This window comes from Limnohabitans planktonicus II-D5 (genome assembly GCF_001270065.2).
GTDB lineage: Bacteria > Pseudomonadota > Gammaproteobacteria > Burkholderiales > Burkholderiaceae_C > Limnohabitans_A > Limnohabitans_A planktonicus.
Map to the genome: position 1 here is coordinate 170,988 of NZ_LFYT02000005.1, position 57,671 is coordinate 228,658.

Annotated in this window: 51 protein-coding genes and 1 pseudogene (2 of these 52 cut by a window edge); 14 read left to right on the top strand and 38 right to left on the bottom strand. The window is 60.9% G+C overall.

Annotation, left to right across the window (positions count from 1 at the left end; translation table 11 throughout):
- Positions 1-592 carry the 5' portion of an excinuclease Cho gene (gene cho, locus H663_RS26515; RefSeq protein ID WP_053170132.1) on the bottom strand. Its footprint begins 278 nt before the window's first position, so 592 of the gene's 870 nt are visible here — the first part of the coding sequence; it begins with the start codon at positions 590-592; the stop codon falls past the left edge of the window.
- A gap of 306 nt (positions 593-898) precedes the next feature.
- Entirely contained in the window at positions 899-1,792 is an 894-nt protein-coding gene (locus H663_RS26520; RefSeq protein ID WP_053170134.1) for an MBL fold metallo-hydrolase, read from the bottom strand.
- A gap of 96 nt (positions 1,793-1,888) precedes the next feature.
- On the opposite strand from H663_RS26520, the gene H663_RS26525 reads away from it, so the two are divergent.
- A complete protein-coding gene (locus H663_RS26525; RefSeq protein WP_053170136.1) occupies positions 1,889-2,566 on the top strand; it encodes a transglutaminase domain-containing protein in 678 nt (225 codons plus the stop codon).
- The gene (locus tag H663_RS26530) at positions 2,566-2,937 is read left to right on the top strand and encodes a hypothetical protein (RefSeq protein ID WP_053170138.1); all 372 of its coding nucleotides are present in this window, start codon (positions 2,566-2,568) and stop codon (positions 2,935-2,937) included. The genes H663_RS26525 and H663_RS26530 overlap by 1 nt, the downstream gene beginning before the upstream one ends.
- An 877-nt stretch (positions 2,938-3,814) precedes the next feature.
- On the opposite strand, the gene H663_RS26535 is transcribed toward H663_RS26530, so the two are convergent.
- From H663_RS26535 to H663_RS26540, 3 genes are read right to left on the bottom strand one after another with little or no spacing between them, the layout of a single operon-like run.
- On the bottom strand, positions 3,815-5,017 hold the full coding sequence (locus H663_RS26535) for a C45 family autoproteolytic acyltransferase/hydrolase (protein WP_053170140.1): 1,203 nt from the start codon (positions 5,015-5,017) through the stop codon (positions 3,815-3,817).
- Positions 5,018-5,067: 50 nt separating this feature from the next.
- Positions 5,068-5,193, bottom strand: a complete 126-nt coding sequence (locus H663_RS42380) for a hypothetical protein (protein WP_276309815.1) — start codon at positions 5,191-5,193, stop codon at positions 5,068-5,070.
- Positions 5,183-5,617, bottom strand: coding sequence for an antitoxin PaaA2 family protein (locus tag H663_RS26540; RefSeq protein WP_053170141.1), 435 nt, complete (start codon positions 5,615-5,617; stop codon positions 5,183-5,185). Before H663_RS26540 ends, H663_RS42380 begins: the two co-directional genes overlap by 11 nt.
- 230 nt (positions 5,618-5,847) lie before the next feature.
- On the opposite strand from H663_RS26540, the gene H663_RS26545 reads away from it, so the two are divergent.
- Together H663_RS26545 and H663_RS26550 are read left to right on the top strand one after the other, a co-directional pair.
- On the top strand, positions 5,848-7,350 hold the full coding sequence (locus H663_RS26545; protein WP_053170143.1) for a M81 family metallopeptidase: 1,503 nt from the start codon (positions 5,848-5,850) through the stop codon (positions 7,348-7,350).
- 1,049 nt (positions 7,351-8,399) lie between these two features.
- On the top strand, positions 8,400-8,813 hold the full coding sequence (locus tag H663_RS26550; RefSeq protein WP_053170145.1) for a 5-fold beta-flower protein: 414 nt from the start codon (positions 8,400-8,402) through the stop codon (positions 8,811-8,813).
- A 279-nt stretch (positions 8,814-9,092) separates the two neighbouring features.
- Here the strand turns inward: H663_RS26550 and H663_RS26560 are convergent, their stop codons facing one another.
- Entirely contained in the window at positions 9,093-9,989 is an 897-nt protein-coding gene (locus tag H663_RS26560; protein WP_053170149.1) for a hypothetical protein, read from the bottom strand.
- Between the two features lie 106 nt (positions 9,990-10,095).
- Positions 10,096-10,851, bottom strand: coding sequence for a MipA/OmpV family protein (locus H663_RS26565; protein ID WP_053170151.1), 756 nt, complete (start codon positions 10,849-10,851; stop codon positions 10,096-10,098).
- Between the two features lie 82 nt (positions 10,852-10,933).
- Here H663_RS26565 and H663_RS26570 point away from each other — a divergent pair, with 82 nt between their 5' ends.
- The 3 genes from H663_RS26570 to manD all read left to right on the top strand — a co-directional run bounded on the left by H663_RS26570 (position 10,934) and on the right by manD (position 14,214).
- Entirely contained in the window at positions 10,934-11,668 is a 735-nt protein-coding gene (locus H663_RS26570; RefSeq protein ID WP_053170153.1) for a CoA pyrophosphatase, read from the top strand.
- Between the two features lie 7 nt (positions 11,669-11,675).
- Positions 11,676-12,641: a CobD/CbiB family protein gene (locus H663_RS26575; RefSeq protein ID WP_053171499.1), complete on the top strand. Its 966-nt coding sequence runs from the start codon at positions 11,676-11,678 to the stop codon at positions 12,639-12,641.
- 361 nt (positions 12,642-13,002) lie between these two features.
- On the top strand, positions 13,003-14,214 hold the full coding sequence (manD, locus tag H663_RS26580; RefSeq protein ID WP_053168703.1) for a D-mannonate dehydratase ManD: 1,212 nt from the start codon (positions 13,003-13,005) through the stop codon (positions 14,212-14,214).
- An 83-nt stretch (positions 14,215-14,297) separates the two neighbouring features.
- Here the strand turns inward: manD and H663_RS26585 are convergent, their stop codons facing one another.
- From H663_RS26585 to rfbB, 9 genes are all read right to left on the bottom strand, one after another.
- Entirely contained in the window at positions 14,298-14,936 is a 639-nt protein-coding gene (locus H663_RS26585; protein ID WP_053168705.1) for a LysE family translocator, read from the bottom strand.
- 349 nt (positions 14,937-15,285) lie between these two features.
- Positions 15,286-15,708 carry a hypothetical protein gene (locus H663_RS26590; RefSeq protein ID WP_053168707.1) on the bottom strand — a complete coding sequence of 141 codons (423 nt, stop codon included), beginning with the start codon at positions 15,706-15,708 and terminating at the stop codon, positions 15,286-15,288.
- 18 nt (positions 15,709-15,726) lie between these two features.
- On the bottom strand, positions 15,727-16,122 hold the full coding sequence (locus H663_RS26595; protein WP_053168710.1) for a PIN domain-containing protein: 396 nt from the start codon (positions 16,120-16,122) through the stop codon (positions 15,727-15,729).
- Entirely contained in the window at positions 16,119-16,361 is a 243-nt protein-coding gene (locus H663_RS26600) for an AbrB/MazE/SpoVT family DNA-binding domain-containing protein (RefSeq protein WP_053168711.1), read from the bottom strand. Before H663_RS26600 ends, H663_RS26595 begins: the two co-directional genes overlap by 4 nt.
- Before the next feature lie 131 nt (positions 16,362-16,492).
- Positions 16,493-16,765, bottom strand: a complete 273-nt coding sequence (locus H663_RS26605; RefSeq protein ID WP_053169361.1) for a helix-turn-helix domain-containing protein — start codon at positions 16,763-16,765, stop codon at positions 16,493-16,495.
- Between the two features lie 808 nt (positions 16,766-17,573).
- Positions 17,574-18,188: a nucleoid occlusion factor SlmA gene (gene slmA, locus H663_RS26610; RefSeq protein ID WP_053168713.1), complete on the bottom strand. Its 615-nt coding sequence runs from the start codon at positions 18,186-18,188 to the stop codon at positions 17,574-17,576.
- A 31-nt stretch (positions 18,189-18,219) separates the two neighbouring features.
- The gene (gene argB, locus H663_RS26615; protein ID WP_053168715.1) at positions 18,220-19,119 is read right to left on the bottom strand and encodes an acetylglutamate kinase; all 900 of its coding nucleotides are present in this window, start codon (positions 19,117-19,119) and stop codon (positions 18,220-18,222) included.
- 69 nt (positions 19,120-19,188) lie between these two features.
- Positions 19,189-20,085, bottom strand: coding sequence for a dTDP-4-dehydrorhamnose reductase (gene rfbD, locus H663_RS26620; protein WP_053168717.1), 897 nt, complete (start codon positions 20,083-20,085; stop codon positions 19,189-19,191).
- An 80-nt stretch (positions 20,086-20,165) separates the two neighbouring features.
- A complete protein-coding gene (gene rfbB / locus H663_RS26625; protein WP_053168718.1) occupies positions 20,166-21,224 on the bottom strand; it encodes a dTDP-glucose 4,6-dehydratase in 1,059 nt (352 codons plus the stop codon).
- Between the two features lie 111 nt (positions 21,225-21,335).
- Here rfbB and H663_RS26630 point away from each other — a divergent pair, with 111 nt between their 5' ends.
- A complete protein-coding gene (locus H663_RS26630) occupies positions 21,336-21,923 on the top strand; it encodes a phasin family protein (RefSeq protein WP_083450991.1) in 588 nt (195 codons plus the stop codon).
- A 27-nt stretch (positions 21,924-21,950) separates the two neighbouring features.
- Positions 21,951-22,616 carry a TetR/AcrR family transcriptional regulator gene (locus H663_RS26635; protein ID WP_053168720.1) on the top strand — a complete coding sequence of 222 codons (666 nt, stop codon included), beginning with the start codon at positions 21,951-21,953 and terminating at the stop codon, positions 22,614-22,616.
- Positions 22,617-22,642: 26 nt separating this feature from the next.
- Here H663_RS26635 and H663_RS26640 read toward each other — a convergent pair whose 3' ends face one another.
- The 9 genes from H663_RS26640 to H663_RS26680 form a co-directional block, all read right to left on the bottom strand.
- Positions 22,643-23,407, bottom strand: a complete 765-nt coding sequence (locus H663_RS26640; RefSeq protein ID WP_053168721.1) for a type III pantothenate kinase — start codon at positions 23,405-23,407, stop codon at positions 22,643-22,645.
- Between the two features lie 34 nt (positions 23,408-23,441).
- Positions 23,442-23,900, bottom strand: coding sequence for a bactofilin family protein (locus tag H663_RS26645; RefSeq protein ID WP_053168723.1), 459 nt, complete (start codon positions 23,898-23,900; stop codon positions 23,442-23,444).
- A 31-nt stretch (positions 23,901-23,931) separates the two neighbouring features.
- Positions 23,932-24,876 (bottom strand): M23 family metallopeptidase, encoded by a 945-nt coding sequence (locus H663_RS26650; protein WP_133239974.1) that lies wholly within the window; start codon positions 24,874-24,876, stop codon positions 23,932-23,934.
- 395 nt (positions 24,877-25,271) lie between these two features.
- Positions 25,272-26,690, bottom strand: coding sequence for an amidase (locus H663_RS26655; RefSeq protein ID WP_053168726.1), 1,419 nt, complete (start codon positions 26,688-26,690; stop codon positions 25,272-25,274).
- Between the two features lie 81 nt (positions 26,691-26,771).
- Complete coding sequence (locus tag H663_RS26660; protein WP_053168728.1) at positions 26,772-28,271, bottom strand: M81 family metallopeptidase; 1,500 nt, start codon at positions 28,269-28,271, stop codon at positions 26,772-26,774.
- 16 nt (positions 28,272-28,287) lie between these two features.
- The gene (locus H663_RS26665) at positions 28,288-29,907 is read right to left on the bottom strand and encodes a dipeptide ABC transporter ATP-binding protein (RefSeq protein WP_053168730.1); all 1,620 of its coding nucleotides are present in this window, start codon (positions 29,905-29,907) and stop codon (positions 28,288-28,290) included.
- A complete protein-coding gene (locus H663_RS26670; protein WP_053168732.1) occupies positions 29,904-30,785 on the bottom strand; it encodes an ABC transporter permease in 882 nt (293 codons plus the stop codon). Before H663_RS26670 ends, H663_RS26665 begins: the two co-directional genes overlap by 4 nt.
- A 5-nt stretch (positions 30,786-30,790) precedes the next feature.
- The gene (locus H663_RS26675) at positions 30,791-31,744 is read right to left on the bottom strand and encodes an ABC transporter permease (protein WP_053168734.1); all 954 of its coding nucleotides are present in this window, start codon (positions 31,742-31,744) and stop codon (positions 30,791-30,793) included.
- Between the two features lie 123 nt (positions 31,745-31,867).
- The gene (locus tag H663_RS26680) at positions 31,868-33,442 is read right to left on the bottom strand and encodes an ABC transporter substrate-binding protein (protein WP_053168736.1); all 1,575 of its coding nucleotides are present in this window, start codon (positions 33,440-33,442) and stop codon (positions 31,868-31,870) included.
- 60 nt (positions 33,443-33,502) lie between these two features.
- On the opposite strand from H663_RS26680, the gene H663_RS26685 reads away from it, so the two are divergent.
- Complete coding sequence (locus tag H663_RS26685) at positions 33,503-34,951, top strand: amidase (RefSeq protein WP_053168738.1); 1,449 nt, start codon at positions 33,503-33,505, stop codon at positions 34,949-34,951.
- Between the two features lie 1,300 nt (positions 34,952-36,251).
- On the opposite strand, the gene H663_RS26690 is transcribed toward H663_RS26685, so the two are convergent.
- The 4 genes and pseudogenes from H663_RS26690 to H663_RS26700 form a co-directional block, all read right to left on the bottom strand.
- Entirely contained in the window at positions 36,252-37,574 is a 1,323-nt protein-coding gene (locus H663_RS26690) for an acetylornithine deacetylase/succinyl-diaminopimelate desuccinylase family protein (protein WP_053168740.1), read from the bottom strand.
- A gap of 194 nt (positions 37,575-37,768) precedes the next feature.
- Positions 37,769-38,242 carry a rhodanese-like domain-containing protein gene (locus H663_RS42175; protein WP_420844038.1) on the bottom strand — a complete coding sequence of 158 codons (474 nt, stop codon included), beginning with the start codon at positions 38,240-38,242 and terminating at the stop codon, positions 37,769-37,771.
- 138 nt (positions 38,243-38,380) lie between these two features.
- A pseudogene (locus tag H663_RS42180) lies at positions 38,381-38,893 on the bottom strand (MBL fold metallo-hydrolase); the annotation flags it as partial.
- Positions 38,894-38,905: 12 nt separating this feature from the next.
- Positions 38,906-39,151 carry a metal-sensing transcriptional repressor gene (locus H663_RS26700; protein ID WP_053168744.1) on the bottom strand — a complete coding sequence of 82 codons (246 nt, stop codon included), beginning with the start codon at positions 39,149-39,151 and terminating at the stop codon, positions 38,906-38,908.
- Positions 39,152-39,457: 306 nt separating this feature from the next.
- Between H663_RS26700 and icmF the strand changes: the two genes are divergently transcribed.
- On the top strand, positions 39,458-42,748 hold the full coding sequence (gene icmF / locus H663_RS26705) for a fused isobutyryl-CoA mutase/GTPase IcmF (RefSeq protein WP_053168746.1): 3,291 nt from the start codon (positions 39,458-39,460) through the stop codon (positions 42,746-42,748).
- A 17-nt stretch (positions 42,749-42,765) separates the two neighbouring features.
- Positions 42,766-44,004 (top strand): serine hydrolase domain-containing protein, encoded by a 1,239-nt coding sequence (locus tag H663_RS26710; RefSeq protein ID WP_165803872.1) that lies wholly within the window; start codon positions 42,766-42,768, stop codon positions 44,002-44,004.
- A gap of 167 nt (positions 44,005-44,171) precedes the next feature.
- Here the strand turns inward: H663_RS26710 and H663_RS26715 are convergent, their stop codons facing one another.
- The 3 genes from H663_RS26715 to H663_RS26725 form a co-directional block, all read right to left on the bottom strand.
- Positions 44,172-46,265: a PhoX family protein gene (locus tag H663_RS26715; RefSeq protein ID WP_083451016.1), complete on the bottom strand. Its 2,094-nt coding sequence runs from the start codon at positions 46,263-46,265 to the stop codon at positions 44,172-44,174.
- A gap of 364 nt (positions 46,266-46,629) precedes the next feature.
- The gene (locus tag H663_RS26720) at positions 46,630-47,634 is read right to left on the bottom strand and encodes a M48 family metallopeptidase (RefSeq protein ID WP_053168752.1); all 1,005 of its coding nucleotides are present in this window, start codon (positions 47,632-47,634) and stop codon (positions 46,630-46,632) included.
- Positions 47,631-48,623 (bottom strand): YjgN family protein, encoded by a 993-nt coding sequence (locus H663_RS26725; RefSeq protein ID WP_205872681.1) that lies wholly within the window; start codon positions 48,621-48,623, stop codon positions 47,631-47,633. Before H663_RS26725 ends, H663_RS26720 begins: the two co-directional genes overlap by 4 nt.
- Positions 48,624-48,812: 189 nt before the next feature.
- On the opposite strand from H663_RS26725, the gene H663_RS26730 reads away from it, so the two are divergent.
- Together H663_RS26730 and gshB are read left to right on the top strand one after the other, a co-directional pair.
- Positions 48,813-50,309 carry an AMP nucleosidase gene (locus H663_RS26730; RefSeq protein ID WP_053169366.1) on the top strand — a complete coding sequence of 499 codons (1,497 nt, stop codon included), beginning with the start codon at positions 48,813-48,815 and terminating at the stop codon, positions 50,307-50,309.
- Positions 50,310-50,982: 673 nt separating this feature from the next.
- Positions 50,983-51,942 carry a glutathione synthase gene (gshB, locus tag H663_RS26735; RefSeq protein ID WP_053168754.1) on the top strand — a complete coding sequence of 320 codons (960 nt, stop codon included), beginning with the start codon at positions 50,983-50,985 and terminating at the stop codon, positions 51,940-51,942.
- Position 51,943: 1 nt separating this feature from the next.
- On the opposite strand, the gene H663_RS26740 is transcribed toward gshB, so the two are convergent.
- The 6 genes from H663_RS26740 to H663_RS26765 form a co-directional block, all read right to left on the bottom strand.
- On the bottom strand, positions 51,944-52,651 hold the full coding sequence (locus tag H663_RS26740; protein WP_053168756.1) for a hypothetical protein: 708 nt from the start codon (positions 52,649-52,651) through the stop codon (positions 51,944-51,946).
- A 40-nt stretch (positions 52,652-52,691) separates the two neighbouring features.
- The gene (locus H663_RS26745; protein WP_053168758.1) at positions 52,692-53,453 is read right to left on the bottom strand and encodes a class II glutamine amidotransferase; all 762 of its coding nucleotides are present in this window, start codon (positions 53,451-53,453) and stop codon (positions 52,692-52,694) included.
- 4 nt (positions 53,454-53,457) lie between these two features.
- Positions 53,458-54,945, bottom strand: a complete 1,488-nt coding sequence (locus H663_RS26750) for an MFS transporter (protein WP_053168760.1) — start codon at positions 54,943-54,945, stop codon at positions 53,458-53,460.
- A complete protein-coding gene (locus H663_RS26755) occupies positions 54,945-55,157 on the bottom strand; it encodes a cysteine-rich CWC family protein (RefSeq protein WP_053168762.1) in 213 nt (70 codons plus the stop codon). Before H663_RS26755 ends, H663_RS26750 begins: the two co-directional genes overlap by 1 nt.
- Before the next feature lie 141 nt (positions 55,158-55,298).
- A complete protein-coding gene (locus H663_RS26760; RefSeq protein ID WP_053169368.1) occupies positions 55,299-56,096 on the bottom strand; it encodes a crotonase/enoyl-CoA hydratase family protein in 798 nt (265 codons plus the stop codon).
- A gap of 9 nt (positions 56,097-56,105) precedes the next feature.
- On the bottom strand, positions 56,106-57,671 hold the 3' portion of the coding sequence (locus tag H663_RS26765) for an acyl-CoA dehydrogenase family protein (RefSeq protein WP_053168764.1). 78 nt of this gene lie beyond the right edge of the window; 1,566 of the gene's 1,644 nt are visible here — the last part of the coding sequence; the start codon falls outside the window, past its right edge; the stop codon is at positions 56,106-56,108.

The following is a 57,671-nucleotide window of genomic DNA, read 5'->3' on the forward strand; positions in this document are numbered from 1 at the left end:
GGCTTTCGTCGCCCCGACACACGCCCGCGCATTGGCGGATCGCGGCCCTGAAACAGGCTTTGCCGGGGTGCAGTTTTTCCAGGCCCAGAGGGCCATAGCACAGCTTGTTTTGGTCAGCGATGGCCCGCAGCGCATCCAGTGCGGCGTGGCGGCTGGCATACAGGCCATACAGCTCAGGCTGGCTGGCAAAGTCGATGTCGCGGGCGTAGACGACTTGCGGCACATCGCCCGTCAGTTGCAGGCTGCACAGCTGTTGGTTGCGGCGCAGTTTCTGGTTGAACAGCGGGTGCTGGGCCTTGATCATTTGCGCCTCCAGCAGCAACGCCCCGATCTCGCCCGCCGTGCGGATGTGGCTGATGCGCTGGGTCTGGCGCAGCATGCGCGCTTCATCGGGCGTGCGCAGGTGCGACAGCAATCGGGCGCGGATGTTGATGCTTTTGCCGATGTACAGCGGCAAGTCACCTTCCTGACCGTGGAAGATGTAGACGCCTGCCCCGGTGGGCGCGTCTTCAATGGCGCCCCGCAGGTGCTGCGGGTATTCGTAGAGCCGGCTGTCTTCAAAGTCGTCGCGGCGGCGGCGTGGCAAGGGCATGGCGTCAGTGTTCGGTGAGGGGGTGTTGCAGGGCGGCAAGGAGGGTGCAAGGAGACGGCAAAGAAGCTCTGACGAGGCGGTTTTTTATGGGCTTGGGATGACTTGAGGGCAGTGCGGTCGCGGGTGATGTGTGGGCTGCGCGATGGCCACAAATTTTCGTGGCTAAGGTTCAACACGCCTTTGGACTGTTTTTATTTACAGTATACTGAGCAGGTCTCGCTTCTAGCAGTTGCCTGACATTTTTGCTGATTTTCGCCCCTTGCCTTGCGGCTTGGGGCGTTTTTTTGGCCTGTCTCCGCCCATGGGCTATGCCACCACATAGCGTCCATCGCCTTGCAAGGCAATTTGCCCCTGCGCCAGCAGTTCATCCAGGTGCATGGCGATGGTGTTGCGCTCGGCGCAGGCCACAAAAGGCACGTCGTAGCCTGCGGGGTAGAGCAGGCGGCGGCTCACCAGTTCGCCCAGGCTGTGCGGGGCTTGCAAATAAGCCAGCAGCTGCGCGCTGCGCTCGTCGATCTTGCTGGCAAAGCGGGCCAAATCGGCCACAAATTGGGCCCGGTCGGTCACCACCGTTTTGTGGTGCGAGGTGGCCCAGATGCGGGCGTCCAGCTCGGCCACTTTTTTGAGTGTCTGCCGAAAATCGCTCAGGTTGGAGGTGGCATCGCCGTAGTAAGGGCCAAAGCCGCTCAGGTCGATGTCGCCAATGAAGGCCAGGCCTTCGCTCTCGACCACCAGAGCGCAGTGGCCTGCGGTGTGGCCCGGCAGGTGGTGCGCCCGCACCCGCACGCCGCCGCCCAAGTCCCACACCGCGCCGTCGCTGTAGCCGGTGGCGTCGGGCCGGGGCTGGTAATGAAAATCCTTTTGCACGATGGCCAGCATCGCGTCCAGCACGTCTTGCGGGTAGCCGTAGTGGCGGCACAGGCCGTCCCACGACTGGGCAGCAGCCAGGTCGGCCTCGTGTACCTGCACACGGGCGTGCGGCAGGCGGTGCAGCCCGGCCATGTGGTCTTCGTGCACATGGCCCAGGATGACCAGGTCCACCGTGTCCAGCTCGGGGCCAATGCGGTTGGCCACCTCAGGCGTGTCAAAGGCTACGCGCATGTCGGCACCCTGCACGATGAGCTGGTTGCCGTCGGGGTATTTGCCCGATTTTTCTCCCAAGTGCACACGCACCGCTCCAAAATCCAACACCGACGCCATGAGGGCCCTTCCTGAACAGCGCCCCACCCAGAGCGCGACAGGCCACTATAGCCAGCGTGACAGCCCGGCGCTGGCACACGCGCTACAGTGACCTGCATGACCGACCTGCCCTCCCCCGCCACGCTGGCCGCCACGGCCTTGATCGACAGCGACCACCCGGACGTGATTGCCTTGGCGCGCCAGCACGCGCAAGGCGCTACCGACCGCGAACGCGCTGTGTCGCTGTACTTGGCGGTACGCGACCAATTTCGCTATGACCCCTACCGCATCGAGCTGTCCACCGAAGGCATGCGCGCCAGCTCGGTTATTGCCCAGGGCTCGGGCTGGTGTGTGCCCAAGGCGGCGCTGATGGCCGCCGCCTGCCGGGCAGCGGGCTTGCACGCCCGGCTGGGTTATGCCGATGTGCGCAACCACCTGAGCACCGAGCGCTTGCGCCAGACCATGCAGACCGATGTGTTCATCTGGCACGGCTATGCCGACATTTGGCTGGACGGTCAATGGGTCAAGGCCACGCCCGCCTTCAACATCGAGTTGTGCGACAAATTCGGCCTGCTGCCGCTGGAGTTTGATGGGCGAAACGACTCGATTTACCACCCCTTTGACAAAGCGGGCAACCGGCACATGGAGTACGTGAACCAGCGCGGCACCTTTGACGACATGCCGCTGGCGCAGATCGTGGCCGACTTCAAAACCGTTTACCGAGGCTGGATGGCCGAGAACGACCCGCTGCAAAACGCGAGTTTTGCGCAAGACGTGGAGAAGGAAACGCGTTGATGCAACGCACACTGGTTTTGTTGGACTCGATTGCGCTGGTCAACACCAGCCATGCAGGCACAGTGATCGTGTCCGGCTCGCACGGGGGCTTGTCGGCCTCGCATTTCGTGACGGCGCAAACCCACAAAGCTTTTGCGGTGGCTTTCAACGATGCAGGTGGTGGCAAAGACGATGCCGGCCGCGTGGCGCTGCGCGAGTTACAGGCCGTGGGTGTGCTGGCCATGTTGTACGCCCACACTTCGGCCCGCATCGGCGAGGCACAAGACGGGCTGGACAACGGCGTGGTCAATGGGCTGAACGAGCTGGCCCTGGCGCACGGCCTGCAGCTGGGCATGCGGGTGTCAGACGCCGTGCGGCAATTGGGGGCCTGAGACCGCAATCCATCGACCGCAGGGTGTGGCTCCTATTGATTGGGCCTGCGAAGTTTTCAATGCGCAAAGATGTTGTAGGTCGGCGGTCGAAGACCCCGACATGGGCCTGTGCCGAAACCAATAACGTCGGACTCTGCGAGTGCCGACCTACGGGAAGCCCTGTTATGGACCCGGCCCCGTGAAGTTTTCAATGCGCAAAGATGTTGTAGGTCGGCGGTCGAAGACCCCGACATGGGCCTGTGCCTAACCTCATGTCGGACTCTGCGAGTGCCGACCTACGGGGAGCCCTGTTATTGATCCGGCCCTTTGAAGTTTTCAATGCGCAAAGATGTTGTAGGTCGGCGGTCGAAGACCCCGACAGGGGGCTGTGCCGAAACCAATAACGTCGGACTCTGCGAGTGCCGACCTACGGGGAGCCCTGTTATTGATCCGGGCCTGCGAAGTTTTCAATGCGCAAAGATGTTGTAGGTCGGCGGTCGAAGACCCCGACATGGGCCTGTGCCGAAACCAATAACGTAGGACTCTGCGAGTGCCGACCTACGGGGAGCCCTGTTATGGACCCGGCCCTGTGAAGTTTTCAATGCGCCAAGATGTTGTAGGTCGGCGGTCGAAGACCCCGACATGGGGCTGTGCCGAAACCAACAACGTCGGACTCTGCGAGTGCCGACCTACGGGGAGCCCTGTTATTGATCCGGCCTTTTGAACTTTTCAATGCGCCAAGATGTTGCAGGTCGACTGTCGAAGACCCCGACATGGGCCTGTGCCGAAATCAATAACGTCGGACTCTGCGAGTGCCGACCTTCGAGATGACATGTCTCACACATTTCAAACTTCAGCGTGCAGGATCCCTAGAGAACGACTTTTCGCCTTGCCTGTTTCAAAGCTGCGCTGGCTTGGCCAAAGGCACGGCCTCAAACGCCACGCGGCTGGGCACGTCGCAGGCCACCCACATGGCGGGCGGCTGGGTGTGCATGATGATGCCGGCCACGCTTTCAACGCGGCTTTCGGGTGGCACGCTGGGGTCGGGGCTGCGGCAGATGGACAAAAAACCGTCCGATTCGTCGCGCAAAAAGTGCTCCAACTCAGCTTGCCCGATGGGCGTTTGCAGCGCGTGTTGATAGGCGGTGCCCAAGCGGCTTTGACTTGACAAGCCTGGGCCCATGGGGGCTTGCTCGGCCAGCAGCGATTCACATACGAAATGGTTGGTGTGCACCACCACGCCATCGGTGGGCGCAACATCGGCCCAGCCAACGGGGGAGACCTCAAAGCAGGCGGCCTGGCCCTGGGCGTCGGCGCAAGGCACGTTGGAGGCCGCCCCAAAGCCCAAGCCCAGATCAGTCTGCAAAGCCTGCAAACGCTCGCGGGCGTGCGCCACCGAACGGCAGTCCAGCAAATGGCGCAGCAGCACATGCACCGGCACACCCAGGCGACTGCCGTCGCGCACCGAGCGCAAGATGTTCAGACCCAGCGCAAAGCCCGATTGGTTGATGCCGATCTTGGCCAGCATGCCCGCCTCGGTCAGGGTGGTGATGCTTTGGCCGCTGGGGCCTTGGGTATGCAGCAGCACCAGCGCTTCGCGCTGGCGGCCCATCCAGTCCCAGTTTTGCGCGAGCCAGGCTTGGCCTGTGCGGCTGGCGGCGGCGGTCACGCCCATGGCGGTGCATTCGCCGTCGCGCAAGGCGCTGTCCCAAGCGGCTTGCTCCAGCCAGTCGGGCAGGCCTGCGGCGCGGTTGGCGGCCAAGGCCACTTGGGCGGCGTGTTTCAAGTCTGGGGCATCCGCCAAAAACGTAGGCGGCAAAATTTCGGTGCGGCAGTTCAGCGCCATCAGGCTGCCCAGGCTCTGGCCGCTGCCTTCGGCCATGCCGCGCAGCTCGGCCATGAGGTCGGCGTCAACCTGTTCGATCACCGGCTCAAAGCGCATGGCCCGATCGCAAGCGCTGGACCAGTCGATGCCACAGGCGGCAAACAATCGGGCATAAGTGACCACGCTGTGCTGGATGCGGCCCTTGGCCTCGCGGCCATAAATCTGGCCGCGTTCATGGGCCGAGGCGGCACCCAAGATGTTGATGCAAGTGAACATGAGAAATTCTCCTGAAATTTTGAGAAAGTGCCTGAGGGTGTTCTCAGTGGTTACCCGGCATCGGAACCCGAAGCAATGGCCGGAAACTGCCTGGCCACATGCACCACCGCACGCACGGTGGCGATACAAGGAACAGGGTCTTGGTCAAAGTACACAATGTAGTTTTCATGGGCCATCAATTCGTGCGGCGAGCTTGGCTGCACGAAGGGCTTGCCATTCTTCGTGGCTCACGTCAGGGCGCGGGTCATCTCGGCTGGCCTCGACTTTGGCTGCCACCCAGCGGTCGTATTCGGCAGCGCGGGTCAAGGCCTGCGCCCTGTCGGGCCGCGAGCGCTTTTGCAAAGCCACTTGCTCGGGCTGCCATTCATCCAAATGGTCCAGCACGATGCGTTGTACACCCATCTTGTGCAGCAACTTCAAAGCACTGTCGGTCGTGCCAAACAGACGCGGCACCGCGCTGCGCGCCTGCACCAACAAGGCCTCGCCTGTGCGGGTCACCAACTTCACACAAAAACGGGGGCCTTGGGGCACCAGCTCTACAGACTTGATGGCACCGTGGGCCAATGCGGCTTGAAATTGGGTTTGGGTCAGGGTCAGCATGATGGAACGGTTAACGTTAATCCTGCGCATTCTATATATTAAGAACACACCACATCGTCACACCCCCTGCCCCCACACGCGGCCGAACTGGGCGTGTCTGCCTGAGTTGATGGACCGCTGCGGCGCACAGGGCAAATGCTGATAGGCCACGCGCCTTGCACTGGCACTTCGGTGACTGTGCGCGGCTGGGTCTCGGGGCCATCATGGCCTGAAATTGAACTGGAGGCCCTATGCGCTTGCTGATCGCGATGATGATGCACGAGACCAACACCTTCTCGCCGGTGCCCACCGACTTGCAGCGCTTTGCGCTCGGTCCGGGCGAAGCGCCGCCGCGTGGCGAGGCGGCCATTGCTGCGTTTCGTGGCACAGGCACGGCCACCGGGGCTTTCATTGACCTGGCCGAGCAAATAGGGGCCGAGTTCGAGCTGGCCCTGGGTGCGCACGCTGCGCCCAGCGGGCTGGTGCTGGATGCGGCCTACGAGGCCATGAGCGAGGCCATTTTGCAGGCCGTGACCCGCGGCGGTTTTGACGGCATATTGCTCGACCTGCACGGCGCCATGGTGAGCCAAAGCCACGAAGACGGTGAAGGCGAGTTGCTGCGCCGTATCCGCGCCATCGACCCCAAAACGCCCATCGGCGTGGCCTATGACATGCACGCCAACGTGTACGCCGACATGGTCGAGCTGGCGCAAACCGTGGCGGGCTACCAAACCTACCCGCATGTGGACATGTACGACACCGGGGTGCGGGCGGGATCGGCCTTGCTCCAGATGATTCAGGGCCAGGCCCAACCCACCACGGCTTGGGGGCGCTTGCCCATGATTCCGCACATCATGCGGCAAAGCTCGTTGGACGAGCCCAACCGGTCCATTCAGGCCCGAGCCAGGCAAATGGAAAAAGAAGGCGCTTTGTGTGCCAGCGTCTTCACCGGTTTTCCGCATGCCGACATCGAAAACGCGGGTCTGTCGGTGGTGGTGGTGACCGACAAGGACCCGGCGCTGGCTCAGCGCCTGCGCGACGAGCTGATGCAAATGGCCTGGGACAGCCGCGCCCAATGGGTGTACGAGCTGGAGCCACTGGCCGCATCGGTGGCCCGGGCCAAGACCCTCACCGATTTCCCGGTCATGTTGCTCGACCATTACGACAACGCCGCTTCGGGCGGCACCATGGACACCACCGCCGTGCTGGCTGAGGTGCTGCGCCAGGGCTTGCGCAACGTGGCGGTGTTTGCGATTTTTGACCCACAGGCGGTGCAGGACGCCATCGCCGCAGGCATCGGGGCCCAGGTGCGATTGCAAGTGGGCGGCAAGATGGCCATGCCGCTCATGCCGCACCGCAGCGAACCTGTTGAATTGAACGGCGTGGTCAAACTGATCTCGAACGGCAAGTACCGCAACAAAGGCCCCATGAGCCAAGGTGCCCGGCAGAACATGGGCCAGGCGGTGGTGATCGACACGGGCGATGTGGAGGTGGCGCTGATCTCGCGCCATGTGGAGCCCTTTGACGTGAACGCCCTGCTGTGCCTGGGCATGGACCCGACGCAAAAGGATTTTGTGGTGCTCAAAAGCCGCGTGCACTGGCGTGCTGGCCTGGGCCACCTGGCCCGCGCCACCGTAGAGTGCGCAGGCGCGGGGGCCTGCACATCGGACTACAGCGAGTTGCAGTTCAAAAACCTGCGCCGCCCCATTTACCCGCTCGACGAGGGCGTGAACTGGTCAGCGGCCAATTTGTAAGCGCCACGCTGATACCCCCTGTCCGTTGGAGGGTCTGCGGGGCCATAGCGCCCAGGGTGCACGATTATGGATTCGGCCCTGTGAAGTTTTCAATGCTCAAATATGTTGCAGGTCGGCGGTCGAAGACTCCGACAGGGTCCTGTGCCAAAACCAAAAACGTCGGACTCTGCGAGTACCGACCTACCAGATGGCAGGTCTCACACATGTATGTTGTAGGTCGGCGGTCGAAGACTCCGACACGGGCCTGTGCAGAAACAAAAAATGTCGGACTCTGCGAGTGCCGACCTACCAGATGGCACTTCTGACACATGGATGTTGTAGGTCGGGGATCGAAGACTCCGACAAGGGCCTGTGCAGAAACAAAAAACGTCGGACTCTGCGAGTACCGACCTACCAGATGGCATGACCCTCACCTTGATGTTGTAGGTCGGCGGTCGAAGACCCCGACACGGGCCTGTGCAGAAACAAAAAATGTCGGACTCTGCGAGTACCGACCTACCAGATGGCATGTCTCACACATGGATGTTGTAGGTCGGCGGTCGAAGACTCCGACACGGGCCTGTGCAGAAAAAATAAATGTCGGACTCTGCGAGTGCCGACCTACCAGATGGCACTTCTGACACATGGATGTTGTAGGTCGGGGATCGAAGACTCCGACAAGGGCCTGTGCAGAAACAAAAAACGTCGGACTCTGCGAGTGCCGACCTACCAGATGGCAGGTCTCACACATGGATGTTGTAGGTCGGCGGTCGAAGACTCCGACACGGGCCTGTGCAGAAACAAAAAATGTCGGACTCTGCGAGATGACATGTTTCACGCCTTTCAAACTTCAGCGTGCCGGATCAATCGGTTCAATGCATGCGCGTCAATGCGCTCGGCCGAGCAGTGACATGCAGCAAGGAAGGGGCGATGAAGACACGCTGCGGATGACCAAGGAAGCGTGTTACTCGACGATGTGCAATAGGATGAGTGAGGCCGAGTGCAAGCTGCGCTGAAATCCACCCCGGTCGGTTTTGGTAAATTGCTGGCGAACTTCCATACCCTATCCCATGCACAAGCCCATGCCCAAGCTCATCCGACTCTTCGCCGCCCTGCTGCTTTTGGCCTTGGGCCTGGGCAGCGCCTGGGCCCAACGCATGTACGACAGCAGCGGCAGACAGTTGGGCCGAATCGATGCGCAGCGGTATTTCAACGCTTCGGGCCAGCAGATCGGGCGTGTGGACGGTGAGCGCATCTACGACGCTTCAGGGCGGCAGCTGGGGCGCATCGACGGCGAGCGGGTTTACGACGCATCGGGCAGGCAGATGGGCCGCATCGATGGCGAGCGGTTGTACAGCGCTTCGGGCTCGCTGATGGGGCGGCTCGATGGTGAGCGCATTTATGACGCGTCGGGTCGGCAGGTGGGGCGGGCCGATGGTTTGCGGCGCATGCAGATGATCGTGTACTTTTATTTTTTCATGTGAGCACAGGGCTTGCTCAGGCCACCCGCCAATGATCTCGCCGTGCCAGACCCGGCAACAGCCGCAGCCACAAACAGGCCACCAGCAAAGCGGGTACACATTGAAAAAGGCCAAGCAGCCCCACATCACAGGCGCTGGGGCGGAGGTTGTACAAGTGTCAGGACAGGGCCACCCTCAGCATTTGCTTGGCCCTCAAACCGCTGAGCCGGGCCTGCAAAAAGCGCACAGAGGCCCGCTGGCTCAGCAGCTCAGCCAAGGGGGCTGAGCGGGCAGTGGACGAGGTCACTCTTCGGTGTCTGGCGGCAAGCCGTCACCGGCCAATGCGGGTGCCACTGCAGGCCCGGTGACGACGATGCGCAAGGTTTCGCGCAGCATTTTTTTCTCGGGCAGGCTCAGTGCACGGGCCAGGCGTTGGCGCATGCGCAAAAGCAACTGGCGGTCCACTTCTTGCGGGATGCCTCGACTGATTTGCAAGGCATCGCGCAAGTCTTCCCGCAGGTCTTCGGGTTCCTCGTCCCACCAGGCGCTGACGACTTCTTGCATGGATTTGCGCAGTTCTTCCACGTCTTCAACGGCCAGGCCCATGCCGGTGGGCGTTTTGCCCTGGAGCATTTCGGCCAATGCTTGCGAGTTGACCACCACGCGGCGGTCAGCCTGTGACAGCAACCTGGCCCAACCCGGATCGGTACGCACCATCTGGGGCATGTTGCGGGCCGATTCGTCGGCCAGCAGGTGCACGCTCAGACCACTGAGTTGGGCTTCGTCAATGGTGGCCAGGAAACGCTCGTCATCACTGGCCACCAGCACATGGTCGCAGGCGTGGTGTTCGGCCAGTTGCTTGAGGTCGTGACCCAAAGAGCGCAGCAATGAGGCACCACCGTCCGCGTCGTGGGCCTGCACCAGACGCACGATCTGGTCGTCGATGACCAAGCCATCCGAGCGGTCGCTGTACCAGTAAATGCGGCGCAAATCGACATCGAGTGCGGCTTGGGACAGGGCCTGGGCCAGCAAACCCAGCAATCCCTGGCGGTTGACGGACTCGCCTGTTGCGCCCATCGCGCCTTGCTGGGCCATCCAGATCAGGAATCGCCCATCAATGAGGGCCATGCAGGTGCCGCTGCGTTGTTCGCCAAAACGGCGGTCAGAACGTGAACCTTGGGAAAAATAATCGCGCTTCATGAATAAACCTAAATCAATAAATGGGAACCTACCGCTGCCAGGAAACGCAGCGGGGCTATTTTAAAGCTTCAAGCACATGTTCAGGGCGCTTCACGGCCTGTAGCCATCAATTCCAGGTATGGGTCAGGGCCACATAACCGGACAGCTGGCTGCTTCTTTCGACCAGAGGGCTTTGGCGCACGGCGTCATCCCAGCGGCGATAACGCATTTGCAGCTGCAAGGCCCAGGGGCCTTTGAGGGGCACGGCCGCATTGAGCGAGACCACCGGCACTGTGGATGCGCCCGCCTGGTAGGCAGACAAACCGCTGGCTGCTGCCTGCGCGGCCGAAACCCCATACAGGTGCTGCACATAAGCGGCCGAGCGGTGCTCAAGCCCCAGCTGCGGGTACAAGGTGGCCGTGCCCAGCGGCACGCGGCCGGCCCAGGTCAACTCCAGCAACTGCCCGCCCGACTGCGGGTCGTGCAGCGCATAGGCAAAGAGACCGCCCACCGAGGTGCGCTGAAAAGTACCCAAGCCCAATGGCACTGGCGCAGACCTGTCACCGACTGACGGAAAAGCCGTGTCACGGGCCTTGAAGCCTTCGGTGCTGATGCGAGCAGCCAGCTCCAGATGGCCCTGCCCCAAAGTCAGGGTTTTGATGCCCAGGGTGTCGACCCGGGCATAAAACCGCCCCCAGTCGCCATACACATAGGGCAAAGCGGTGACCGTGCCCGTGCGACCGCGCACCAGGGGCTGCGCGCCCACCAACATGCCACCGGCTTCACCGATAAATCGGTCAGGGAAGGCCTCTTGGGCCATGGCCCCATGCACCAGGCCGCTCAGCAAAGTCCCGCACACCCACGAATGCAAATTGAGTTTCATGTCATTTCTCCTGAAGATATTGTGCAGCAAGCCCCCGTCTTGGCGGCCCTGAGGGCAGGATGAGGCCCCGGGTCGGTTATAAATGCCCATTGTGTCTACTACCCTGTCTTTTGATCCCCGCCAAGTCCCGGTGGCACGCATCGACCACGATCTGCCCGCCGTGCCCTTGGCCCAGCTGCAACCCGACGCCCTCAAGGCCCGGTTTGCACAGCCGCCCCTGTGGCAACCCGAGATTCAACGCGAACCGCAGTTCACGCAGCGGCCACCGGCCCATGCTGCGGTGCTGATTCCCATCGTCATGCGCGGACCGCAAGCTTCTGAACCCACGGTGTTGCTGACCCAGCGCACGGCTCACTTGTCCACACATTCGGGGCAGATTGCGTTTCCGGGCGGCAAAGTCGATCCCGAAGACACCGACCGCCAGCGCACCGCTTTGCGCGAGGCACAAGAAGAAGTGGGGCTGGACCCGCGCCATGTGCAAGTCCTGGGCGAGTTGCCGGTCTATGTCACCGGCACTTCGTTTCTGATCACCCCGGTGATTGGACTGGTCTCGCCCGATCTGGTGATCACGCCCAATGCCGACGAAGTCGCCGATGTGTTCGAGGTCCCACTGGCGTTTTTGATGAACCCTGCTCACCACCGGCTGCATGCATTCGACTGGCAAGGCGCGCAGCGGCAATGGTTTTCCATGCCGTACCAAGAATCGCGTGTGGAACTTGATGGCCAAGTGGCGCTGGTCGAGCGCTTCATCTGGGGCGCAACGGCCGCGATGCTGCGCAATTTTTACCGGTTTTTAGCAGTCAATGCTGAAGGTTGAGGACGACATGAGTTTTTTTGCAATTCTTCTGGCTTTGGTTCTTGAACAAGCTCGCCCGCTGCACCCGGGCAATGTGGTCTACACCACCGTCGAACGCTGGGTCGCCTGGGTGGCGCGCACCTTTGATGCTGGGGTGCGCCATCAGGCCTGGATCACTTGGGGCATCACCGTGCTGGGCCCGGCACTGGTGGTCATGCTTGTGCATTGGCTGCTGGAGTTTGGTCTGGGCTGGATTTTTGCGGTGGTCTGGAATGTGGCCCTGCTTTACATCACGCTGGGGTTTCGCCAATTCAGCCACCATTTCACGGCCATCCGGGAAGCACTGGCAGACGGCGATGAAACCAAAGCCCGCGAGCTGCTGGCCGCGTGGCAACAAGTGCAGGTGGGTCAATTGCCCCGCAGCGAAATCGTGCGCCATGTCATTGAGTACTCCATGATCGCGGCCCATCGCCATGTCTTTGGCGTGCTCTTCTGGTATGCAGCACTGTCCATGGTGGGCCTCGGGCCTGTCGGCGCCGTGGTCTATCGCCTGACCGAATTTGCGCAGCGCCGCTGGCATGTCCCCGAGACTGATGGCACGCAGCTCAGTGAAATCCTGCAATCGGTGTCTTCTCGGGCCTGGCGGGCCATGGATTGGCTGCCCTCTCGCATGACGGCGCTGGGTTTTGCCATTGTGGGCAGTTTTGAAGACGCCATGGACGGCTGGCGCAACCATGCGCAAAACTTCCCGGAAGACAACGACGGCGTGATCCTTGCGGCCACGGCGGGTGCCATCAACATCCGTTTGGGTGGCGCGGCACTGCAAGCGAGCAACACCGAAGCCGAAGATGCCGAAAATGCAGGCGGCAGCAGCACCCCGGGGCGCGCGCCCGAAGTGGCGCATTTTGCGCAAGTGGTCGGCCTGGTCTGGCGCTCGGTCATCATGTGGCTGGTCCTGGTCGCCCTGCTGACCATGGCCAAATTGATGGGCTGAACCACCATGTCGGGGCTGAAGCCGCCGACCTACAAACAGCGTGCCCCGCAAGTCGGCAGCTTCAGCTACGACAATGTTGGCTCCGGCACTGGCCCATGTCGGGGCTGAAGCCGCCGACCTAAAAATACCGCGGCCCGTAGGTCGGCAGCTTCAGCTCCGACATTTGCCCGCTCCGGCAAAAGCCTCATGTCTAGGCGGAAGCCCCCGACCACCCAAACACACCGCCCCCGTAGGTCAGTAGCTTCAGCTCCGACACTTGTCCGCATCGGCGCAAGCCGCATGTCGGGGCTAAAGCCGCCGACCTACAAGATCCAGTCTGACGCCATTGCATGACACCGCAACCATTCGCGCAAACAAAGCCATGAAAATCACCGCCGCCCGCGTCATCGTCTGCAGCCCCGGCCGCAACTTCGTCACCCTCAAAATCGAAACCGACCAAGGCGTGTATGGCGTGGGCGACGCCACGCTCAACGGCCGCGAACTGGCCGTGGTCAGCTACCTCGAAGACCATGTCATCCCATGCCTGATCGGGCGCGACCCGCAGCAGATCGAAGACATCTGGCAATACCTCTACAAAGGCGCTTACTGGCGGCGCGGCCCGGTGACCATGAGCGCCATTGCCGCCGTGGACACCGCGCTGTGGGACATCAAGGCCAAGATGGCCAACATGCCGCTGTACCAACTGCTGGGCGGTCGCAGCCGCACCGGGGTCATGGTCTACGGCCACGCCAACGGCCGCGACACCGCCGAGACTGTGGACGAAGTTTTGCGCCACAAGGAAGAAGGCTACTTGGCCATCCGCGCCCAAAGCGGCGTGCCGGGCCTGAACAAGGTCTATGGTGTGAGTGGCACAAACCGCCTGTACGAACCCGCTGACGGCAACTTGCCGAGCGAACACGACTGGAGCACCGAAAAGTATTTGCGCCACACCCCCGGCCTGTTTGAAGCCGTGCGCGAAGCCGTGGGCCCCGACATCCATTTGCTGCACGACGTGCACCACCGCTTGACGCCCATCGAAGCCGGGCAACTGGGCAAGGCGCTGGAGCCCATGCGCCTGTTCTGGATGGAAGACCCAACGCCCGCTGAAAACCAGGACGCCTTCCAGTGGATCCGCCACCACACCACCACGCCGATAGCGGTGGGCGAGATTTTCAACAGCATCTGGGACTGCAAGGCGCTGATCGAAAAACAGCTGATCGACTACATCCGCACCACCGTGGTCCACGCAGGCGGCATCACACACCTGCGGCGAATTGCCGACCTGGCGAGCATCTACCAAGTGCGCACCGGTTGCCACGGCGCGACCGACCTGTCACCCGTGTGCATGGGCGCGGCGCTGCACTTCGACACTTGGGTGCCCAACTTCGGCGTGCAAGAGTTCATGCCGCACAGCGAAGAAATGCTGTCGGTCTTCCCGCACGATTACCGCTTTGAGCGCGGCATGATGCACTGCGGCGAATCACCCGGCCACGGGGTGGACATTGATGAAAAGCTGGCTGCGAAGTACCCGTATCAGAGGGCTTATTTGCCCGTGAACCGGTTGCAGCATGATGGGACTTTGTGGAATTGGTGATGCGCGCTGAACGTGTATGGGCTGCTTTGCAGCGTGAGGAGTCCATGGAATACAGGGTTGGTATGCCCATGATGGGCTGATAGCTATGCGGTTCGCCTTTGTTCGAGAGCAAGGCGAACAGCAAGTGTCGCCAGTACAAAGCCCATGAAATAGCGTTGAACTGCGAGCCAGGTCGGATTGCGGGCAAACCAAGATGCGATACCAGCAGCTGTTAGCGCAATGACTAAGTTCACAGTAAAGCTGATGGCAATTTGCGTCAGTCCAAGTTCAATGCTTTGAAGTAAAACCGAGCCATGCTCTGATGAAATGAATTGGGGCAGGATCGCGAGATAGAAAACCGCAACTTTAGGGTTCAGCACATTAGTGAGAAATCCCATGGTAAATAGCTTTGATTTCGAATCAATTGGGAGATTTTTAGTCTCAAAAGGAGATCGAGCCCCAGGTCGAACCGCCTGCCATGCAAGCCAAAGAAGGTACAGCGCGCCTGCCCATTTGAGTGTTTCGTATGCCAACGGTATGGCCAGGAATAACGCAGTCAATCCGATCGCAGCTGCAAACATATGCACTAGAAAACCAGTAACAACGCCAAGTAGAGAAATGACGCCCGCAATTCGTCCTTGGCTGATGGACCGTGAAATCAAATAAATCATATTTGGACCCGGCGTCAGTACCATTAGCAAAGCGGCGCTTGCAAATAAAAAAAGTTCATTTACTGGAATCACAAGGGCTCCTTGGGCGTGTGTGATTGAAGGACCTAATGACTATAGTTTACCGATGAATAGGTGGCAGCAAAGCTCGGTTAAGCAGCATACTTGACTTCATACAGAACCGAGTAAAAGACCGCTTCCAGCCTGCGGCAGTCATTGCATCACAAAGGCAGAAAGCCCAGTAACTTCCACCTATCTCGCATAGCCGTACCCCGACTCCCAAGCCTACGCCATCTGCGCCCGCAGCGCTTTGGGCACACGCGGGTCGCTTTTTTTGTTTTTTTCCATGCTGCGGTGCGCGGCTTGGTGGATGCGCTACAGGGTGCAAGCGGGTTGGCTGACGCCATACTTCCTCTAATCCTTTTCACGGGACGACCATGTCGCGATAAAAGTATTGCGACACTTTGTCGGTCTCCATGTCACCATTCCACCTTTCGCGACAAGAGCGCATTTGCCCAATGCCCTTTTGATGCAGGCTCACCAAGCTGAGGAGGATGTCATCACCCCATATCCCGACGAACAAAGCCTGCCATCTGCGCCAAATCGGCGAACTTTGCAGCGTTGGCTCCATGCGCTCATGGCCCAGCATCGGATTCGCCGCGAAGGCCATGCCCGTGCCGTGAAGTATTGGTGCATCAAGCCAGTTGACTCGGCCGCGCAGGCCATGCGTCAACCTGTTGGGTACAAGCGTGATTTTCTGGACAGTTATTGGCCCAACGAAACTGCCTACCTGAGCCAGGACATTCGTGATGAACTGCTCTTGCAAGGGCAGGTCTTGGGTGGACATGAGCCCTTGCACACGCCTTCAGCGGATCAACACCATCCTCGCGTGTTTCGCGGCACCCACGTCAAAAGTCATGGTCTGCAAACATCCTGCCGAAGCGGCTGTGCGCTCAATCAAGCAATCTGTAAAATCTGCCTTGCCTTCATCAAAAACTCGCAGTGCACGCAGCACCTGATCGGCACGATCCACGACGATCTGCTTGGTTCGAAGCAGGACTTCCAACGCCTGTTTGACCTGCTGTGCACTCAGGTCATAACAAGAGGTCAGTACACAATACAACTCCACCACAGAAACCACGGTGATGAAGCCCGGATGGTCTGAATCCAATGACTCGATCAGTGCCGTGGCCTTGGGTGATTGCTTGGCATCGTCTTGCATGATGTAGCGCACGAGGACATTGGTGTCCAGTCCAATCATCGTGCAGCCGCCCCACGCTGAGCAACGGCTTTGTTCATGTCATCGATGGAAACTTTTTTTGCCGGTTTTCCGAACATCCCTTTGAGTTGAGTGACGCTCTGTGTGGCAGCCACAAATTCGTACCGACCCGGTGCGATTTGGATGAATTCAACGCGGTCACCCGTGTCAACTTTCAAGTCGCGACGAACATCGGCGGGAATGGTGATTTGTCCTTTGCTGGTGAGCATAGCCATGGTCACATTACATATCTCCTGATTTTCCTTACATTGATGTAAGGCAGTTCCAAAGTCAACACAATTGACAGACCCATTTCACGCATTTTTCCGCATTGTCTGCGTCACCCATCGCGACGTTCAGTCAACGAATTTTTTCAGGCAGCATCGTCGTCCTCGTCCATGAGTCTAGCGGCGACTTCGCTGGCTGTTGGCAAGCCTGCGCGTTCCATGCGCATCACCAGCCCCATGGCCCCCATGACGGCCAGGAGCGACAAAACCGTGGACTCTTCTCCCGCCTCCAGCCGATAAATGACTTCGCGGACCTTGCCCGCCTTTTCGGCCAGAGCAGACTTGCTCAAGCGCAGCGCTTCTCGGTGGGTTTTCAGTTGGCGGCCCAGTTCATCAGGAAGGCGGATATTGTCAGTCATGGCTTGCATTTTTCAGCGACCATTCCAAGTTGCAAGCCATGACTTGCAATTTATGCATACACATTGACAACTTCATCTGCTGGCAATCCAGTACCTATTGCCACTATTCATGGCGTCTGCAAGCTCTAAACGCTCTTGCAGGGTGTGTCTGGCATCAACCCTCAACGTCGGACTCTTCGAGTGCCGACCTACAAGACTGCCCAGCGTAGGTCGGTGGTCGAAGACCCCGACACAGGCGGGCTCACGGGTGACGCTTTTGCAAGCTGTGTCTGGCATCCTGCGCAAACGTCGGACTCTTCGAGTGCCGACCTACAGGACTGCCCCTCGTAGGTCGGTGGTCGAAGACCCCGACACAGGCGGGCTCACGGGTGACGCTTTTGCAAGCCGTGTCTGGCATCCTGCGCAAACGTCGGACTCTTCGAGTGCCGACCTACAAGACTGCCCAGCGTAGGTCGGTGGTCGAAGACCCCGACGCAGGCTGGCTCACGGGTAACGCTTTAGCAGGCTGTGTCTGACGTCCTCCGCAAACGTCGGACTCTTCGAGTGCCGACCTACAAGACTGCCCAGCGTAGGTCGGTGGTCGAAGACCCCGACGCAGGCTGGCTCACGGGTGACGCTTTTGCAGGCTGTGTCTGACGTCCTCCGCAAACGTCGGACTCTTCGAGTGCCGACCTACAAGACTGCCCAGCATAGGTCGGTGGTCGAAGACCCCGACGCAGGCTGGCTCACGGGTGACGCTTTAGCAGGCTGTGTCTGACGTCCTCCGCAAACGTCGGACTCTTCGAGTGCCGACCTACAGAAGAAGCGTCTACAAGATGCGGGCCAACGCAGCCTGCAAATGCTCAGACGGCATGCGTTTGAAGCCCGAGCGCACAAAGCGCTGCAAACGCCCTTGCATGAAGGCCACCAGCACCGACGCGGCCACCTGGGCATCGGCGGTGGGGGTGTTGGAGTCTGACACTTTGAGCGACTGGCGCAGTTGCGCTTCGATCTTGTCGAACAGCAAGTTGATGCGCTCTTGCAGGCGTTCGTGTTCCAGCACCAGCGCGTCGCCGGTCATGACGCGGCACATGCCGGGGTTTTTTTCGGCGAACTGCAGCAGCAGTGCCACGATGCGTGCAGCCTGGTTGGGGCCTGGGGCTTCGCGGTCGGTGACTTGACGGATCAGGCCCACCACGGACTGGTCGACAAAATCAATCAGGCCTTCAAACATCTGGGCCTTGCTGGCAAAGTGCCGGTACAGGGCCGCTTCGCTCACCCCGATCTTGCCCGCCAAGGACGCGGTGGTCACGCGCTCTGCGCCGGGCTGCTCCAGCATGGACGCCAGGGTTTGCAGGATCTGCAGGCGGCGCTCACCGGGTCGTGGGCGTTTGCGGGCAGGCGCTTCGGCGGTGGCTTCGCTGGTTTCGTCTAAATCGGACATATTGCTCCCCTGTTCTTATATTTGTGATGGATCAACGGCTCTTGATCATGGTGCCGAAGGCCTGCTCGGACAGGACTTCGAGCAGCATGGCATGGGGCACGCGGCCGTCAATGATGTGCACGGCATTGACGCCGCTCTTGGCTGCATCCAAAGCGCCCGCGATTTTGGGGATCATGCCGCCGCTGATGGTGCCGTCGGCGCACAGCTCGTCGATGCGGTTGGGCGTCAGTTCGGTGAGCAAGTTGCCTTCTTTGTCGAGCACGCCCCGGATGTTGGTCAACATCAAAAGCTTTTCGGCCTGCAGTACGGTGGCCAGTTTGGCGGCCACCACGTCGGCGTTGATGTTGTAGCTCTCATTGTTTTCGCCAAAGCCGATGGGACTGACCACCGGGATGAAGGCGTCGTCCTGCAGGGCCTTGAGGATGGACGGGTCAATGCTGAGGATGTCGCCCACTTGGCCCACGTCCAGCTCTTTGCTGGGGTCTTGTGCGTCGATCAGGCGCAGCTTCTGGGCGCGGATCATGGCGCCATCTCGACCCGTCAGGCCCACGGCCTTGCCGCCTGCGCGGTTGATCATGCCCACGATGTCTTGCTGCACTTCGCCGCCCAGCACCCACTCGACCACTTCCATGGTTTCGGCGTCGGTCACGCGCATGCCTTGCACGAACTCGCCTTTTTTGCCCAAACGGGTCAGGGCATTTTCAATTTGCGGGCCGCCGCCATGCACCACCACCGGGTTCATGCCCACCAGCTTGAGCAGCACCACATCTTCGGCAAAGGCTTGCTGCAGGGCCGGGTCGGTCATGGCGTTGCCGCCGTATTTGATGACCAGCGTTTTGCCGTGGAACTTGCGGATGTAGGGCATGGCCTGCGCCAGGATCTGGGCTTGGTCGTGGGGCGAGACTGTGGCAGCAGCAGTGGTGTCGGTCATGGTGCGAAACGTGTTTTTAAAAAGAGGAAGACGCGTTGAAAGTGATTGTGCCGCAAGGGGTCTGCGCGCTCAGAGGATTTCGGCCAGCATGCGGTCCACGCCTTGCTGCCAAGGAGACAGCACCAGACCGAAGGTGTGCTGCAGTTTGTGCGTGTCCAGCCGGGAGTTGAGCGGCCGCTTGGCGGGCGTGGGAAATGCCGAGGTGGGCACGGGTGCAATCTCGGTCACTTTCAGACCAGCGTCTGTTTTGAGCTTTCGGGCCTGTCCGATCACATGGCTGGCATAGCCGTGCCAACTGGTCACCCCGGAAGCCACCAGATGGTAGACCCCGCTCAACGATGCATCTTGTGTTTGCATGGCCTGACGCACGGCGTACGTGGTCACGTCGGCAATCATGTCGGCCCCGGTGGGTGCGCCGTGCTGGTCGTCAATGACGGTCAAACGCTCGCGCTCGGCCGCCAGGCGCAGCATGGTTTTGGCAAAGTTGCCGCCGCGTGCGGCATAGACCCAGCTGGTGCGAAAAATCAGGTGCTTGCAGCCGCTGGCGGCAATGTGTTGCTCACCTTCGAGCTTGGTCTGGCCATACACGCTCAGCGGCGCTGTGGCGTCGGTTTCTTGCCAGGCTTGCTGGCCTTGCCCGTTGAACACGTAGTCGGTTGAGTAATGCACCAGCCAGGCGCCGACTTCAGCCGCAGCTTGTGCCAGCGCTTGCACAGCGGTGGCGTTCAGGCAGCGGGCCAGCTCGGGCTCGGACTCTGCCTTATCGACCGCCGTGTGGGCTGCAGCGTTGACGATGACGTCGGGCCGCCAGTCGCGCACGGTTTGCGCCAGCTGTTCAGGTTGGCTCAGGTCTCCGCAATAGTCGGTGCTGTGACGGTCCAGCGCCAGCACTTGGCCCAGTGGGGCCAGGCTGCGTTGCAACTCCCAGCCGACCTGGCCATTTTTTCCCAAAAGCAGAATTTTCAAAGAAAGCTCCCAAAGTCATCGCGAGGAGCGAAGCGACGTGGCGATCCATGGATGACCAAACTTCGCTCGCCATGACGCATTCATGCGTACTGCTTGCTCACCCAATCGCGGTAGGCGCCGCTTTGCACATTGCTGACCCATTGCGGGTTGGCCAGATACCACTCGACCGTTTTTCGGATGCCGGACTCGAAGGTCTCTGCAGGCTTCCAGCCCAACTCGGCTTCAAGCTTGCGGGCATCAATGGCATAGCGGCGGTCGTGGCCGGGGCGGTCGGTCACGTAAGTGATTTGGGTGGCGTAGCTGCTGCCATCGGCCTTGGGGCGCAGCTCGTCCAGCAGCTTGCACACGGTGTTGACGATCTCGATGTTGGGCTTTTCGTTCCAGCCGCCCACGTTGTAGGTCTCGCCCAGACGCCCGGCTTCGAGCACGCGACGAATCGCGCTGCAGTGGTCCTTGACGTAGAGCCAATCACGGATCTGCATGCCGTCGCCGTACACCGGCAGCGGCTTGCCCGCCAAAGCGTTGACGATCATCAGCGGGATGAGCTTTTCCGGGAAGTGGTAGGGGCCGTAGTTGTTGCTGCAGTTGGTGGTGAGCACTGGCAAGCCATAGGTGTGGTGCCAGGCACGCACCAGGTGGTCGCTGGCAGCCTTGCTGGCGCTGTAGGGGCTGTTGGGCTCGTAACGGTTCGTCTCTGCGAAAGCCGGATCGTCTTTGGACAACGAGCCGTAGACCTCGTCGGTGGACACATGCAAAAAGCGGAATGCCGATTTTTCCTGCTCGGGCAGAGCCGACCAGTAACCGCGCACCGACTCCAGCAAGCGGAAGGTGCCGACGATGTTGGTCTCGATAAAGTCACCGGGGCCATGGATGGAGCGGTCCACATGGCTTTCAGCAGCGAAGTTGAGCACAGCGCGGGGCTGGTGCTCAGCCAGCAAGCGGCTGACCAATTCGGCATCGCCGATGTCGCCCTGCACAAAGATGTGCCGCGCATCGCCTTGCAGGCTGGACAATGTTTCCAGATTGCCTGCATAGGTGAGTTTGTCGAGGTTGATGACGGTTTCCTGGCTGAGTGCCAGCCAGTCGAGCACGAAATTGGCGCCGATGAATCCGGCCGCGCCGGTGACAAGAATGGTCATGGGTTTTTTGGAGTTGAGAACGCAGCGGGATGCAGCGTTCGTTTTTTCAGGATTTTAGAAGCTTTGCCAAGGTCTTCCGGTTAAAGTCAGGCCTTCTGGAGAAACTTCACCATGGCCAAAACAACCAGCAAAGCCACCAAGACCTCGGCTGAACAATCCAGCAGCATGCCTGACTTCAGCGTTCAATCGGCCCACAACATCTGGCTGGCTGGTTTGGGCGCCATGGCCAAAGCGCAAGAACAAGGCAGCAAAGCCATGGAGGCCCTGATCAATGACGGCTTGGCCCTGCAACGCAAAAGCCAAGCCGAAGCCCAGCAACGCCTCCAAGAAGCCACCGAACGCCTGACCCACATGGCCAGCGACCTCGGCCAACAGGCCGCCGTGCGCGTGGACAAACTCGAACACCTGTTTGAAGACCGCGTAGCCAAAGCCCTGCACCGCTTGGGCATGCCCACCTTGCTGGACATGCAGATGCTGACGGCACGCATCGAGCAACTTGAAGCGCAACTGAACGCAGCCCAGGCCGTCGCCTCCCCCTCTGCACGCACAGCCCAAACTTCCGCATCGACGCCAAAGCCAACAGGCGCCAAAACAACGAAATCTGCATCCAAACCTGCGGCTAAATCGGCCAGCAAATCGGCCAGCAAATCGGCCAACAAAGCGGCCACCAAAACCCTGATCAACAAGTCCCCAAAGTAAACAGCGCTTCGTTGCCCAGCGTTCGACATGGCCAAGAAAGCCCCCCGCCGCACCGCCTTGCGCATTGCCGAGGTGACGCTGGAGTTGTTCAACCGATTTGGCGAGCCCAACGTCTCGACCACGCTGATTTCGGCCGAGCTGAACATCAGCCCCGGCAATCTTTACTACCACTACCCATCCAAGGACGCACTGGTCAACCAGTTGTTCGACCAATACGAGGCCGCCATGCTGGGCCTTTTGGATGCGGCGCCGGATGTGCGTGACATTGAAGACGCGTGGTTTTTCCTGCACTCCCTGTTCGAGCAGGTGTGGAACCACCGCTTCTTGTACCGCGACCTGAACAACTTGCTGTCGGGCAACCGCCATCTGGAGACGCATTTCCATGCGGTGCTGGAACGCAAAACGCTTGCATTCAGGCAAATGCTGGAGTCTTTGGCCTCGGTAGGCCTCATGCAGATTGACCCGGACAGCATTGAAACCCTGTCGGCCAGCATGTCGGTCATGGTCACGTATTGGCTCAGTTATGAATATGTGCGCAACCCCCGCCAGGCCATGGAGCCCGCCAGTGCCGGCCGGGCCTTGACTCGGGGTGCCCGGCATGTCTTGGGCTTGCTCACACCCTATATGGCCAGCAGCGAACTGCAAGCCCACCTGCAGACCCTGACTGCCGCCTACGGCGCGCATGCCAAGTAAAGCGCTCAAGGCCTGAGGGCCGAAGTTCAACCAAAACGATGCTGAGCCATGGCCAACAGGCCATCAAAAATGAGGTTGTCCACCAGATCGAATTGCAAGGACATGCTGGGTGCCATCTTCCAGCCTGCGCCACCGGTCATGACGCACATGGGATCTTGGCCTGTGTGTTCGCGCAGATGCTGCACCATGCGCTCGCAAGCCCCGGCAATGGCGTAGGTGCCGCCGCTGGTGAGTGCATCGCTGGTGTTGGTTGGAAAGGGGCGCACTTCGCCGGTAGGCACATGCAAGCCTGCGGTGCCTGATTCCAGCGCCCGAAGCATGATGCCGTGACCGGGCAAGATCAGCCCACCCAGAAAGCGCCCCTCGGCATCGATGGCCTCCACCGTCACGGCGGTGCCCACCATGACCACCACCAAAGGCCGCACCGGGCCTTGCGCCAGCATGCGCTGGCGCGCGCCAATCATGGCCACCCAGCGGTCTGAGCCCAAGCGAGAGGGGTGGTCATAGCCATTGGTGACGCCAGCTTCTTGGGCGCTGGGCACCACCCACTGAGGGGTGAAGTCCCACAGCTCCATTTGCTCCTGCACCCGGCGCTTGATGGCGTCGCCTGCCACCACGCAGCCCAACATGCGCTCGGGCGTTGGCAAATCTGCCCAAGCCCCTTCCGACAAACGGTCGATGTTTTCAAGGAATTCCGCGCCATGCGCCAACAGTTGGGCCTGTGGGCTGGGGCGGTCGTACAAAGCCCATTTCAAACGGGTATTGCCAACATCAAGGGCTAAAAATGTCATGCCCCGATTTTAATGAATTCAATTGTCTCGAAACTCAGGACTCGTCAACACCGGATGTTTGAGCTTTTCGAATTGCATCTTGGGCGTCACGCTCGGGTTGAGCGGGCACGTCCGTGCCGTCTACCTGAAGCAGCAAGCCCAGCAAACGTGCGCCATGTTCCACGGCAATGGATGCGTATTTGGTGTCGCCTTGCACCAGTGCGCTGGACAACAACTCGACCCGCTCATAAGAGTGGATGTTGCCCGACACCTTGCCCGCCACAATGATGCGGCCCGCGATCACATCACCCAAAATTTCGCCGGTCGGGCCGATCACCACCGAGATGTCTTGATCTCTGGGGGCTTCGATGTTGCCGATCACTTTGCCGTCAATCCGCACGCTTTCCTTGAGCAGCAGGCAGCCGTGAATTTCGGAGTTTTTACCGATCAAGGTGTTGAATTTTTCCTGACTCATGACCAACGGGGTGTTGTTGGATTTTTTGTTACCAAACATTGGGTTTCCTTGTCTATTTAAACGGCATGATTCATTGCTTGGCCCATGCGGCCAGGGCCTTGGCTGGATGCATCGCCTGTCCCTTGTAAATCACTTCATAGTGCAAATGGGGGCCGGTGGAGCGGCCGGTGTTGCCCAGCAAGCCCACGGTGTCACCGCGCTGCACAACAGCGCCCTCTTGAACCGTGGCGGCTTTCAAGTGCGCATAGCGGGTCACAAAACCATCGGCATGTGCCACTTCGACCAGAATGCCATAGGCCCCGGCACGCTCAGAACGCAGCACTACGCCATTGGCCGTGGCTTGAATGGGTGTGCCCACAGGTGCCACAAAATCAATGCCTTCATGCATGCTGGGCAAGTGGGTCATGGGATCAGGGCGCACGCCAAAGGAGCTGGTCAGCATGAAGTCGTTGGACAAAGGCAGCGCTGTGGGCAGCTTGTCAAACCGTTCTGCGTCTTTTTGCCATTGCGTTTGTGTTTGGGCCATGGATTGCTCAAATTGCTGCAATTTCTGCGAAGCATGCGCCATTTGTTCGCTCAGGGGTTGGGCATGGGTGCTGCCCCAGAGGGGCAACAGCTTCAAAGGCCCACCGCGGCCATCTTGTGAAAGCGTTTTTTTGTCGGTGGGCGCACCCAACAAGCGCGCAACACCCAGGCGCACGAGCAACTCGTTCTTGGAAGACTCCAATTGCTCTAGCCGCTCGGACACGGCACCCCACTGCTGGTTGATTTCTTCGAGCTTGGCACGGTAAGCGGCTTCGACCTTGTCTTGCTCGCCCTGGCTGGTGACGCCGCCCATGCGCGTGGCCAGTTCAGGCGCGTATTCGACCGCGACACGCAGGCCCACAAAATGGAAAAGCACCCCCAAGGCGACCAAGAGCGTGGACAGGGCCAAAACGCCCACCAAGACGGTTCGGCCGGTGATGGACAGCGTCACCACTTTGGCTGTAGGTGCAGATACCCAGATCAACTGCATGAAAACTCCTGTGGCTGGCACACCTTGCTGGGCGTTGCAAACCTCAATCAAACGATTAAAAAATGACCACCGACACTTTTCGCACTTTTAAGGCGAAAAGAACCCTTTCACGACAAAAAAAATCAAAACCAATATTTTGGAAATGGATCTGTCATGAAAAAACAGAATCTAGATAACTTTGTAGCGTAATGGATAAACAGACTGGTCTGCAATCACCGTAAACCCTGAGATCAGTGCCAAATATCCACAAAAAATATAATAATGCCAAAAATATACATCAAAACCACATATTCAACATTAGCCAATGAGAGCATTCAAGATGTCGCAATGACTGATGTGCCCACACGCATGACCTCCACCCGCAAGCTCAGCCTTGCGGGGAACGCAGTGACCCATCAAATGACGGGCCGTTGGATGGGCACCACAGATTCATAGGCACGGGCAGCCCGCAAGACCAAGGCGTCACCAAACATCGGCCCCACGATCTGCAAGCCCATGGGCAGGCCACTGCGGGTCAGGCCACAAGGCACGGTGATGGCGGGTTGCTGGGTCAGGTTGAAGGGGTAGCTGAAGGGTGTCCAGCCCAGCATGGACACCGGGTTCATGGCGACGGTGCCGGCCGCACGCGCCTCAAATGCCGGAATGGCCACAGCAGGCGTGACCAGCAGGTCAAAGCGCTGCATGAACTGGCGCATGTGCGAACCCAACACGCCACGGCGTTGGTTGAGTTGTTGGATTTGCAAGGCGCTCAGTTGCGCGCCCAGCTCCGCCTCGGTTTGGAAGTCGGGGTCGGCCACGGCCTGCTGCTCGGCGCTCAAGCCCTTCCACACGGTGTAAGCACCCAAAAACCACAGGCCCGTGGTGATCTCGAGCGGGTCCTCGAAGCCAGGGTCAATCTGCTCCACATGCGCCCCAAGCGACTGCAGTTGCTGCACGGCGGCATCGACCGCAGCAGCGATCTCGGGGTGCACGTTCTTCGCATAACCCAAGGTGGGTGAATAGGCGATGCGCAGGCCACGGATGCCGTCTTCAAGGCCCACGGTGTAGTCGCTGGCATCTGGGGGCAGGGATGTCCAGTCCCGGGCATCGGGCTGCTTGAGCACGTTGGTCATCAGGGCCGCGTCGCGCACGCTCATGGTGTGCGGGCCCAAGTGGGCCACAGAGCCAAAGGGTGACAGGGGGTAGGCGGGCACGCGGCCAAAGCTGGGTTTCAAGCCCACATTGCCGCAAAAGGCCGCCGGAATCCGCACACTGCCCGCGCCGTCGGTGCCCACACCGATGGGCCCCAGGCCTGCCGCCACGGCAGCCGCCGTGCCGCCCGAGGAGCCACCAGGGGTGTGGTTCAGGTTCCAGGGGTTGCGGGTGATGCCGGTGGCCGGCGAATTGGTCTCGCCCTTGCAGCCAAATTCGGGGGTGGTGGTTTTACCCAATAAGACGGCCCCCGCCTCGCGCAGGCGGGCGGTGGCCGGGGCGTCCACATCCCAGGGCTGGTTCGGGTCCACCGTGCGGCTACCGCGCAAGGTGGGCCAGCCTTGGGTCAGGATCAGGTCCTTGATGGAGGTGGGCACGCCATCCAGAGCACCTACGGGCGCGCCTTGCTGGCGGTGGGCCTGCCAGCGCGCTTCGCTGGCGCGGGCGCTGGTCAGGGCCGCTTTTTCGTCCACCAAACAGAAGGCGTTGATTTGCGGGTTGACCCGCTCGATGCGCGAGAGGACCGCTTGCGTGACTTCCACCGGCGAGGCCTGGCCGCTGCGGTACAGGGCCAGCAGTTCGTGGGCGGGGGTCTGGGTCAGGTCGGTGTTTGTCTGGCTCATGCCGGTCTTTCTGGTCGGTGCGTCGATGGAAGTCCCGCGTTGGCGGACCGCAGGCCTCGCGGCCTGGCAGGCCCGCCCGATTCAGGGGCGGGTGCGGGTGTTCGGGCTGAGTTTTTTCCAGGGCAAGTCGCCCGGATCGGCCGCCATAGGGCCGGCCGCTTTGGCCACCAGCACACGGCTGGCGATGGGGGTGAAGTCGGCCCGGAAATGGTTGGAGCTTTTGACCACCAGCAGTTTCATCTGCTCGGGGTGGATGCCCACGGCGCGAAACAGTTCGCGGTCGAGCATCTGCATCTTGCCGCTGGCCACGGCGATCAGCACGCCGTCGATTTCAAGGCATGCACAAGGGCCAATGTGGGCTTTCATGCCCGTCATCATCGGGCCTTTGAGTTCGCAGTCATCCGGCCCCAAAGCCCGCACCGTAAAACGCCCTTGCAAGGGCGGGTCACTCGCCTCACCCGTGAAGGTAGGCACTGCTTTGCCCAAAGCCAGTTGCAGGCTGGCCCCGACCCCGGCGGCATGGGCCATGCGGGCAGCTTCGGGGTCGTACAACAAGCCCAGCGCCACCTGGCCTGGCCAGCGTTGGCCCGCGCCTTGTTGCAGCAATGCGTGCAGCATGCCCGTGGTGTTGCTGTCACCGCCTGCGCCCGGGTTGTCTTGTGTGTCGGCCATGACCACGGGAGCCGCAGACACCTCGGCTGTGGCCAGGGCTTGCGTGACTGCCTCGCGGGCAGGCAGCACATCGGGACGCCATTGGCCGGGTTCGGCCACGCGCTCGAACAAGCGCTGCACCGCAGCTTCCGCCTGCGGGCCATGGCCCCAAACCACCGGGCCACATTCGTCGAAGTCGGAGGCCGGAAAGCCCATGCAAAAACTGAGCATGCAGCCGGTTTGCGACTCCAGTGCGATCATCTCGTCGTAGAGGTCTTTGGCCGGGGCCATCCAGGTGCTTTGCGCGTTGAGTGGAATCAAAAACGGCAGGCGACGCGCTTGCATCGGGCGCTTGCCGCCTGCACGCAAATGCTCGCGCAGCAACATGGCGGCACGCTCGCCGGTCTCGGCCATGTCGATGTGCGGGTAGGTGCGGTAAGCCACCAGACCATCGGACACCCGCAGCATGCGTTCGGTCACGTTGGCGTGCAGGTCCAGACTGGCGACGATGGGCACGCGGGGACCGACCACGGCGCGGATGCGCGCGATGAGTTCACCTTCGCTGTCGTCGGCGTTTTCAGCTACGGCTGCGCCGTGCAAGTCGAGGTAAACACCGTCCAGGCCCTGCACCATGGCCGCTCGCACGTCTTCCAGAATGGCGCTGCAAATGCGCTCGAACGCATCTTGCGTCACATACGATGAAGGCGTGGCACCGGCCCAAGCCGAAGGCACCAACTGCCAGCCTTCGCGCCGGGCCGCATCGATGAAACCTCCGGCCGGAATATTGACCCCGGTCATGGCCTGAACCATGGCCTGCCCGCGCACATAGGCCGGAAAGGCCTCGCCGCTTTGGAAGGCGGCCCAATCGGCCTGGCTGGGGGCAAAGGTGTTGGTCTCGTGCTGGTAACCAGCGATCAGGATGCGGGTCATTCAGCGTCTCTCGTGTTCAATCCAAAGGGGGCAGTGCGGCGGGTGCGGCGTCAAACAGTCGCCGGGTGTAATCCTGCTGCGGATTGGCATACAGCTCGGTCGTGCGGCCCTGCTCCACGATGCGCCCCTGGTGCATCACGATCACGCGGTCGCACAGCTGGGCGGCCACACGCAGGTCGTGCGTGATGAACAGCAGCCCCAGACCCAAGCGCGACTGCGCCTCGCGCAGCAGGTTGAGGATCTGGGCCTGAACGCTCACATCGAGCGCACTGACGGCCTCGTCGGCCACCAGCACCTGCGGGCGGCAAGCCAGGGCACGGGCAATCGCCAGGCGTTGGCGCTGGCCACCGCTGAACTGGCTGGGGTAGCGTTTCAAGGCATCGACTGGCAAACGCACCTGCGCCATCAATTCCACCGCCAGTGCTTCGGCCTGCTCGCGCGACTGGCCAAAGTTCATCGCACCTTCAACCATGGACTGGCCCACGGTGCGGCGCGGATTCAGCGAGCGGTTCGGATCTTGAAACACCACCTGCACGCGGTGGCGCAATGGCCGCAACTGGCCCTCGGGCATGCGGGCCACGTCGTCGGCGTCCCACCAAATCTGCCCTTCTGTCGGGTCGATCAGGCGGATCAGGCAACGCGCAAAGGTCGACTTGCCCGAACCCGACTCGCCCACGATGCCCACCGTCTCACCGGCACGCACGGCCACCGCCGCATCCATCAGAGCCGCCGTGGGGCGGCTGCGGCCCAGCCAGTCGTGGCTGGTGTAGGTTTTGCCCACACCCTGACCCGACAGCAGGGCAGGCCCCTCGGGCTCGGGTTTGGCAGGTGGCGGCGTCATGCCCGGCACGGCGGCCAGCAGCTGGCGCGTGTACTCGGCGCGGGGGCGGCGCAGGACCTGCTCGCAGTCGCCGCTTTCCACCGCCTGGCCCTGGTTCATGACCAGCACCTGGTCGGCGATCTCGGCCACCACGCCCATGTCGTGGGTGATGAAGAGCACCGCGCTGCCCTGCTCGCGCTGCAGGTCGGCGATCAAGCGCAAAATTTCTTTTTGTGTGGTCACATCCAGCGCGGTGGTCGGCTCGTCGCAAATCAGCAATGCAGGCTTCAAGATCACGGCCATCGCGATCACGATGCGCTGCCGTTGCCCACCGCTGAGTTGGTGCGGGAAGCTGCGCAGCATGCGTGCCGGGTCGGGCAGCTTGACGCGCTCGAACACGCGCAAAATTTCGGCACGGCGCTGCTCGGCAGGCCAGTCGGTGTGGGTGGACAGCAATTCGTCGACCTGGTCGCCGCAGCTCATGACCGGGTTCAGGGCCGTCATGGGCTCCTGGAACACCATGCCCATGGCCTTGCCGCGCAACTGGCGCAAGCGCAGTTTGGACGCCTGCAGCAAGGACTCGCCTTGCAAAACGATGTCGCCCGCCACAGGGTCCAGCTCTTTGGGCAGCAGACCCATCACCGTGGTGGCCATGACCGATTTGCCCGAGCCGGACTCGCCCACCACGCACAGGGTCTGGCCCGGCAGGATGTCGAGCGACACACCGGTGATGGCGTGCGCCCGGTCACCGCCTGCAGGCAAGGCGACCGAGAGGCCACGAATGGACAGAACAGATTGAGAAGCGGTGGATGTCATGCGCCGCTCCGTTTGGCAAATTTGGGGTCCAGCACATCGCGCAGGCCGTCACCCAGCAAGTTGATGGCCAGCACCGTAGGCACCAGAAACAGCGCGGGAAACAGCACATTGCCCGGGTACTGGGTGAACTGCACCCGGCCCTCGGCCATGATGTTGCCCCAGGTCGGGATGTCGGCGGGCAAACCCAAGCCGAGGAAGCTGAGGATCGCTTCGGTCAGCACGGCGCTCGCCGCAATGAAGGTGCCTTGCACGATCAGCGGAGCCATCGCATTGGGCAAGATGTGGCGCACCAGAATGACCGGCGTGGGCGTGGCCAAAGCGCGGGCCGCCTCCACAAAGGGCTCTTCGCGCAAGGTCAGCACCAGCGAGCGCACCAGGCGCGTGACGCGGGGAATTTCAGGAATGGCAATGGCCACCACCACGGTCCACAGCTGCGCGCCCAGTGCCGCGACCAACGCAATCGCCAGCAAGATGGCGGGAATCGCCATCAGGCCGTCCATGAAGCGCATGAGCACCGCGTCAGCGAGTCGAAAGTAGCCCGCCAGCATGCCCAGCACGCCCCCCACGGCCAAGGCCACCGTGGCGGTGAACAAGCCCACCAGCAAGGACACGCGTGTGCCGTAGAGCACGCGGCTGTAAATGTCGCGGCCGAAGTTATCAGCGCCCATCCAGAAAGTGTGGGCCACGCTGGAGCCGTCGAGCAAGGCGAACTGCCCCACCGTGCCCGAGAGGGTGTTGATGTTGCCCGAGTCCATGGCGGCCGGGTCCACCGTGCCCAGCCAGGGGGCGATGGCGGCGATCAGAATCAACAGCACCAACACGCCAGACCCCAGACGGATCGAGGTGTTCGCCATCAGTTTGCGAAAAAGTTTGTTCATGCGGTTCAGTAACGGATGCGGGGGTCGAGCCACAGGTAGCTCAAATCGACCAGCAAGTTGATCAACACATAGAGCACGCTGAAAAACAGCACCACCCCTTGAATGACAGGAAAGTCACGGTTGAGCACCGCGTCCACCGTGAGCGAGCCCAAGCCCGGAATGGCATACACCGTCTCGGTCACCACCACGCCACCAATCAAAAGCGCAATGCCGATGCCAATCACGGTGACGATGGGCACCGCCGCATTGGCCAGCGCATGGCGCAGCAAGACCACCTGCTCGGTCACGCCTTTGGCGCGGGCCGTGCGGATGTAGTCTTCGGTCAGGGCTTCGGACACACTGGCGCGTGTCACCCGGGCGATCAGGGCCACATAAATCGTGGCCAGACTGATCCAGGGCAGCACCAGCTGATAGGCCCAGGCACCGACCCCTTGCGAAGACGGCCCGAACAAACGGCGATAGCCTTGCACCGGTAACCACTGCAACTCGATGGCAAAGACATAGATCAGCACATAGCCGATCACAAACACCGGCACCGAAAACCCGGCCACCGCAAAGCCCGACAAGATGCGGTCCAGCCAGCCACCCATGCGCCAGGCCGCCAGCGTGCCCAGGGGCACGGCCAAACACACCGCAATCAGCATGGTGCCTGCGGCCAGCGACAACGTGGGCTCAATGCGCTGGGCAATCAGCTCGGTGACCGGTTTGTTGAGGTAAAAGGAATACCCCAGATCGCCCTGCAAAACACCCGAAAGCCAGATGCCGAACTGCGTGAACAAAGGCTTGGTCAGCCCCAACTGCTCACGGATGCGGTCAATGTCTTCGTTGGTGGCATTGTTGCCTGCAATCACGGCGGCGGGGTCCCCCGGCGTGAGCCGCAGGATCAGGAACACGATGATGGCCACCGTGAACAAAACAGGAATCAGCGCCAGCAGGCGCTGCATCAAAAAACGCAGCATGAAAGATTCCGAGGATGACGATGAATGAGCAGCCAGCCGAGGCCCAGACCCCAGGCCCCGCCCCGAAAGCTGACGATGCAGTCAAGACTGGCCGGACCCCGCAGGGCCGACCAGCTTGCCCGATCAGTTCTTCTTGATGTTCCAGTACACCTGCGCACCGCCGGGCACCAGGCCCGTGACGTTCTTGCGCAAAGCCGCAGGGTTGAAGTACTGGCCCAACGGCACATGCGAAGCGGTCTCCATGGCGCGCAGCTGAATCTGCTCGGCAATCTGCTTCTTCTGCGCATCGTTGGTGGCCTGCGCAAACTTGACTTTCAGGTCTTCGATCTGCTTGTCGTCTTGCCAGCCGAACCAGCCTTTGTCACCCGCAGCATTCATCATGGCCATGGTCAGCGGGTTCAGGATGTCACCCGCCGTCCAAGCGGTCATGAAGGCGTTCCAGCCGCCCTGTGCCGGTGCGTCTTTCTTGGCACGGCGTGCCACCAAAGTGGCCCAGTCCATTTGCTGCATGTCCACTTTGAAGCCAGCGGCTTCGAGCTGCTGCTTGGCCACCAAGGGGAGTTTGGCAATCGAGGCCAGATCGGTCGGACGCATCAACAAAACAGGCGTGCCGTCATAGCCAGCCTCTTTGAGCATTTCTGCTGCTTTCTTGGGGTCGGCCATGCCGGTGTAGATGCCCGTCTTTTCGCTCGAGAAAGGTGTTCCGCAAGGGTACATGCTCTTGCAGAACGTGAACATGCCGGGGGCACCCACCTGGGTCTTCAGGTGAGCTTCCTGGCCCAGCGCCACCATGGCGGCCTGGCGGATCTTGACGTTGTTGAACGGTGCATGCAGGTGGTTGAATCGCAAGATGAACTGCAATCCAGCAGGTTGCGCATCCACCAAATGGATGTCTTTTTGCGCCTTGAGCGATGCATATTGCTCAAAGGTGGGCTGCTCGACGATGTCGACCTCACCGGCCACCAGCGCATTGAACTGGGTTTGCGGGTCGCGGATGATGACCCACTCCACGCGGTCCACATTCACCTGCTTGCCGCCGGTGGTCCCATCGGGCGCTTCAGCGCGGGGCTTGTATTTGTCGTTCTTGGTGTAGACCAGTCGCTCACCTGGCTTGTACTCGGCGGGCACGAACTTGTAAGGACCGGAACCCACGTGTTCCTTGATCTGCTCGGTGCCGGGTGTGGCCGCGATGCGTGCGGGCATGATGAACAGCACGTTGGACGAAGGCTTGCCCAGCGCTTCAAGCATCACGCCAAAAGGCTTGTTCAACTTGATCACAAAGGTCTTGGCATCGGGCGTGGCGTAGCTCTCAACGCTCTTGGCCAGCACGCCGCCAAAGCTGTCGCGGCTGGTCCAGCGCTTGATGGACGCCACCACGTCTTCGCTGTTGACAGCTTTGCCATCGTGAAACTCCAGCCCGTCCCGCAGCGTGAACGTCCAGGTCAGGTTGTCTTTGCTCACGTTCCACTTGTCCACCATCTGGGGCTTGACCTTGCCGGCCAGATCGGTGCCGAACAAAGTGTCATAAATCATGTAGCCGTGGTTACGCGTCACGAAGGCCGTGGTCCAGACCGGATCGAGAATGGTGATGTTGGCATGGGGCACCAACTTGAGGGTTTTGCCTTGGGCCTGAACGGCCATGGGTGCACACATCGCCGCAGCCAAAGCCGCAACAGCAAAAAGAGAACGACGCTTCATGAATCACTCCAGTCAATAGGGGGACAAGTCAAACTTGACCAAAACACTATAAATGCAAACATGCAAATCACTTATCCGGACATTACCCAATGCAGCGCACTCGATTTGTCGCGTGCGATACACACCCAGCAAGTTTCATGCCGAGAAGTCATGCAGGCGACACTGGCGCAAGTCGACCGACTCAACCCGCTGAGCAACGCCATCGTCAGCCGTGTCGAGCCGGACTTGTTGATGTCACAAGCCGCCGAGCGCGACGCCCAACTGGCCAGGGGCCAATCCCTGGGCTGGATGCATGGGCTGCCCCAAGCCATCAAGGACTTGGCCAATGTGCAAGGCTTGCGCACCAGCCTGGGCAGCCCCTTGATGAAGGACTTTGTGGCCGCTGAAGACGGCTTGATGGCCCAGCGCATGAAAGCCGCAGGCGCCATCGTTATCGGCAAAACCAACACCCCCGAATTCGGTCTGGGCTCACACACCTTCAACGAGGTGTTTGGGGCCACACGCAACGCCTGGAACCCCAGCAAATCCGCTGGCGGCAGCAGTGGCGGAGCCGCCGTGGCGCTGGCCCAACGCATGCTGTGCGTGGCCGATGGCTCGGACTTCATGGGCAGCTTGCGCAACCCCGCAGGCTGGAACCATGTGTTTGGCCTGCGCCCCTCGCAAGGCCTTGTGCCCATGTGGCCCGCGCAAGACGTGTTCATTGCGCAGCTGGGCACCGAAGGCCCCATGGCCCGGCATGTGCGCGATCTGGCCATGTTGCTGTCGGTGCAGGCGGGCAAGCATGCAGCCAGCCCCTTGAGTCTGAGCCAGGACCCCGCCGTGTTTGCGGGCAGCCTGGACAGCGATCCCAAGGGCACGCGCATCGGTTGGCTCGGTGACCTGCAAGGCTATTTACCCATGGAAAGCGGCATTCTGGACATTTGCCAGTCGGCCCTGGGCAGCCTGTCTGATATGGGCTGTCAAGTGGACGAGGCCGTGCTGGGCATGCCACCCGAGCAGGTCTGGCAAGCCTGGCTGGTCTGGCGCCAAGCCCTGGTCGGGCCGCGTGTGGCACCTTTTTTGGTGAACGCGGCCAACCGCGAAAAAATCAAACCCGAAGCGCTGTGGGAACACGACCAATCGCTTTCCTTGACCGGCGCGCAGCTGATGTCGGCCAGCGCCACACGCACACGGTTTTTCCAGAGCATGCTGCAGTTGTTTGAACGCTTTGATGTACTGGCCATTCCGGTGGCGCAAACCTGGCCGTTTGATGTGACGATGCGCTGGCCGCAAAGTGTGGCGGGCCGGACCATGGACACCTACCACCGCTGGATGGAAGTGGTGATTTACGCCACCTTTGCGGGCCTGCCCGCCATCAGCGTGCCCGCAGGCTTTGGCCCCGATGGCCTGCCCATGGGCCTGTCACTGATTGGCAAACCCCAAGGCGACCTGGACTTGCTCAAACTGGCCCACGCCTACGAAATGGCCAACCAGGCCATGATCGCCCAAAAGCCCCCCGGCGTTTTGTAGGTCGGCGGTCCAAGACCACGACGGAATCCACCCCGTAGGTCGGTGGTCGAAGACCTCGACAAATGCCTGATCCAAGCGCTGCGCCTGTATGGGCTTGGGTGGTCAACCGGGTCAACGTCGGACTCTGCGAGTGCCGACCTACGATGTCTTCTACACGTCAGGCATCCGCGAACGGAATCCACCCCGTAGGTCGGTGGTCGAAGACCCCGACAAATGCCTGATCCAAGCCTGTGCCTGCATGGGCTTGGGGGTCAATCGGATCAACGTCGGACTCTGCGAGTGCCGACCTACGATGTCTTCCTCATATCAGGCATGCGCGAACGGAATCCACCCCGTAGGTCGGCGGTCGAAGACCCCGACAAATGTCTGATCCAAGCGCTGTGCCTGCATGGGCTTGGGGGGTCAATCGGATCAACGTCGGACTCTGCGAGTGCTGACCTACGATGTCCTCTACACGTCAGGCATCCGCGAACGGAATCCACCCCGTAGGTCGGCGGTCGAAGACCCCGACAAATGCCTGATCTAAGCGCTGTGCCTGCATGGGCTTGGGGGTCAATCGAATAAACGTCGGACTCTGCGAGTGCCGACCTACGGTGTCTTCTAAAGGTCAGGCATCCGCGAACAGAATCCACCCCGTAGGTCGGCGGTCGAAGACCCCGACGAATGTCTGATCCAAGCGCTGCGCCTGCATGGGCTTGGGGGTCAATCGGATCAACGTCGGACTCTGCGAGTGCCGACCTACGATGTCTTCCTCATATCAGGCATGCGCGAACGGAATCGACTTCGTAGGTCGGCGGCCCAAGACCCCGACAAATGCCTGATCCAAGCGCTGTGCCTGCATGGGCTTGGGGGTCAATCGAATAAACGTCGGACTCTGCGAGTGCCGACCTACGGTGTTTTCGGCACTTCAGGCATCCGCGAACGGAATCGACTTCGTAGGTCGGCGGCCCAAGACCCCGACAAATGTCTGATCCAAGCGCTGTGCCTGCATGGGCTTGGGGGTCAATCGAATAAACGTCGGACTCTGCGAGTGCCGACCTACGGTGTTTTCGGCACGTCAGGCATCCGCGAACAGAATCCACCACGTAGGTCGGCGGTCGAAGACCCCGACAAATGTCTGATCCAAGCGCCGCGCCTGCATGGGCTTGGGGGTCAATCGGGTCAACGTCGGACTCTGCGAGTGCCGACCTACGATGTTTTCGGCACGCCTGGCATCCGCGAACAGAATCCACCCCGTAGGTCGGCGGTCGAAGACCCCGACGTGGAGCCTGCGCCGAAGCCAACAGGAAGACGCAGGCCCTCAGGCCGCCACGCTGCGCGACCAGCCGGTCAAGTCCAGCGAGGCCAGCGCCATGATCTTGGCCGAATCCACCAGTTCCTGAATGCCCACGTATTCATCGGGCTGGTGCGCCAAATCCAGGATGCCGGGGCCATAGGCGATGCAGTCCTTCAATTGCCCTGAACGCACGATGTGCTTTTGGTCATAGGTGCCGGGGCTGGCGATGTAACTGGGCTCTCGACCCAGCACGCGGGCAATGGCGCGGGCTGTAGCGTCCACCACCGGCGCGTCTTTGGGCGTGGCGGTCGGCACAAAACTCATGATGTCGCGGATGCCGTAGTCAAAACCTGGCCGGGTGCGTTTGAGTTCATCGAGCATGTCGATGATTTCTTTCTTGACGGCTTCGAGGTTTTCCTCGGCAATGAAGCGCCGGTCGAGCACCGTGCGGCAGCTGTGCGCCACCACCGGCGCGGGCGTTTGCGCCGTGGGCCAGCCGCGCTCGTCGTTGGCATAGTGCTGCTCCACCTGCCCGCCGTGGATGCTGTTGATGTTCAGCGTGCTCACCCGCGCGCCCGGCGGCTCCACCGGCTCGGCAGTGCTGCGCCCTTGCAGGCGGGGCTGCAATTGCGTCTCCAGCAAATGAATAAAGGCGCTCATGTGGTTGATGGCGCTGTCGCCCAGAAAGGGCATGGAGCCATGCGCAATGCGGCCCCAGGTTTCGACCTCGCCCCACCACACCCCCCGGTGCCCCAGGCAGATGCGGTCCACGCCCAGCGGTTCGGGAATGATTACATGGTGCACACGCGGCTTGCTGAAATAACCGCGTTCGGCCAGATAGCCCACACCCGCAAAGCCGCCGGATTCTTCGTCCACCGTGCCGCTGATTTCCAAAGCGCCTGGTATCGGCAAACCCGACTCGATCAGGGCTTCGCAGGCGATGATGCTGGACGCCAGGCCACCCTTCATGTCGCAGGTGCCACGGCCATACACGCGGCCGTTGGCCACCTGACCGCCAAAGGGCTCATAGGTCCAGCCGGAACCGGCTTCGACCACGTCGATGTGGCTGTTGAAGTGCACGCACTCGCCAGGGGCCCCGCCCTGCCAACGCGCCACCACATTGGTGCGCGGGTGGCTGTCGCTGTCGCCAGGGGCACCCAGGGCGCGCACATATTCGACCGCAAAACCTTTTTTAGCCAGCCGCTCGCCAATGAAATGGGCGCAGGCCTCGTAGGCGTCACCGGGTGGGTTGACGGTAGGAATGCGCACCAGATCCTGGGTAAGCGCTGTGACTTCGTCGCGCTTGGCGTCGATGCGGGCAAGGAGGTGTTCAACGGCTGATTTCATCGGGGCAGTTTATCGCCCGCCCCCAGCGTGCATCAGTCACACAGGGCTCAGGTTTTGTCCCCGTGACGCGGTTTACCCGGCATGGCTCCTGTTGATCCGGCCCTGTGAAGTCATCAAGTGTCGGGGCTGAAGCCACCGACCTGCGGGTGACTTGGCGCAACCGTTTCAGACTTCAGCGCGCCGGATCAACAGGCTCAAGCCTGCCGCCAGGGCAGGCCGTGAAAGCGCCAGCCGCCGCTGGTGCCACGGTGGGCGTGGCTGTCTGGATCGCCCTCGAAGCCTTCCAGGATGTTGTAGGCTTGCAAGCCCAGTTCGGTGGCACGTTGCGCCGCTGCAATTGACCGCACACCGCTGCGGCACAGCAGCACCAGCTTTTTGCCGCCTGCCCCCAGAGCCTGAATGCCCGCATCGAACTCGGGGTTCATCGCCATGCCGGGCCACTGCTTCCAGGCCAGGGCATGGGCTTCGGGCACAAAGCCTACCCAGGCGCGTTCGGCATCGGTGCGCACATCGACCAGCGCAGCTTGCCCCGATTGCACCCAGGCCCAAGCCAGCTGAGGACTCACATCACCCGCATAGCCGGACACCGGCCGCACGGCCAGCAAGGCATCACCACCCGCATCGTGGCGCAGGCCCGACGTCAAGTTGGCGGGCACGGCTTCATCCATGCGCTTCGGTCTGGGCAGATTCAAGTTGTTCATGGTCTCGACAAATTGCGCCTGTGTCTTGCCCGCCACACGGGCGTTGTGCAGCATCTCATGCCCAATGCTGGAGTGCGTGCGGCCCTGGTAGTCGTGGCCGGGCCAGACGGTGGTCTGTGCAGGCAGTTTGAACAGCACATTCGTCAAACTGTTGTACATCGCCTCGGGACTGCCCGACTGAAAATCGGTGCGGCCGCAGCCATTGATCAGCAAGGTGTCGCCCGTGAAGACGTGGTGAGACGGGCCAAACACCCCATAAAAACACATGCTGCCCGCTGTGTGCCCGGGGGTCAGCAGCGCCTTGACGCTGTGCGCGCCAAACGCGAGCACCTGGCCGTCTTCGAGTTGCACCGTGGCCGTGCCAATGTGACATCCGGCAGGTGCCGCCGTCTGGGCTCCGGTCAGTTCGGCCAAGCGACCGGCGCTGGTCACATGGTCGGCGTGCACATGGGTTTCAACCGACCAGCGCAGCGTCAGGCCGTGCTCTTTCAGCACGGCCAGATCGCGCTGCAACTGATCATCCACGGGGTCAATGATCAAGGCCTCACGGCTCAGGTCATCGAACAGGATGTAGGTGTAAGTGCTGGATGCCGGATCAAACAATTGGATCGGGTTCATGACATAGCTTCCTCAGGCAAATTTGGTCAACATCTCGGCCACCTGATGGGGGGATTGGTCGCCTTGCTCAATCATGCAGCCCACCATGGCAAAAAAGGACTTGTCCAGCGCCTTGCGTGAGGCGGCCATTTGCTGGGCCACTTTTTCGCAGTCGGCATCCGACTCGATCAGGCGCTGCAAGCCGCGCAACTGCCCTTCAATGCGTGCCAAACGGGCGCACAGGGCTTTTTTCTTTTCAGGATCAACGATTCGGCTCATGGAAATCTCCAGCGCTTACAGGCATTACGGGTGGCAGTATGCATGTATCGGGCAATGATAACTTTTTGCGCCCAGCTGGCGATTCGCTGGGGCTGGTGGTCTGCGGGGTGATCGCTTGCAGGCAAGCGCCTACAAAATACCCTGCCTGCCCTTGGCGGTGCAATTTCATGCCAAGCCACCCAGGAGCACTGGACTTTGCCAGCACAAACCCAGACCGTCAGTGACAGGCAAGCCATCAGCGGCTAAGATGCGCGTTTTGGTTGACGTTAACGTAAACGTCAATCAGCCAGCCCATGGAGACACCGAATGACCGATCTTTCTGCCGAATTCAAAGCCCTGGCCGAATACCGCCCCACCAACAAGGTGCGTTTTGTCACCGCCGCTTCTCTGTTTGACGGCCACGATGCCGCCATCAACATCATGCGCCGCATCCTGCAAAGCATGGGCGCCGAAGTGATTCACCTGGGCCACAACCGCTCGGTGGACGAGGTGGTGACCGCTGCCCTGCAAGAAGACGCCCAGGGCATCGCCATCAGCTCTTACCAGGGCGGGCACAACGAATACTTCAGCTACATGGTCGATCTGCTCAAGGCCCGGGGCGGCGAACACATCCAGGTGTTTGGCGGCGGCGGTGGCGTGATCGTGCCGACCGAAATCCGCGCTTTGGCCGACAAAGGCGTGCGCATTTTCAGCCCCGAAGACGGCCAGAAAATGGGCCTGGCCGGGATGATTGGCGAGATGGTCATGCGCTGCGACCAGGACGTGAGCCCCTTGGCCCCCAAAACCGTGGACGCGATTCAGGGCCACGGCGAGATGAATTGGCGCGCCCTGGCACAACTGATCACCGCTTTAGAAAACGACAAAGCCGATGCCAGCGTGGTCCAAGCCGTGCGCGAACAAGCCGCGCAAAAGAAAGTGCCCGTGTTGGGCATCACCGGCACCGGCGGTGCGGGCAAGTCCTCGCTCACGGATGAATTGATCCGCCGCCTGCGCCTGGACCAGGGCGACGCGCTGCGCGTGGCCGTGATCTCCATCGACCCATCCCGCCGCAAGAGCGGTGGTGCACTGCTCGGCGACCGCATCCGCATGAACGCCATTTCACCCTGGTCCCAAGGCCCCCGCGTGTTCATGCGATCGCTGGCCACGCGTGACTTTGGCAGTGAAATTTCAGCCGCTCTGCCCGATGTGGTGGCAGCCTGCAAAGTCGCCGGTTTTGACGTGATCGTGGTCGAGACCTCCGGCATTGGCCAAGGCGACGCCGCCATCGTGCCGCATGTGGACGTGCCGATGTACGTGATGACGCCCGAGTTCGGCGCGGCCAGCCAGCTCGAAAAAATCGACATGCTGGACTTTGCCGAGTTCGTGGCGATCAACAAATTTGACCGCAAAGGCGCATCGGATGCCCTGCGCGATGTGGCCAAGCAGGTGCAGCGCAACAAGGAAGCCTGGACCGTGCCGACCGAGCAAATGCCCGTCTTTGGCACCATGGCCGCCCGCTTCAACGACGACGGCGTGACGGCGCTTTACCAAGCCCTCAAAGCCCGCTTGGCCGAGCTGGGCATGAAGACCACCGAAGGCCGCTTGCCGGTGGTCAGCGTGCGCTACAGCACCCACCAGAACCCGGTGGTGCCGTCTTCCCGCACCCGTTACCTGGCCGAGATCAGCGACACCGTGCGTGGCTACAAAAAACGCGCCATCGACCAGTCGCGCCTGGCCCGTGAAATCCAGCAACTGCGTGCTGCGGCCCGCATGCTCGAAGTGGGCAAATCCGGTCGCGCCAAGGCCGCCGAAGCCGCCATCGACCTGGCCGTTGCCCGCGAGCAAACGCAAGACCCCCACGCCCGCAAACTGCTGGCCCAGTGGCCCGACATGCAAAAAGCCTATGCGGGTGAAGAATACGTGGTCAAGATCCGTGACAAAGAAATCCGCACGGCGCTGACCACCAAGAGTCTGAGCGGCACCACCATCCGCAAGGTGGCCCTGCCCCGATACGAAGACGATGGCGAAGTGCTCAAGTGGTTGATGCTGGACAACGTGCCCGGCAGTTACCCCTACACCGCAGGCACCTTTGCCTTCAAGCGCGAAGGCGAAGACCCGACCCGCATGTTCGCCGGTGAAGGCGACCCCTTCCGCACCAACCGCCGCTTCAAGTTGGTGAGCGAAGGCCTGCCCGCCAAGCGCCTGTCCACCGCGTTTGACTCGGTCACGCTGTACGGCAACGACCCCGACCTGCGTCCGGACATCTACGGCAAGATCGGCAATTCGGGCGTGAACGTGGCCACGCTCGACGACATGAAGGTGTTGTACTCGGGCTTTGACCTGTGCAACCCCACCACCTCGGTGTCGATGACCATCAACGGTCCCGCGCCGTCGATCCTGGCCATGTTCATGAACACGGCCATTGACCAAAATCTCGACAAGTTCAAGCTTGAGAACGGCCGCGAGCCCACCGAAACCGAAGCTGCCAAGATCCGCGAATGGGTACTGGCCAATGTGCGCGGCACGGTGCAGGCCGACATCCTGAAAGAAGACCAGGGCCAGAACACCTGCATCTTCTCGACCGAGTTTTCATTGAAAGTGATGGGCGACATCGCGCAGTATTTTGTGCACCACGACGTGCGCAATTTCTACTCCGTGTCCATCAGCGGTTACCACATCGCCGAAGCCGGGGCCAACCCGATCAGCCAGTTGGCCTTCACGCTCTCCAACGGTTTCACCTTTGTCGAAGCGTATTTGGCGCGTGGCATGCACATCGACGATTTCGCGCCCAATTTGTCGTTCTTCTTCAGCAACGGCATGGACCCCGAGTACACCGTCATGGGCCGTGTGGCACGCCGCATCTGGGCGGTGGCCATGAAAGAGAAATACGGCGCGAACGAACGCAGCCAAAAACTCAAGTACCACATCCAGACTTCGGGTCGCTCGCTGCACGCTCAAGAGATCCAGTTCAATGACATCCGCACCACGCTGCAAGCGCTGATTGCGATCTACGACAACTGCAACAGCCTGCACACCAACGCGTTTGACGAAGCCATCACCACGCCCACCGAAGACTCGGTGCGCCGCGCCATGGCGATCCAGATGATCATCAACCGCGAGTGGGGCTTGGCCAAGAACGAAAATCCGAGCCAAGGTGCCTTCATCATCGAAGAGCTGACCGAGTTGCTGGAAGAAGCCGTGTTGGCCGAGTTTGAAAAGATCGCCGAGCGCGGCGGTGTGCTGGGCGCGATGGAAACCGGCTACCAGCGCGGCAAGATCCAAGACGAGTCCATGCACTACGAGATGCTCAAGCACACCGGCGAGCTGCCCATCATCGGCGTCAACACCTTCCGCAACCCCAAAGGTGACGCGGTCATGGAAACACTGGAGCTGGCCCGCTCGACCGAGGAAGAAAAACAATCGCAACTCCAGCGCCTGCATGACTTCCACGCCCAACACGCCGCCGAATCGCCCGCCATGCTCAATCGTTTGCAGCAAACCGTGATCGACAACGGCAACGTGTTTGAGGTGCTGATGGACGCGGTGCGTGTGTGCTCGCTCGGTCAGATCACCAACGCCTTGTTTGAGGTGGGTGGGCAGTACCGACGCAATATGTGATGAGGAATAAGCAAGCCATGGTCCAACTTCACCGCATGCTGGCCATGGGCTTGCTGCTCTTTGTGGGATGTGCGCAGGCAGAAACACCCGCCTTTCTGGCGGAGCGGGAAAAAAACTTCCCTTCGCCCAGCGCCGCCAAGGATTACCAAACCTTTGCTCCGGTCAGGGTGGCCACGTTTTCCAATTGGGCCAAGTACTTCAGCTCATGCACCATTGAGCCGGGACCACACAGTCGCAGCTTGGCGCAAGGGCAGCTGCCCCGCCCGCTGAGTTATTCAAGGTTCCCTATTGGCGGGACCCGAACCCTGGATGACTTTGTCGATGCCTACCCGGTCACCTCCTTGATTGCAGCGCAAGCAGACAAGATTTTGGAGGAGCGCTACCCGCGCATGCGCTTACCTTCAGACAAGTTTGCGTCTTTTTCAATGGCCAAATCCATCACCAGTTTGTTGGTAGGCATTGCACTCGATGAAGGCAAGATCGCTTCATTGGACGACCCGGCCAGCAAGTATGTGCCCGCGATTGCAGACTCGGCTTATGGCGCGATCAGCCTTCGTCATCTGCTGCGCATGAGCTCAGGCATGAACTACAGCGAAAACTATTCCGGCCGCGATGACAATGCGCGCATGCAGGGTTATCTGGAGTCACAAGGCTCGATCGTTGCCATCAATGTCTTCAAGGGCAAACCCTTTCACACGCCGGGCAGCAAATTCAACTATGCAGGCATCGAATCCATCGTACTGAATCAGGTGGTCGCTCACGCCACAGGGCAGCCCATCTGCCAGTACATGCAGGAAAAAATTTGGGGCCCCATGGGTGCCCAAGACAGCGGAACATGGCAACTGGACGGCGCTGGTCAGGCCATGGGCCAAATGGGCTTTGCGGCCACAGCCAGAGACTGGGTGCGCCTTGGACTGATGATCGTCAATGATGGCAAAGTCGGCGACAGGCAAGTCATCTCAAAGTCGTATCTGGATGAAGCCACGCGCATGAGCGCTCAACCCGAACACTTTCATAAAGGCAATGGGGTCAATCGTCTTTATGGCTATGGCTACCAATTCTGGCTGCTCGGCGAGAGCCAGCCGGTCATGCTGGGGGTTTTTGGTCAACACCTGTTCTTGGATCGCAGCCGCAAAGCCGTTCTTTTGATCACCAGCGCATGGCCCAGCACGCTCATGCCTCTTTATTCCATGAATTACAGCCGCTTGTTTGAAGCTTTTACCGACAGTCTGGATACGCCGCCCATCAAGCCTTGAACACACCCCAACAAGAGCCCAGTTTTCGCCCAAACTTATCGGACTGACCGTCTGACCTGCAAAACCAGGCCACATGGGTACACACAAGGCGGGCATGCCCAGTGTCACGCCACCCAAGAAAAAAGCCCCGCAGTGCCGGGGCTTTTTGTGGGCTTCTGCAGGCTTATTTAAACGGCGATGGTCCCGCCGTCTTTACGGGTCACCACAAACGTGGCCGAGCGTGGGCGCTTGGTCGACGCCGCATGGGTCTGGGTATCCGGCCAAGCGCTGTTTGGATTTGCCAGCGTTCCATCTTCCCCTGGGTGCTGCACGTTGCAAAACATGGTTTTGCCATCGGGCGTGACGACAACACCCGTGATCTCGCAATCCTTAGGTCCCACCAGGAAACGGCGCACTGTATTTTCTGTTGCGTTGGCACCTTTGATGGTCTGCGTACCACCCACTGCAATGGCTTTGCCACCGTCGCCCACTTTGCCAGGCACAGCAGCCAGCATCATGCAGTTGGTCACATCGGTGTAGGCGCCGTCATCGGTCTGGATCCAGAGCATGCCGCGGTGATCAAAGTACAAACCATCTGGGCTGGAGAAGTCGTTGACTGCTGTCAAACCTGACAGGTTGACATTGGCTGCGGCATCGTTTTCTGCGCCGAACAAATAGATGTCCCATGCAAATTTGGTGGCTGCCACGCTGCCAGCATCTTCTTTCCAACGAATGATGTGTCCATTGGGGTTGCTTTTGTTGCCTTCGCCATCGTCATAAAAACGTGGGTTAGCCGCATCGGGCTTGGCTTGGCGACCGGTGAGTGCAGCCGTGGAGGCTGGATCGACGCGATTGGATGAGTTGTTGTTCGTGAGGGTCATGTAGACCTCACCGTTCAATGGGTTCACAGCACCCCACTCAGGACGGTCCATCTTGGTGGCGCCCAGGCTATCGGCTGCCAAGCGGGTATTGATCACCACATCACCCTGATTGGCGAAAGCGAACAAGGCATTGTTGGCGTCCAAGCCGTTTTTACCGAAAGTCAGTTCCAACCAAGTGCCTGTGCCGTCGGCGCTGAACTTGGCCACATACAAAGTGCCTTCGTCCAAGTACTTGGCACCTGCCGCCAAACCCCCATTGACATCCTTGGGGTCCCACAAAGCCTTGGAGACAAACTTGTAGATGTATTCGTTGCGAGCGTCATCGCCTTGGTACATCACGATGGGCTGCCCCACAACGGCGGGGGCTGGCCATGCGCCTTCGTGGTTGAAGCGGCCCAGGGCCGTGCGCTTGGCAGGGACAGAAGTGTTGTTGAACGGATCGATTTCGACCACCCAACCAAAGTTGTTGGCCGTGTTGCGGTAATCATCCGCTGCCGTCGCGCCGACGACAGAAGAGGTCCAACGGGCAAACAAGTCATCCGTACCGGGAGTGTCCCAACCATAGGGGTTTTTGCGGTTTTCCGTCAAGCCATACCGGTTCAAAGAAGCCACATCTTTGGCTACGCGTTTGGCGTTATCGCCTGCAGCACGGCCCACCACGTTCAACCAATTCTCCTCGCAGGTCAAGTAAGTGCCCCAAGGGGTGTAGCCATTGGCGCAGTTGTTGTTGGTACCACGTGTCTTGGTGCCATCAGCAGAAAATTTGGTTTTGAGCCACTCATTGCCCTTGGCTGGACCAGAGAAAGTCATTTCAGTGGCCGAAGTGATGCGGCGGTTGAATTTGGAGCCACGCACCATGGTCATGTCGTTGCCGGTGCTGCGCTTGACTTCTGCAACGCTCACGCCGTGGGCGTAGATTTCTTTTTCCACTTCGCTGGCCACGCGGGCAGCACCCGCTGTTCGGCCGGCGGGGTGCATCACGTAAGGCGAGACCACATATTCGTGGTTCACACACAGCAAACCACGGTCGGAGCGGTTGGCATCGTATTTGCCGTCTTCGGTCAGGCCGAAGTAATACATGCCGTCGTGGCCATCGCCGATGCGGCGGTTGTAGGAGTCGGCCGTCTCAGAGCCATTGTTTTGCCAAGATGAGTCGGCATAGTGCATGGGGTCACCCAGGGCATGCAGGATGCTCACTTGGTAGCCTTCAGGTACCGTGACCACGTCATTTTTGTTCTTGGCGACAGCGGCAAACCCCAGCGCCAAAGGAGTTACGGGTGAAGATGAATCACCCCCGCAAGCGCTCAGACCCAGACCACCCAGCAAAGCCGTGGCGGTGACACCCACGCCGCCCTTGAGCGTTTGGCGGCGGCTCAAACGGATCGCCAGCAAGTCATTCATGTGCAAGTTGGGCGATGGGTTGACGATCGCGTTGTCGTCGTATTCATTGTGCTGCAAAGCATTCTCCGAGTTGTTGAAGTCGTTTAATGTCTCAGCACTTAGTTACAGATTTATTAAATAAAGACCACCTAATAACAATTAAATTTATACGTTTACGGGTATTGACCGCAAAACATGGCTGCAGAAAAGTTCTCGAGTTTCCATCGCGTCACCAGAAGTCTTTGACCCTGTCAAAGCGACTGCACACCTCCCATGCAGGCGCTGCGCCCTGCGCGCAATGGGCGTGGCACTCGCCCTGATCACGCATCGTGCCCAAGCGTGCATGCTCCCTCGACGAATCCCCACAGCTGTGGGAAGGTGGCCGTCAACAGGCCGATGCGCGACTGAATTGGCGGATGCGTTCAGCGGTGCCCGGGTGGCTGTCCAGCATACCGGTCTCGCCGGGGCGCTTGTCCAAGCGTTGCAGGATGTCGGCAAAGCGTTGGGGCGACACGCAGACGCTTTGCAGCCAATGCAAGGCGAAGTCATCGGCTTCACGCTCCATGCTCCGTGAATAGCCAGTTTGCAGCAGCAAAGCAGGCAAACCCGCAGCCATATCGGACACGCTGCTCACATCACCGGTAATGGCCACCAAAATCAAACCGGCACCCAGCGACTGAAGCGACAAGCGCAAACCATGCCGTTCATGAACATGGCCCAACTCATGCGCCAGCACGGCCAGGGTTTCTTCGTCGTGCCCGGCCAGCAAGACCAGCTCATCCGTGACCACCACTGTCCCGCCGGGCAGCGCCATGGCATTGGCTCCGATGCGTTTGCCTTGTCGAAACAAGAGCTTGTAAGGTGGGCAACTTGTGCGCGCGCACAAGTCCTGCAACTGCTGCGCCAAGGCCTGCTGCCGCTGCTCAGGCAATTTGGAGGGGGCCAGCATCACGCCATCCAGCACTTGCAGGGTTTGGTCTGCGACGATCTGCACCAGCGCATCCGGCAAGACAGCGGCAACGACCTTGGCAGCTGCTGGCACGCCCCAGCGCAAGCCTGAAAACACCAAGGCACAGGCCACCAGCAAAGCCCCCAGTGCATAGAGCATGCGCCCTTCCAGCACCCGCGCCCAGCGCTCCAGACCCACGCCACCAGCCTGCGCCCAGTGCGTCCCCAAGGAACGGTCGTGCACGCGAAAAAAACCGCCGTCGCTCAGATGAACGAGGGCATGGGTCTGCCCCACAGCAGGGTCCCAGCGCAACTTCTCCAGCGGGGCTGACCCGGCCATGGCGTCGGAAGACCAATGCAGCTGACCCTGGCTGATCGTCAGCTGCACCACATGGCCGCGAGCACTGAGGCCATCAAAATAATCAGCCTCAAAGACACTCACAGGAAACCCGTGCCAACAGCCAATGCATCGGCCATCTCAGACCCTGTTGCCCCCGGGGCTTGCAGTCGCGAGCCGGTGAAGATGTCCAAGGCTTGGGCTGATTGCACCGTCAACTGCGCTGCGCGGTAGCGGGCCAGACGAACCCGCGCCCAAGGGTAAAAAAGTCCCAAGGTGATGGCCATGAGGAACACGTTGGAGACAAAAATCCAGATCAGGCTGCGTGCGCGCAAACGGCTTTCAAAACCCACCGCACCCAATGAACTGGGGTTGAAATACAGATTGCCGATGCGGGCCATGACATAGCCGCCAATCATCAGCATGGCGCCGTAGAACAGCACCACCGCCACACCCACCAGACTGGCGCCCAGCACAGGGTTGGAAACCACGCTCCAGGCGCCCACACCGATTAAGGCCACAGGCACCAACAGCATGGCCAGCGCGATCAGATAAACGCGCCAGAACTGTTTGTGCTGCCCCTGGTACTGGGCGGCCGTATCACCAAAGCGGGTGTGTGCAATCACAAATCGGACCTGGCGATAGCTCATGTAGGGCAGGATCAGGCCGAGCGTGAAGGGCAGCAGCAGTGGCAGCAACACATACACCATGGCCGCCTCTTTCACGCCGCCCGTGAAATCAAAACGAATGCCTCGATAAGCACTCATGCGGGCATTGAAACGCAAACCGGCCACCACCAGCCAAGGTGTCGCTATGAACAGCGCCACCATGATCGCCACAGCCAAGGCAGGCATGAAATGGCTGGACAGGGCGTAAACCACCATGACGGCCAAGGCGATCAAACGCCCCTTGAGCAACTGCATGGGGGTGGCCAGATAGGTGAAAGGCTGCCCATCCAGCACGGTGTGACCATAAAACCAGCGCTGGGTGCGCACTTTGGCCCATGCCGAATAGATGCCCACGGTCACGATGCTCAACAGGATGTTGACAATCCAGATTTTGAAATATTCGCTGCCGCGACCGGTGAAACTCAATGGATACGATTTGCTGTCTGACACAAAAACCCCCGCATTGCGCAATGTGAATGATGAAGGATGGCGATTGTGCGTCATAAAAATGCATTCTTTAATGCTCATTCCAAGAAATACGCTTGGTATGTGGACCTGCGAGGAAGCGACAGTGCCGTCACAGGCCCAGTCCCCAAGCCCGGGCACAATGGCTGCATGCAAAGACCTATTCCATTCATCGCCCCCGAAGTGTTTGACAGCGCCGATGCCGCCCTGAAGCGGGTGCAGGCCATCTACGAACAAAGCCTGAGTCACCTGCGCGACGCCATGCGCCGTTATGTGGCGGGCGAGCCCATGATCGACAAAGTGCGGGCTTGCTACCCCTTTGTGCGGCTGCAGACCACCACCGGATGGACGCCCCCCAAGAGCCTGGAAACCGAATGGCTGAGTTACGGCTTTGTGGCCACCGCCGGACGCTACGAAACCACACTCACACGCCCCGACCTGTTTGCGGTGTATCTGCGCCAGCAGTTTGCACTGCTGCTGGCCAACCATGACGTGGCGCTGGAGGTGGGCACCAGCCTGTTGCCCATACCGGTGCATTTTTCCTTCGCCGAAAACGACCACATCGAAGGCGTGATGAGCACCGAGCGCCGCGCCCAGATGCGCGAGGTGTTTGACCTGCCCGACCTGACTGCCATGGACGACGGCATTGCCAACGGCACCTACGAGCCAGCGCCGGGTCAGCCTGCGCCGCTGTCGCTGTTCACCGCGCCACGCATCGACTACTCGCTGCACCGACTGCGCCACTACTGCGGCACGAACCCGGTGCATTTCCAGAACTTTGTGCTGTTCACCAATTACCAGTTCTATATTGACGAATTCATTGCGCTGGGCCGCGCCGAGATGGCCAAAGCCGACAGCCCCTATGTGGCCTTTGTGGAGCCTGGCAACGTGGTCACGCGCCGCGTGGGCCTGAGTGCTCAGCCCGAGGATGCGCTGGGCACGGCCCCGCCACGTCTGCCGCAAATGCCCGGCTACCACCTGGTGCGCGAAGACCACAGCGGCATCACCATGGTCAACATCGGCGTGGGTCCGGCCAATGCGAAGACCATCACCGACCACATCGCGGTGCTGCGCCCCCACACCTGGCTGATGCTGGGCCACTGCGCGGGCCTGCGCACCACGCAGCAGCTGGGCGACTATGTGCTGGCACACGCCTATGTGCGCGAGGACCATGTGCTTGACGAAGAACTCCCCCTGTGGGTGCCGATTCCGGCGCTGGCCGAGATCCAGGTGGCACTTGAACGTGCGGTTTCCGAAGTCACAGGTTGTCATGGTGCGGACCTCAAACGCCTCATGCGCACCGGTACCGTGGCCAGCACCGACAACCGCAACTGGGAACTGCTGCCCGACAACACCCCACAGCGGCGCTTTAGCCAAAGCCGCGCCGTCGCGCTCGACATGGAAAGCGCCACCATTGCCGCCAACGGCTTTCGCTTTCGCGTGCCCTATGGCACCTTGCTGTGCGTGAGCGACAAGCCGCTGCACGGCGAGATCAAGCTGCCTGGCATGGCCAACCACTTTTACCGAGAACGGGTCAACCAGCACCTGCAGATCGGCATCCGGGCCCTGGAGTTGCTGCGCGCCGCAGGCCCTGCCCAGCTGCACAGCCGCAAACTGCGCAGCTTTGCCGAGGTGGCTTTCCAGTAAGCCTGGCTCACAGCTGAGCAGCTTGCAAGCGCACATGTCGGACTCTGCCAGTGCCGACCTGCGGGAAACTACAGGCATCACCGGTTAACACACGCAATTTCCCGTCATTGCGAGGAGTTTGCGACGCGGCAATCCAGCAACGGCGCACGCAATGACGGCGTGAAGGAGCAATGACAGGGTTGCGTGGTTCCCGTCATTGCGAGGAGCCTGCGACGCGGCAATCCAGCAACGGCGCACGCCACAAGCTCTAGCACCAACTCGACCACAGCATCTGGATTGCCACGCTACGCTCGCAATGACGGAATAGAGGACTCGGGATGACGGACTGAGAGGATCGCAATGACGGAGTGAGGGATTGCAATGAAAAAGCTGCGTGTTTTCCGTCATTGCCAGCAACCCGCTTCCCGTCATTGCGAGGAGCCTGCGACGCGGCAATCCAGCAACGACGCACGCCATCAACTCCAGCACCAACTCGACCACAGCATCTGGATTGCCACGCTACGCTCGCAATGACGGAATAGAGGACTCGGAATGACGGACTGAAGGACTCGCAATGACGGAGTGCGGGGATCGCAATGACGGAGTTAGAGGACGCCATGACGAAAAAGGGCGCAATGTACGAGCGGAGGGGGCAACGCCGGGGCCTTCGACCTCCGACCTACAATGCACAGTTATGAAATTTCTCTTCGTTGCCGATCCGCTGGAATCTTTCAAGATTTACAAAGACACCACCTTCTCCATGATGCGCGAGGCGCAAAAAAGGGGGCATCAGGTCGTGGCCTGTGAGATGAGCGATGTGCGCTGGCAGCAAGGCGAAGCCGTGACCGCTTTGGTGCGCGAGATCCACCTGACTGGAGACGCCACCAACTGGTTCACCGAAACCGCCAGCCACCGCGCCGCCCTGAAAGACTTTGACGCCGTGGTGATGCGCAAGGACCCGCCTTTTGACAGCGAATACTTCTACGCCACACACCTGCTGGGCCAGGCTGAGCGCGAGGGTGCCCAGGTGTTCAACAGCCCCGCCGCGCTGCGCGACCACCCCGAGAAACTGGCCATCATGGAGTTTCCGCAATTCATCGCCCCTACACTGGTGACACGCAGCGAAGCGGACATCCGGGAATTCCACGCCAAGCACGGCGACATCATCTTGAAGCCCCTGGACGGCATGGGCGGCATGGGCATTTTCAAAGTGGGCGCAGACGGCTTGAACCTGGGTGCCATCATTGAAACCCTCAACCGGGATGGCGCACAAACCGTGATGGTGCAAAAGTTTTTGCCCGGCATCGCGCAAGGGGACAAGCGCGTGCTCTTGATTGGCGGCAAGCCCGTGCCCTTTTGCCTGGCCCGCATTCCCCAAGGCGGCGAAGTGCGTGGCAACCTGGCCGCAGGCGGCAAGGGCGTGGCGCAACCGATTTCCGCGCGTGACCGCGAAATCGCCGAAGCGCTGGGCCCGATTTTGTTTGCACGCGGCTTGATGCTGGTGGGCCTGGACATCATCGGTGACAGCCTCACCGAGATCAACGTGACCAGCCCGACCTGCTTTCAAGAAATCACCGACCAGATGGGCTGCGATGTGGCCGCGCTGTTCATCGACGCGCTGGAAACAGCGCTGACATCGAGCCCAACAGCCTGAATCAGAAAAGCTTGTCGGGGGTGTAGCGCAGTCCCAACGAAGTCCAAGTGTTTCGTTCGCGTCCTGAGGGCTGCGTGCCAAGGGTGGCATCGATCTGGAGCAAACCGGGGATCACTGAAAAACGGATCCCCGACTGGACAAAAGGCTTTTGGCGATCGTCTCCAAAAGCTTCAGCAATCAGCATGATTCTGCCTGTCGCCCAGTACTCTGCGCCCATCCCGAAGGTGGTGGAATTTTGACGGGTGCGTTGATCCACCGACCAGCCCAAATTGGCATGCAAAACCAGCCGGTCATCCAGCCTGGACACCGACAAGGGCAAATTCAAATACGTGTTGCCCAGATTATTGGGGCCTGGCTGAGTTGATGGGTGCCAGACACGTCCCAAGGCCAGCCCCCAAGCCCAATCATTGGATTGCAGCGGGCGAAACAGCGTCTTGCCTTGCAGCACCTGATCTTGACTGCCAGGCAAACCGTTGGCGCTGAACTGGCCCACACCCGCGGTGATTTCGAAATTGCCCGTTGGGTTGCAGGCTGGCAAAGCCCAGTATTCCACCCTGTTGCTGTAGCGGCGCGTCCAGCTCTCCAACTGACAACTGCCCTGCGTGGTCAGCCGAGCATCGTCGGTCATGAAAGGGCGCGCAGCCCAGGCACCCTGGATGCCCAACAGCATGCCGAACACCACCCAAATTGCTTTTGAAAACTTGATCATGCAAAGATTGTAGGCACCCCGATGACAGTGCCGTGGCCCATCATGCCAAGTCACCGTCTACCCAGGCATGCACGCGCCCCGGCGCTAAAGCCACCCAATTTTCGTCAGTGGTCAAAGGCTGCGTGACCACCACGGCCACGCGATCGTTCTCGCGGGTGTGCTCGGCAAAGTTCACACTCAGGTCTTCATCACTGAGCGTAGCGCGAGCAAACGGGTGCCTGCGAAGCACGTAATGCAAGTGGGTGCTGGCATGCGCCCACAAAGCCTCGCCGTTGGACAGCAAAAAATTGAAGGTCCCGTGCCGGGCAATCTGCGGCACCAGTTCACGCAGGGTGCGGGTCAACTCCTGCACGCTGGGCACGCCCGCATGCGATTTGGCCAGCTCTTGCATGAGCCAGCAAAACGCCCGTTCGCTGTCGGTCTGGCCCACCGGCCTGAAGTTGCCATGCAGCCGGGGCGCAAAGTCCACCAGATTGCCATTGTGCGCAAACACCCAATAGCGGCCCCACAACTCGCGCACAAAAGGGTGGCAGTTTTCCAAACTCACCTCGCCTTGCGTGGCCTTGCGGATGTGGGCGATGACGTTCTGGCTTTTGATGGGGTAGCGACGCACCAGCTCAGCCACCGGTGAGGTGCTGGCGCTTTGGTGGTCCACCATATGACGCACCCCTTTGCCTTCAAAAAAAGCAATGCCCCAGCCGTCGCTGTGGTGGTCGGTAGCCCCGCCGCGCTGCGCAAAGCCGCTGAAGCTGAAGGTCACATCGGTGGGGGTGTTGGCATTCATGCCGAGCAGTTGGCACATGGCGTCAGTCTTTCGAATGCGCGGCGGGCGCACCGGCCATGCGCCAGGCCGCCAGCAAGGCCAGCGCGGTGATGGCCGCCAGCCCCAGAAAAGTCTCGTTGAAAGCGCGCAAACTCGCTGCCGGATGCCCGCCGCCCAGCAAAGACACGCCGGCAGCGCTCAGGCGCCATTCCAGCACGATGGCGCAGACACTCACCCCGGCCGCACCACCCAGCATGCGCACAAAGCCAATCACACTGGACGCCTGCGGAATCAGCGCCTTGGGCATGCCACGCATGGAGCCCAGATTGAGCGAAGGCAGGATAAAGCCCAGCCCAATGCGCCCCAAAATCACCCAGGCCCACAGCAAGGCCAGGCCCGATGCCGGGTGCACCGTGGGCATGAGCGCAAACGACAAGGCCAAAAGCGCCAGACCCAGACTGACCAGCACCGCGGGCCGATAACGGTCCGACAAGCGCCCCACCACCGCAATGGTCAGCGCCAGCAAAATGCCCGAAGGCAGCAAGGCCGCACCGATGTAGGACGGTGACAGGCCCAGTCCCATCTGCATGTACACCGGCAGCAAATAGGTGGAGCCAAACAGCGCGATGCCGTAGGTGAACGCCACCAAAGCGCCCATGGCAAAGCTGCGGTGCGAAAAGACCTGCAGATTCATCAGCGGCCTGCGTTGACCATGCCGTCGGGCCTTGAGCAAATGCCGCTGCCAGGCCACAAACAAGCCCATGCCCAGGGCGGCTGCGGCCAGCAACACCACAGCAACCGTGTCGTCGTCCCCGCGCAACTGCACCAGGCCGTTGAGCAGCATCAGAGTCGAGGCACTGGCCAGCGCCAGCCCCACCCAGTCCAGGCCATCGCCCTCGGCATTGGCAGCCACTCCTCCGGGGGCCGTGGTGGGCACAAAGCGGCGCGACAGCCACAGCGCCACCAGCGCCAGCGGCACCACCATGAAAAAGATAGAGCGCCAGCCAAACACATCCACCAGCACCCCGCCAATGCTGGGGCCAATGGCCGGGGCCAGCACCACACCCATGCCAAACAGGCCACTGGCGCGGCCCTGTTCATTCGAGTCGAACGCCCGCAAGATGATGATGGCCGGAATCGGCTGCACCACACCGGCGGCCAGCCCCTCTGCCACCCGCGCCGCCATGACCAGCGTGAAATCGTCTGCAAAACCGCCCACCACACCCCCGCCCAGCAGCAGCCACATGCAGACCTCATACACCCTGCGATAGCCAAAGCGCGCCAGCAACCAAGGGGTTGTGAGCATCGACACCGTCATGGCCACCATGAAGCCCGAGGTGACCCACTGCACCCGACTTTGGCCCAGCGTGAAGTGCTGGCTCATGTCGGGAATGGCCACATTCATGATGGTCGACGACATCACCGCCGCCATCGAGCCCAGCATCAGGGTGTAGAGCAACAGCCAGCGGTGGCGCACCCCGTAGCGCGCACGCAAGCCTTGCAGGCTGTGGGGGTCGTGCGGGGCTGTCATCAGGGCGTTGCGGCTTGTTGTGCGCAGGCCTGACAAATGCAGGCCTTGCCACGTGCAGCATCGGGCAACTTTTGCAGCAATTCAGTGCTGAAGTGCACACGCGTGCACCAGCAAGGCTCAGAAATTTGCGCGGGTGAAGCCGCCATGGCGCAGGCGTTGGCTTGCCCGCACAGGGGACACAGACAAGGGTCAACGGGGATAGAGGCTGTCATGGTGAAAGAAAGTCAGTTCAGCACAGAGTTTAGAGGCTCAGAAGTCAAACGTCGGACTCTGCGAGTGCCGACCTACAAGGGCACCGGAATTTTTAGGTCGGTGGTCGAAGACCCCGACATGGGCCTGACCATGTCCACGCCTTACGATTCAGGGCCTACCTCGTTCAGGCCTTGACCGCTTCGCCCGACACCCGACGCGAACAGCCTGGCACCTCGAGACGCCTCGCCGCTGGCCAGGGTTTGCAGGCCCAGCGCAAATTCGTGGGCCAGCGCTTCATCCAGGCCCATACCGAATTGCTCATACGCCGAACGGCGGTCGTTGCGCAGGCAGGTCTGGGGCAAGGCCGCGAGTTGCTGTGCCAGCTCGATTGCTGCCTGCAAGGCCTGCCCGTCATCCACCACGCGGTTGGCCAGTCCCATGGCCAAGGCTTCGTCTGCGCCCACGGCACGGCCCGTGAGGATCAAATCCAGCGCTCGCGACAAGCCGATCAACCGGGGCAGGCGCACGGTGCCGCCGTCGATCAGGGGCACGCCAAAACGGCGGCAAAACACACCCATCACGGCCGAGCGCTCCACGATGCGCAAATCGCACCACAAGGCCAGCTCCAAACCACCGGCCACCGCATGCCCACCGATGGCCGCGATCACGGGCTTGGACAGCAGCATGCGCGAAGGCCCCATCGGGCCGTCGCCCTGAGGCTCCAGGCGGTTGCGGCGCTCGTCGTCGTTCAGCGCCTTGAGGTCGGCTCCGGCACAAAAGGTGCCATGCGCGCCATGCAAAACGGCCACGGCTGCATCCGGGTCAGCGTCAAAGTCGCGAAAGGCATCGGCCAGTTGCTGCGCCGTCACGCGGTCTACCGCATTGCGGGCCTGCAGGCGGTCGATCGTGACGAGGGTGACTGGGCCCTGCCGGGTCACCTGAACTTCTGAGTGTGTCATGGGCATGTCTCAGTTCGGATAAGCGCGTTGCAAGATCACATCCACCGCCAGCAAACGGGTGTCGATACTGCCCACCACACGGCCCCATTGCGGGTCCATGCGTGTGTCGATGAAAGCATCGGCCACCGCTGTGGGCGCATGGCGGCGCAGCAAGCTGGCCTGGGCCAGCAGCACCAGGCGCTCAGCAAAGCGGCGACCCAGGGCTTCGAGTTGGTCGGGGGGCTCGCGCAGCATGGCCTGCAGGCTTTGTTGGGCGGCCACCAAGCGGGCATCGTCACCCAGGCCCTGGCTCAGGTCTTGCAGCAGGGCGTGGGCCAGATCGGGCTCCTTGCCGATGGCCCGCATCACGTCCAGACACATCACGTTGCCCGAGCCTTCCCAGATCGAATTGACCGGTGCCTCACGAAACAGGCGACCCATGACGCCCTCGTCCACATAGCCGTTGCCGCCAAAGATTTCCATGGTCTCGCCCGTCAGTTCCACCGCACGCTTGCAGACCCAGAACTTGGCAGCGGGCGTCATCACGCGCTTCCAGGCTTTTTCAAGCGGGCTGTCATCGCGTTCATAAGCCTGCGCCAGACGCATCATCAGAACCATATTGGCTTCATTTTCCAGCGCCAGATCGGTCAGCACCGCGCGCATCAGCGGCTGGTCGATGAGCAAGCGGCCAAAGGCCTTGCGCTGGCGGGCGTAGGCCAGGCCTTGCACCAAACCCTGGCGCACCATGGCGGCGCTGCCGACCACGCAGTTCAGGCGGGTGTAGGTGGCCATCTCGATGATGGTGGGAATGCCGCGCCCCGGCTCGCCCATGAGGATGCCGTGTGCGTCCTTGAATTCGACTTCGCTGCTGGAATTGCTGCGGTTGCCCACCTTGTTCTTGAGCCGCTGGATTTCAATCGGGTTTTTGCTGCCGTCAGGTCGCCAGCGCGGCACGAAAAAGCAGCTGGGACCGCCGTCAGCGGTGCGCGCTACCACCAAGTGAGCGTCGCACATGGGTGCCGAAAAAAACCACTTGTGCCCACGCAGGGTGAACTCGCGTTCGCCCTGGCCGGTGGGTGTGGCGGTGGTGGTATTGGCGCGCACATCGGAGCCGCCTTGTTTTTCGGTCATGCCCATGCCGACCCACATGGACTTTTTGTCGGCCAGCGGCACATCGCGTTCGTCGTATTCGGGGCTGAACAGCTGGTCCTTCATGGCCGCCCACAGGGCGGGTTCACGCTGAATCAAGGGAATGGCCGCCTGCGTCATGGTGGCGGGGCACAACGTGCCGGCCTCCACCTGACCATGCAGGTAAAAGCCTGCAGCCCAGGCCGACCAGCGCCCCGGGCGTTCGTCGACAAAGGGCATGGCGATCAGGTTTTGCCCACGGTACAGCGCCATCAACTGGTGCCAGCTGGGGTGAAACTCGACCCGGTCCACACGGCGGCCCCGGGCGTCGAAAGTTTTCAGCTCAGGCGTGTAGCGGTTGGCTTGATCGGCCAAGGCATAAGTATCGGCTTGGCCCAGCTTGGTGCCATAGCTGTCCAGCTGCGACACAAAGTCATCAGCGCCGGCCCGTGCCAAGGCTTCACGCAA

What these genes read in the sequence shown, in the direction of transcription:
- H663_RS26520 (WP_053170134.1), bottom strand. Translation starts at nt 1,792, where the DNA reads ATGGCGTCGGTGTTGGATTTTGGAGCGGTGCGTGTGCACTTGGGAGAA.
- H663_RS26525 (WP_053170136.1), top strand. Translation starts at nt 1,889, where the DNA reads ATGACCGACCTGCCCTCCCCCGCCACGCTGGCCGCCACGGCCTTGATC.
- H663_RS26530 (WP_053170138.1), top strand. Translation starts at nt 2,566, where the DNA reads ATGCAACGCACACTGGTTTTGTTGGACTCGATTGCGCTGGTCAACACC.
- H663_RS26535 (WP_053170140.1), bottom strand. Translation starts at nt 5,017, where the DNA reads ATGTTCACTTGCATCAACATCTTGGGTGCCGCCTCGGCCCATGAACGC.
- H663_RS42380 (WP_276309815.1), bottom strand. Translation starts at nt 5,193, where the DNA reads ATGGCCCATGAAAACTACATTGTGTACTTTGACCAAGACCCTGTTCCT.
- H663_RS26540 (WP_053170141.1), bottom strand. Translation starts at nt 5,617, where the DNA reads ATGCTGACCCTGACCCAAACCCAATTTCAAGCCGCATTGGCCCACGGT.
- H663_RS26545 (WP_053170143.1), top strand. Translation starts at nt 5,848, where the DNA reads ATGCGCTTGCTGATCGCGATGATGATGCACGAGACCAACACCTTCTCG.
- H663_RS26550 (WP_053170145.1), top strand. Translation starts at nt 8,400, where the DNA reads ATGCACAAGCCCATGCCCAAGCTCATCCGACTCTTCGCCGCCCTGCTG.
- H663_RS26560 (WP_053170149.1), bottom strand. Translation starts at nt 9,989, where the DNA reads ATGAAGCGCGATTATTTTTCCCAAGGTTCACGTTCTGACCGCCGTTTT.
- H663_RS26565 (WP_053170151.1), bottom strand. Translation starts at nt 10,851, where the DNA reads ATGAAACTCAATTTGCATTCGTGGGTGTGCGGGACTTTGCTGAGCGGC.
- H663_RS26570 (WP_053170153.1), top strand. Translation starts at nt 10,934, where the DNA reads ATGCCCATTGTGTCTACTACCCTGTCTTTTGATCCCCGCCAAGTCCCG.
- H663_RS26575 (WP_053171499.1), top strand. Translation starts at nt 11,676, where the DNA reads ATGAGTTTTTTTGCAATTCTTCTGGCTTTGGTTCTTGAACAAGCTCGC.
- manD (WP_053168703.1), top strand. Translation starts at nt 13,003, where the DNA reads ATGAAAATCACCGCCGCCCGCGTCATCGTCTGCAGCCCCGGCCGCAAC.
- H663_RS26590 (WP_053168707.1), bottom strand. Translation starts at nt 15,708, where the DNA reads ATGTCCACCCAAGACCTGCCCTTGCAAGAGCAGTTCATCACGAATGTC.
- H663_RS26595 (WP_053168710.1), bottom strand. Translation starts at nt 16,122, where the DNA reads ATGATTGGACTGGACACCAATGTCCTCGTGCGCTACATCATGCAAGAC.
- H663_RS26605 (WP_053169361.1), bottom strand. Translation starts at nt 16,765, where the DNA reads ATGACTGACAATATCCGCCTTCCTGATGAACTGGGCCGCCAACTGAAA.
- slmA (WP_053168713.1), bottom strand. Translation starts at nt 18,188, where the DNA reads ATGTCCGATTTAGACGAAACCAGCGAAGCCACCGCCGAAGCGCCTGCC.
- argB (WP_053168715.1), bottom strand. Translation starts at nt 19,119, where the DNA reads ATGACCGACACCACTGCTGCTGCCACAGTCTCGCCCCACGACCAAGCC.
- rfbB (WP_053168718.1), bottom strand. Translation starts at nt 21,224, where the DNA reads ATGACCATTCTTGTCACCGGCGCGGCCGGATTCATCGGCGCCAATTTC.
- H663_RS26630 (WP_083450991.1), top strand. Translation starts at nt 21,336, where the DNA reads ATGGCCAAAACAACCAGCAAAGCCACCAAGACCTCGGCTGAACAATCC.
- H663_RS26635 (WP_053168720.1), top strand. Translation starts at nt 21,951, where the DNA reads ATGGCCAAGAAAGCCCCCCGCCGCACCGCCTTGCGCATTGCCGAGGTG.
- H663_RS26640 (WP_053168721.1), bottom strand. Translation starts at nt 23,407, where the DNA reads ATGACATTTTTAGCCCTTGATGTTGGCAATACCCGTTTGAAATGGGCT.
- H663_RS26645 (WP_053168723.1), bottom strand. Translation starts at nt 23,900, where the DNA reads ATGTTTGGTAACAAAAAATCCAACAACACCCCGTTGGTCATGAGTCAG.
- H663_RS26650 (WP_133239974.1), bottom strand. Translation starts at nt 24,876, where the DNA reads ATGCAGTTGATCTGGGTATCTGCACCTACAGCCAAAGTGGTGACGCTG.
- H663_RS26655 (WP_053168726.1), bottom strand. Translation starts at nt 26,690, where the DNA reads ATGAGCCAGACAAACACCGACCTGACCCAGACCCCCGCCCACGAACTG.
- H663_RS26660 (WP_053168728.1), bottom strand. Translation starts at nt 28,271, where the DNA reads ATGACCCGCATCCTGATCGCTGGTTACCAGCACGAGACCAACACCTTT.
- H663_RS26665 (WP_053168730.1), bottom strand. Translation starts at nt 29,907, where the DNA reads ATGACATCCACCGCTTCTCAATCTGTTCTGTCCATTCGTGGCCTCTCG.
- H663_RS26670 (WP_053168732.1), bottom strand. Translation starts at nt 30,785, where the DNA reads ATGAACAAACTTTTTCGCAAACTGATGGCGAACACCTCGATCCGTCTG.
- H663_RS26675 (WP_053168734.1), bottom strand. Translation starts at nt 31,744, where the DNA reads ATGCTGCGTTTTTTGATGCAGCGCCTGCTGGCGCTGATTCCTGTTTTG.
- H663_RS26680 (WP_053168736.1), bottom strand. Translation starts at nt 33,442, where the DNA reads ATGAAGCGTCGTTCTCTTTTTGCTGTTGCGGCTTTGGCTGCGGCGATG.
- H663_RS26685 (WP_053168738.1), top strand. Translation starts at nt 33,503, where the DNA reads ATGCAAATCACTTATCCGGACATTACCCAATGCAGCGCACTCGATTTG.
- H663_RS26690 (WP_053168740.1), bottom strand. Translation starts at nt 37,574, where the DNA reads ATGAAATCAGCCGTTGAACACCTCCTTGCCCGCATCGACGCCAAGCGC.
- H663_RS42175 (WP_420844038.1), bottom strand. Translation starts at nt 38,242, where the DNA reads ATGGATGAAGCCGTGCCCGCCAACTTGACGTCGGGCCTGCGCCACGAT.
- H663_RS26700 (WP_053168744.1), bottom strand. Translation starts at nt 39,151, where the DNA reads ATGAGCCGAATCGTTGATCCTGAAAAGAAAAAAGCCCTGTGCGCCCGT.
- icmF (WP_053168746.1), top strand. Translation starts at nt 39,458, where the DNA reads ATGACCGATCTTTCTGCCGAATTCAAAGCCCTGGCCGAATACCGCCCC.
- H663_RS26710 (WP_165803872.1), top strand. Translation starts at nt 42,766, where the DNA reads ATGGTCCAACTTCACCGCATGCTGGCCATGGGCTTGCTGCTCTTTGTG.
- H663_RS26715 (WP_083451016.1), bottom strand. Translation starts at nt 46,265, where the DNA reads ATGAATGACTTGCTGGCGATCCGTTTGAGCCGCCGCCAAACGCTCAAG.
- H663_RS26730 (WP_053169366.1), top strand. Translation starts at nt 48,813, where the DNA reads ATGCAAAGACCTATTCCATTCATCGCCCCCGAAGTGTTTGACAGCGCC.
- gshB (WP_053168754.1), top strand. Translation starts at nt 50,983, where the DNA reads ATGAAATTTCTCTTCGTTGCCGATCCGCTGGAATCTTTCAAGATTTAC.
- H663_RS26740 (WP_053168756.1), bottom strand. Translation starts at nt 52,651, where the DNA reads ATGATCAAGTTTTCAAAAGCAATTTGGGTGGTGTTCGGCATGCTGTTG.
- H663_RS26745 (WP_053168758.1), bottom strand. Translation starts at nt 53,453, where the DNA reads ATGTGCCAACTGCTCGGCATGAATGCCAACACCCCCACCGATGTGACC.
- H663_RS26750 (WP_053168760.1), bottom strand. Translation starts at nt 54,945, where the DNA reads ATGACAGCCCCGCACGACCCCCACAGCCTGCAAGGCTTGCGTGCGCGC.
- H663_RS26755 (WP_053168762.1), bottom strand. Translation starts at nt 55,157, where the DNA reads ATGACAGCCTCTATCCCCGTTGACCCTTGTCTGTGTCCCCTGTGCGGG.
- H663_RS26760 (WP_053169368.1), bottom strand. Translation starts at nt 56,096, where the DNA reads ATGACACACTCAGAAGTTCAGGTGACCCGGCAGGGCCCAGTCACCCTC.